The organism is Ruegeria sp. CH11, assembly GCF_056537105.1.
In genome coordinates this window covers 1-55,429 of sequence record NZ_JBQFQX010000009.1, presented here as the reverse complement: position 1 = coordinate 55,429, position 55,429 = coordinate 1, and the positions used below count along the sequence as shown (strand labels likewise).

The window sequence follows — 55,429 nt, the reverse complement described above, 5'->3', positions numbered from 1 at the left end:
TCGTTCAGGATCAGGAATTCCAGATGGGGAAGTACAACCTCGACGGCCTCGGCCTGAAACGGGGCTGCGGCATAGCAGACCTTGAGGCCCAGCTTGCGACCCAACTCTGCGGCATGAACCTGAGCGTTGGTTTCATTCTGCATCACCAACAGATCGCCAGATGCGGCGGCTGACAAAGCCTGGCCCAATTGATCTTTGGTGATTGCGTGGTTGGCGCCCTGGTACAGGATTATGTTGTTTTCGCCCTCAGCATCCACCGCGATGATGGCGTGGCCGGTGGGAACATCCACCTGCGCAATATGACGCGTATCCACCCCGTATTCGGTTAGCCTGTCGCGGGCCCAGTCACCCTCGGGACCGACCGAACCGATATGGGCCACCTGCGCGCCGGCACGCGCCGCCGCGACAGACATATTCGCACCCTTGCCACCCAGAAACCGGTCCAACCGGCGCGCAGCCAGGGTTTCCCCCGGCCCCGGCAGGTGCGGCAAGTCATAGATCATATCCGCATTGATCGAGCCGAGGTTCCAGATGGTCATCGTTTACCCAATATCGCAAGAGGCCAATATGGCCATGTTCAGGATGTCATTTGCGGTCGCGTTGGTCGAACAGATCTGAATCGGTTTGTCGACACCGGACAGGATCGGTCCAATCACGGTGGCCCCTCCCATTTCTTGCATCAACTTGGTCGAGATCGACGCCGAGTGCCGCGCCGGTACGATCAGAATGTTTGCGGGTCCTGTCAGGCGCTGGAACGGGTATGCGGCTTGCTGATCCATGTTCAGGGCCACGTCCACGGTCATTTCGCCTTCGTATTCAAAGTCAACGCCACGCTGATCCAGAACCGCCGGTGCGCGGTGCATTTTCTCTGCCCGTTCTGATACCGGGTAACCAAAAGTCGAGAAACTGACAAAGGCTACGCGAGGTTCAAGCCCCATGTGACGCGCCACGGCAGCCGAACGTTCGGCGATATTGGCCAGATCGTTCTCATCCGGCCATTCATGGACCAGAGTATCTCCGATCAGCACAATCCGACCTTTATGCAGCAGCGCTGTCACACCTGCAGCGCCATGCGTCGCATCTGCGTCAAACACGTGGTTGATCCGGTCCAGAACATGCGCCGATTTGCGGGTCGCCCCTGTCACCAGACCATCGCCATGCCCGTGCGCCAACATCAGGGACGAGAATACGTGCCGATCCCGCGCCGCCAGACGGTGGATATCCTTGCGATCGAAGCCTTTGCGCTGCAGCCGCTGATAGAGGAAATCCTTGTAAGCATCCAAATGCATTGTGTTGGCAGCGTTCACAACATCCAGTTCGCGCACCGCATCGCCAAGCCCGGCCTCCTCCAGCTTTTGTTTGACCTCATCAGGACGCCCGACAACCAGAGCTTTGCCAAAGCCCGACCGCTGATACATCACCGCCGCGCGCAATACCCGGGGGTCGTCACCTTCGGCAAAGATCATGCGGCTTTGCGCCTGACGCGCGCGGGCGTTCAACCCCCGCAGAATGCTGGCGGTCGGGTCCATGCGGGATTTCAGGCTCAGCTCATAAGCGTCCATATCGATGATCGGACGGCGGGCTGCACCGGTATCCATGCCAGCCTTGGCGACCGCAGGCGGAATCCGGTGGATCAGGCGCGGGTCAAACGGTGTGGGAATGATATAGTCGCGACCAAAGGTCAGCGACTTGCCATAGGCCATGGCGACTTCATCCGGCACATCCTCGCGCGCCAGATTGGCCAGCGCATGAGCGCAAGCGATCTTCATCTCGTCATTGATAGCGCGGGCATGGATGTCTAAAGCGCCTCGGAACAGATAGGGGAAACCCAGTACGTTGTTGACCTGATTGGGATAATCGCTTCGCCCGGTTGCGACGATGGCATCAACGCGCACCTCATGCGCCTCTTCTGGGGTAATCTCGGGGTCAGGGTTCGCCATCGCAAAGATCACCGGATTGTCGGCCATGCTGGCGACCATGTCCTGCGTGACCGCGCCCTTGACCGATACGCCCAGGAACACGTCCGCGCCTTTCATGGCGTCTTCCAACGTGCGCAGGTCTGTGGTGATGGCGTGGGCCGATTTCCACTGGTTCATCCCGTCAGTTCGGCCCTGATAGATCACACCCTTGGTGTCACAGACAATGCAATTTTCATGCTTTGCACCCATCGCCTTGAGCAGTTCGATGCAAGCGATGCCCGCAGCTCCGGCACCGTTCAGGACGATCTTCACATCCTCGATCTTCTTGCCTGAAATGTGCAGCGCATTGATCAGTCCCGCTGCGCAGATCACCGCCGTCCCATGCTGGTCATCGTGGAAGACGGGGATATCCATTTCTTCCTTCAGACGCTGCTCGATGATGAAACACTCGGGTGCCTTGATGTCTTCGAGGTTGATGCCGCCAAAGGTCGGCCCCATCAGCCGCACGGCACGACAGAATTCATCCGGGTCCTCGGTGTCCAGTTCGATATCGATTGAGTTCACATCGGCAAAGCGCTTGAACAGGACCGATTTCCCCTCCATCACCGGTTTCGAGCCCAGCGCACCAAGATTTCCAAGGCCCAGAACGGCGGTCCCGTTCGAGATCACCGCCACCAGATTGCCCTTGTTGGTATAATCATACGCCGTCTCGGGCGCTTCGGCGATAGCTTCACATGGAACAGCAACACCAGGGCTATAGGCCAGCGACAGATCGCGCTGGGTTGTCATTGGCACGGTGGCCTGCACCTCCCACTTGCCGGGGGTGGGGTCGAGGTGAAAGGCCAGCGCCTCTTCTTTGGTGATCTTCGCTTTGGGCATCTTATATGTCGTTTCCATGACTTTGGGGCTCTCGCCTCATAGCGCAGGCGGCGCCGCGCCTCAACGAGAATGAGTTTTCGCCTTTTACAGAAGATGCGGGATTTGTAAGGTCGCGCCCGGAACACGCCAGAAGGGGGCCGGTTTTGTCCACAGTCACGCCGATGATGGCACAATATCTCGAGATCAAAGAGGCCCATGCCGACGCCCTGCTGTTTTATCGCATGGGTGATTTCTACGAGATGTTTTTCGAGGATGCCGTCAACGCGGCCGAAGCGTTGGACATTGCCCTAACCAAACGCGGTAAGCACAATGGCACCGACATCCCAATGTGCGGCGTGCCGGTGCATTCCGCCGAAGGCTACCTGCTGACCCTGATCCGCAAGGGCTTTCGCGTCGCCGTCTGCGAACAGATGGAAAGCCCGGCCGAAGCGAAGAAAAGAGGCTCTAAATCAGTCGTAAAACGCGATGTCGTCCGCCTTGTGACGCCCGGCACGCTGACCGAAGACGCGCTTTTGGAAGCCCGAAGCCACAACTTTCTGGCCACCTATTCCGAGGTTCGGGACGAGGCCGCCCTGGCTTGGGCCGATATCTCGACCGGTGCGTTCCACGTGATGCCACTTACCTCGGTTCGGCTCAGCCCCGAGTTGGCACGGCTGGCTCCGTCCGAACTGATCGTGGCAGACGGACTGGAACAAAACCTGCAGGACACGGTGCGCGATCTCGGTATCTCGCTGACCCCGATCGGTCGCGCCAGTTTCGACAGCACGGCGGCGGAAAAGCGTATTTGCGCGCTGTTTCACGTCGGCGCGCTGGATGCATTCGGGAATTTCGGGCGCGCCGAGGTGTCGGCGATGGGTGCGCTGATCGACTATCTTGAGATTACCCAGAAGGGCAAGCTGCCGCTGCTGCAAACTCCTTTGAAAGAATCCGAGGACCGCGTGGTCCAGATCGACGCCGCCACACGCCGCAATCTGGAACTGACCCGTTCGCTCTCGGGTGGGCGCGCCGGATCACTGCTGTCGGTGGTGGACCGAACAGTGACACCAGGCGGGGCGCGGTTGCTGGAACAGCGCCTCTCGAGCCCGTCGCGCAATCTGGATGTGATCCATGCCCGTCTTGACGCAGTAGGTTTCGCGACTGAGGACGGCCTGACCGCCTCGGATCTGCGCGAAGCATTGCGCAAAACACCCGACCTTGACCGCGCGCTGTCGCGGCTGTCGCTCGACCGCGGTGGGCCCCGCGATCTCGCCGCGATTCGCAATGGTTTGGCGCAGGCGGTCACGATCGCCGGAATTTGCGAAGGTCAGGACCTTCCGATACTGCTGGCGACCGCGCTACAGAACCTTGTCGGCTTCGATGATCTGCTGACCCTGCTGGACGAGGCTCTGGTTGCGGAACCACCCCTGCTGGCCCGCGACGGAGGGTTCATCGCACCCGGTTTTGACAGCGAACTGGATGAGGCCCGGACGCTGCGGGACGAAGGTCGCTCGGTCATAGCCGGTTTTCAGCAGAAATATGCGGAACATACCGGCATCGCTTCGCTGAAGATAAAACACAACAATGTGTTGGGCTATTTTATCGAGACCACGGCGACGCATGCCGAGAAAATGCTGAGCCCGCCGTTCAGCGAAACCTACATTCATCGCCAAACCACCGCCAATCAGGTGCGGTTCACCACGGTCGAACTGTCCGAAATCGAGACCCGTATTTTAAACGCGGGCAATCTGGCGCTTGAGATCGAAAAGCGGCTCTATCAAAGGCTTTCGAGCGAAATTCTAACCCTCGCCGCGCGACTCAACCAAGCCGCCCGAGGGCTGGCAGAGCTCGACCTGACCACAGCGCTCGCCGATCTGGCGCGTGGTGAAAACTGGTGTCGCCCGCAGGTCGACACATCTCGAACTTTCAGCGTGCAGGGTGGCCGCCACCCCGTAGTTGAACACGCGTTACGACATCAAGGGGGCGATGCCTTTGTCGCCAATGATTGCGACCTTAGCGCCGACCAAGGCGCGGCAATCTGGCTGCTGACCGGCCCGAACATGGCCGGTAAATCAACCTTTCTGCGCCAGAACGCCTTGATCGCGCTGCTGGCACAAATGGGCAGCTATGTCCCCGCCGAACAAGCTCAGATCGGCGTGATCAGCCAGCTTTTCAGTCGCGTCGGTGCCTCTGACGATCTGGCCCGGGGTCGCTCGACCTTCATGGTCGAAATGGTCGAAACCGCCGCCATTCTCAATCAGGCTGACGACCGCGCGCTGGTCATTCTCGACGAGATTGGCCGCGGAACCGCCACTTATGACGGTCTCTCGATCGCCTGGGCCACACTGGAACACCTGCACGCATCGAACAAATGCCGGGCCCTGTTTGCCACCCATTACCACGAACTCACGGCGCTGGCAGGCAAACTGGAGGGCGTCGACAACGCCACCGTTGCGGTCAAGGAATGGGAAGGCGAGGTCATCTTCCTGCACGAAGTTCACAAAGGTGCCGCCGACCGCTCCTACGGCGTACAGGTCGCGCAACTTGCGGGCCTACCCGCTTCGGTTGTCGACCGCGCGCGCGTCGTCCTGGATCAACTGGAAAAAACCGAGCGAGAGGGAGGCAAACAAAAAGCCCTGATCGACGATCTTCCCCTGTTTTCAGCCTCTCCACCACCACCGCCCGCACCCAAAACCTCCCCCGTCACCGAGATGCTGAACGACATCCTTCCCGACGAACTCAGCCCCCGCGAAGCACTCGATCTGATCTACAAACTGAAAGAGGCGGCCAAATCCTGACCGCCCCTTCATCTTTTCGAAAATACTCTCGCCGAAGGCTTGGCCTCGCAGAGGCCAATCAACTCGCTGGTGTCGATGACACGCCTACCTGCGCCGGGCGCAGCAACCGGTCGTGCAACATGAAGCCTTCTGCCGAGACCTGAATAATGTCCCCCGCACGGGTGCCGGGCACCGGGGCTTCAAACATTGCTTCATGTACGTTCGGGTCAAACCGATCACCGACTTCAGGCGTGATGACCTCGATCCCGTGTTTCTGGAACACGTCCTTCAGCGCCCGCATGGTCAGTTCGACACCTTCGATCAGACCTGCAGCCACCTCTTTCTGCTCATCGGTCGCAGCCTCAAGCGCGCGTTTCATGTTGTCGTAGACCGGCAACATGTCGCGGGCCAGTTTTGAGCCGCCATACTGCTCGGCATCGCGACGCGCCTTGTCACCACGTTTGCGCGCGTTTTCGGCATCCGCCAGTGCGCGCATAAAGCGGTCTTTGTATTCGTCCCGCTGCGCCCGCAGCTCGTCCAGCTCCAGCGCTTCTTCACTGATCTCGGCAATTTCCTCGGCCAGTTCTTCCGCTTCGGCGGACATGATATCGTCCAGAAATTCTTCGTTCTTGGGCTCTGCCATTTCTTACCCTCTAGCTCCGGTCGGATATCAGCTTGCCGACCAGTTGCGCCGTATAATCCACGATCGGCACGATCCGTCCATAATTCAGACGTGTGGGTCCAATGACCCCAACCGCACCAATTATCTTACGATCAGCGTTCATATATGGAGACACCACCAAAGAGGAACCCGAAAGTGAGAAAAGTTTGTTCTCAGAGCCAATAAAAATGCGCACACCCTCGCCTTCTTCGGTCAATTCCAGGAATTCGGCGATATCACGTTTGCGTTCAAGATCATCAAACAGGCTTCGAATGCGCTCCAGCTCTTCTGCCGCGCCGGGTTCACCCAGAAGATTCGCACGCCCGCGCACGATCAACCGGGCCGAGTCGGCACTGTCCCCATCCCACGCGGCGATGCCGCTTTCCACCATCTCTCGCGCCAGAACATCGATCTCCTGACGCCGATCGGCGATCTGGCTTTGCATCTGGCGGCGCACCTGGCTCAGCGTTCGCCCCTCGATAAGCGCGTTCAGGAAATTCGCCGCTTCGCGCATTGAGCTCGGTGTCTGGCCGGGTGGTGGAGTGAACAGGCGATTTTCGACATGCCCATCTGCAAAGACCAGCACGACCAGCGCGCGGTCATGCGCCAGCGATACGAACTCGATATGCTTGATCTCGGATTCGTGCTTGGGCGTCAGAACCAGCGAAGCACCATGCGTAACATGAGACAGCGCCGACCCGACGCGGTCCAGCATTCCGCCCACATCGCCCGCGTTAGAGCCTAATGTCTCATCCAGTTTCTGCCGGTCATCCGCACCTAGGTCGCCAACTTCAAGCAGCCCATCGACGAACATCCGCAGCCCCTGCTGCGTGGGAATCCGGCCGGCGCTGACATGAGGGCTGTCGAGCAGGCCCAAAAACTCCAGATCCTGCATCACATTGCGCACGGTTGCCGCGCTGACCTTTTCCGACAAAGTGCGGGTCAGCGTGCGGCTGCCGACGGGCTCACCACTGTCCAAGTAGCTTTCGACGATCAGCCGGAACACTTCGCGTGACCGATCATTCATCTCGTCCAGAATTTTGCTCGCTTCGCTCATCTGTGATCCCTTGCTGGATCGTCATTAAATAGCAGGCACAAGAAAGGTCAATCGGGGTTGCATCGTAACGCTGCGGGGCGGTATCCCCAAGCCAGCAAACAAAGGAATACCCATGCGACCCTCAGGACGTGATCTAAACGAAATGCGCGCCGTTTCAATCGAAACAGGTTTCACCAAACATGCCGAAGGTTCCTGCCTGATCAAGATGGGCGACACCCGTGTACTATGCACTGCCACGATCGAGGATCGCGTGCCGCCGTTCATCAAAGGCTCGGGCCTGGGTTGGGTCACGGCAGAATACGGCATGTTGCCCCGCGCCACCAACACAAGGATGCGGCGCGAGGCGGCCAGCGGCAAGCAAGGCGGCCGTACCGTCGAAATCCAGCGCCTGATCGGCCGCGCCCTGCGCGCAGGCGTCGACCGCGTCGCCCTGGGAGAGCGCCAGATCACTGTCGACTGCGATGTGATCCAGGCCGACGGCGGCACCCGTTGTGCCTCGATCACCGGGGGCTGGGTCGCGCTGCGTCTCGCGGTGAACAAGCTGATGAAAGCTGGTGATGTGATCAGCGATCCGCTGGTCGATCCGGTGGCTGCCGTGTCCTGTGGCATCTATGCGGGTCAACCCGTGCTGGATCTGGACTATCCCGAAGACAGCGAGGCCGGAGTTGACGGCAACTTTATTATGACCGGGTCGGGCAAGCTGATCGAGGTACAAATGAGCGCCGAAGGCTCGGTGTTCAGTCGTGCCCAGATGGATCAGCTGATGGACCTGGCGGAAAAAGGCGTGGGCGAGCTGGCAGAAGCGCAGAAAGCCGCAACCGCATGACCCACAAATTCGACGGGGACAGGCTGCTGATCGCCACACACAACAAAGGCAAACTTGAGGAGATGGCGCATCTTCTCGAACCCTTTGGTGTAACTGTCTTGGGCGCTGGTGAAATGGACCTGCCGGAACCGGAAGAAACCGAGGATACTTTCGTCGGCAATGCCCGGATCAAGGCCCATGCCGCCGCGCAAGCCACCGGCCTGCCTGCCCTGTCGGACGATTCCGGGATCACCATTGACGCGCTGGACGGTGCGCCGGGTGTCTACACGGCGGACTGGGCTGAAACCGGCAATGGACGCGACTTCCTGATGGCCATGACCCGCGCGCATAATGAACTGGAAGCCAAGAACGCGGCGCACCCGCGCAAAGCACAGTTTCGCTGCACATTGGTTCTGGCCTGGCCTGATGGCCATGATGAAGTGTTCGAAGGCATCGCGCCTGGCCATTTGGTTTGGCCAATCCGTGGCAAAGATGGCTTCGGCTATGATCCGATGTTTGTCCCCGAAGGCCACGACATTACCTTTGCGGAAATGGATCGCTGGGAAAAGAACAAGATCAGCCATCGCGGCCGCGCGGTGGAGATGTTCGTGAAAGGCTGCTTTGGCGGATGATTGGCGCAACGGGGGCTTTGGCCTGTATGTGCATTGGCCCTTTTGCGAGGCCAAATGTCCCTATTGCGACTTCAACAGCCATGTGTCGCGCAAAATCGACCAAAAACAATGGCTTACTGCCTATCTGAACGAACTAAAACGCAGCGCCCAGGAAACCCCTGATCGGGTCCTGAATACGATCTTCTTTGGTGGCGGTACCCCGTCGCTTATGGACCCCGATACTGTTGCAGCAGTGATTGATGCCGCGCGCGCGCTCTGGCATCCGGCAAACGACATGGAAATCACGCTCGAGGCCAATCCCGGTTCCGTTGAAGCCGGACGGTTCTCGGCCTACCGCGAAGCCGGCGTCAACCGCATCTCGATGGGCGTTCAGGCACTGAACGACGAAGACCTGCGCCGATTGGGCCGAATCCACACAGTCGCCGAAGCCCGCACCGCCTTTGATATTGCACGCAATTGCTTTGACCGGGTCAGCTTTGACCTGATCTATGCCCGACAGCATCAAACTGTTGATGCGTGGCGCACGGAACTGACCGAAGCGTTGTCGATGGCGATCGACCACCTGTCTCTTTATCAACTAACGATCGAAGACGGCACCGCCTTTGGCGACCGCTATGCCGTTGGAAAACTACGCGGGCTACCCGAAGATGACCGCGCCGCCGACATGTATCTGATCACCCAAGAGATTTGCCAGGCGCACGGCCTGCCCGCTTATGAGGTGTCCAACCATGCTCGTCCGGGCGCAGAATCCCGGCATAACCTGATCTATTGGCGCTATGGCGATTATGTCGGCATTGGCCCTGGTGCCCATGGGCGGATCACCCAGGATGGCCGGAAATATGCGACCGAGACCTATCTGAATCCACAACGCTGGCTGGATGCGGCCCTAGGTGATGGCGGGGAAAAGTCAAAGACCCTGCTGACACGCGAAGATCAGAGCAATGAATACCTTATGATGGGTATGAGGATCAAAGAGGGGCTAAATATTGAGCGTTTTACAGCTTTGTCAGGACGTAAGCTGTCTGAGAGCGTGATCGATCACTTATCCCAGATTGGCATGGTCAAAGTTCAGGACAACAGGTTGATTGCCACAGAGCAGGGTCGCGCCGTCCTGAATGCGGTGGTTCGGGAATTGTTGGAGTAAACGATGCGATATCTCTGGGCCGGGTTGGGTCTGCTCTGCGTCGCGGTGGCAATTATCGGAGTTGTCCTGCCGTTGCTGCCAACCGTTCCCTTCCTGTTGCTGGCAGCGTTTTTCTTTGCCCGTTCGTCCTCGAGATTGCACACATGGCTGATCACGCACCGGACGTTTGGGCCGATGATCCTTGATTGGCAACGATCCGGTGCCATCCGTCCCGCGGCAAAAAAGGCGGCCACCGCATCGGTCGCCGCCGTTTTTGCGCTCTCGGTGATATTCGGCGCGCCCTCACATGTCCTGATTATTCAGGCCGTCGTGCTGAGCGGTGTGATGATCTTTATTTGGACCCGCCCTAACGGCTGAGTTTGGCGCAAAGATCGTCCAACTGGTCGAGGTTCTCATAGGTCAGAACAACCTGCCCAGTCTCGCTGCCCGGTTTGTGGTTGATCGAAACTTTCATCGCCAGAATCGCCGACAGATCCTTTTCCAGCGCGCGTGTATCCGCATCCTTGCCCGCATTCAGGTTCCTGGACTTCGGGGCGGGTTTTTCAGCGTCGGGCTGGTTCTGTTTCTTCACCAGATTCTCGGTCGCACGTACCGATAACCCATCGCGGACGACTTGCTTGGCCAGTTCCGAAGGGTTTTCCGCCGTGATCAGCGCACGCGCATGTCCTGCGGATAATTTCCCTTCTATCACAAGGGTTTGTACGTCCATTGGTAACGACAACAATCGCATGAGATTGGCGATATGGCTGCGGCTTTTGCCCAAAGCCTCTGACAGTTTTTCCTGAGTATGGCCGAATTTGTCCATCAACTGCTTATAGCCAGCCGCCTCTTCAACTGCATTCAGATCAGCGCGCTGGATGTTCTCGATGATCGCAACCTCCAAAACTTCGGTATCGTCAAAGTCCCGCACAACAACCGGGATGTCATGCAGTTGCGCCATCTGTGCCGCGCGCCAGCGGCGTTCTCCGGCGACGATCTCATAGTCTCCGCCAGCGATGCTGCGAACGATCAAAGGTTGGATAATGCCCTTTTCCTTGACCGAGGCCGCAAGCTCATCCAATTGATCCTGCGAGAATGTCCGGCGCGGCTGGTTTGGGTTGGCGCGCAGCTTCTCAATCGGCACTTTCAGATCCGGGCGGCGCGGCTCGGATGTGATCCGGCCTTCTGCTTCGGACGTGACATCCGCCATCAACGCGGACAATCCCCGCCCCAGACCTCGTGATTTACTGTTCTTCACGCTCATGATCGCCCTCCTGACGGCCGCTTAGGCGGCTACTTTGTTCTTATGAATGACCTCGCGAGCCAAATGCCGATAGGCCATCGCGCCCAGGGATCCGGAATCATACTGCAGCACTGGCAACGCGTAAGATGGTGCTTCGCTGACCCGAACGTTTCTGGGTATCTTGGTTTTAAATACCATCTCACCCAGATTGTCACGCGCGTCCTTTTCGACCTGACGGGACAAGTTGTTGCGGTTGTCATACATGGTCAACACAACACCTTCGATCCGTAAGTCCGGATTAGCAGTCTGACGAACCTCGCGAATGGTCAGCATCAACTGCGAAAGCCCCTCAAGCGCAAAGAACTCGCTTTGAAGCGGAACCAGAACCGAATGTGCCGCCACCATGGCATTGACCGTAAGTAAATTAAGAGACGGAGGGCAATCTATCAGCACGAAATCCAACTCGAAGGAATCGATGGCGGTCTGACGCAATGCATCGTGAAGAAGATAGCTGCGTTTTTCATTTGAGATCAGTTCGATATCGGCTGAACTCAGATCAACGGTCGCGGGTACAACCAAAAGATTTTCAATTTCGGAATCCTGAACGACAGCTTCAAGCGGCGCGTCATCCAGCAGCAGATCATAGGTCGTCCAATCCCGATCCTCGACGCCCAGCCCAGTAGATGCATTTCCCTGCGGGTCGAGATCAACAACCAGCACCTTGCACCCTGCCTCTGCCAGCCCTGCCGCTAGATTGATCGCCGTTGTGGTTTTGCCAACCCCGCCCTTTTGGTTGGCAACTGCGATTATCCGGGGCCCGGCAGGACGAGATAAATCAACCAAAAGAGACTCCTTTGACTTTCAGGATAACGGCTTTGGGTTCCGTTAGACTTGTAATTGGCTCAGCCTGAAAATTCCATTCTTCGTGCGCGTCCGCCAGTTCTTTTTTCCAGCTTTCGCCTTTGGGCAACAATGCCGTCCCAGATTTACTTAAATGCCTGTCACAAAACGAAATAAGCGTTTCTAGATCTGCCAAGGCACGTGCTGAAAGAACATCTGCCATCAATGGTTCAATTGCCTCGATCCGCTTTGAAATCACTCGGCAGTTGGCCTTGGTTTCTCGGACCACCGTCCTCAGAAACGCCGATTTGCGCTGGTCGCTTTCGACCAGGGTAAATTTTGTCCCTGGCGATTCCTCGATCGCCAATATCGCGCAGACCATGCCGGGAAACCCCCCACCGCTTCCTAGATCCACCCAGTGGTCGGCGGCCTCGGCACAGCGGAACACTTGCACCGAATCCAATATGTGGCGCGTCCAAAGCTCACTCAAACTGTTTCGGGACACCAGATTTATCTTAGGATTCCAGCGCTGAACCAGTTCAGCGTAGATCGAGAGCCTTTGGAGTGTTTCACGTGAAACATTGAGATCAGAGAGCGCTCCGAACTGATCTGACGTCATGCCTGTCGCGCTTTCTCATCGCGCCTCAGCTTGGCCAGAACAAGGGTAAGCGCAGCCGGAGTCACCCCTTCGACACGGCTTGCCTGCGCAATGTTCTCTGGCTGAGCTTTCGATAGCTTTTGCTTCATCTCGGTCGAGAGTCCATCCAGCGCAAAATAGTCAAAGTCCCGCGGTATCTGATGGGATTCATCTCGCTTCATCGCTTCCACATCGCGTTTTTGACGGTCAATGTAGTTTGCGTAAAGCGCGTCTCGTTCGACCTGTTGGCGTATTTCTGGATCGGTTTCTTCTAGGCCCGGATACAATGGAATCAGATTTTCGAATGTCACATCCGGAAACGCCAGAATACTCATCCCGGTCCGGCGATTGCCGTCCTGATTGACAGTAATCCCAGTCGCCCGGATCTCTTTCGGAGTGAAATTCCCGTTGGTAAGACGGTTTTTGACCGTATTCAGCTTCTCCAGCTTCTTCTCGAACACGGTGCTCCGCGTCGCGCCAACACAACCCAACGCCATACCGGCTGGTGTTAATCGCTGATCCGCATTGTCAGCCCGAAGGGACAGCCGAAATTCGGCGCGCGAGGTGAACATGCGATAGGGTTCCGCAACGCCTCGCGTCGTCAAGTCGTCAACCATGACACCGATATAGCTGTCCGAACGCGTAAAGACATGCGGATCACGGTCTTGAACACAAAGCGCAGCATTCAACCCAGCAACGAGGCCTTGCGCAGCTGCCTCTTCATACCCCGTGGTTCCATTGATTTGACCCGCAAGAAACAGGCCCGGGACATCAGGGAGCGACAGCGTGGCAGACAATGCCCGCGGATCGACATAATCGTATTCGATGGCGTAGCCAAGCTGCAGGATTTCTGCGCTCTCAAGCCCTTTTATCGATCGAACATAGTCCCATTGAACCTCTTCCGGCAAAGAGGTTGAGATTCCGTTGGGATAAACAGTGTGATCATTCAAACCTTCGGGTTCCAAAAAGATTTGGTGCGAATCTTTGTCCGCGAACCTGACGATCTTGTCCTCGATCGACGGGCAATATCTGGGGCCGATCCCATCGATATGGCCACCATACATGGCTGATCTTGATAGGTTTTTCTCGATAATCTCGTGGGTTCTAACGTTGGTATGGGTGATACCACAGGCGATCTGCGGGGCGTAAACACCATTTGAAAGAAATGAAAACAAGGTCGGCTGGTCATCGCCATCCTGCCGTTCCAAGCTATCCCAGTCGATCGTACGACCGTCCAGGCGTGGCGGTGTACCGGTTTTCAGCCGGGCCATGGGTAGTTCGAAACCATCCAATCGTTCTGCCAGTCTGATCGAGGGGCGATCTCCCATTCGTCCACCCGGGCGCGATACATCGCCGATATGTATGACCCCACGAAGAAATGTTCCAGAAGTCAGGATAACGGCCTTGGATGGAATCTCGGACCCATCTGCAAGAAGAACACCAGATACCCGATCTCCTTTCATAAGGAAATCGACAACTTCGCCTTCGATAACCGACAGGTTAGGTTGATTGTGAGTTTCGGCCAACATGGCCGTCCGGTACAAGGCACGGTCCGCTTGCGCTCTTGGTCCTTGAACGGCTGGTCCTTTGCGTCGGTTCAAAAGTCGGAACTGGATACCCGCCCGATCCGCGACCCGACCCATGACACCGTCCATCGCGTCGATTTCGCGGACCAAGTGCCCTTTTCCCAAACCTCCAATGGCCGGGTTACAGGACATCACTCCGATATCGCGTTCGGAAAGCGTAACCAGTGCGGTTGACACACCCATGCGGGCGGCTGCGTGCGCTGCTTCCGCCCCGGCATGACCGGCCCCAATAACTAGGACATCAAATTTCGAATGTTTCACGTGAAACACTCCTTACTTTCCCAAACAGAAACTGGAGAATATCTCGTCCAGCAGTGTTTCGACATCAATTCGCCCAACTAAAGATTCAAGTGCCCGAATGGCGGTGCGCAGCTCTTCTGCTGCAATATCATACATGTCCGGACCCGATTCCAGAACCTCAGCGGCAGCCAACAACGCGTCACTTGCTTTTACCATCGCAGTTCGATGACGCTCGCGCGTCGCAATACCATGACTTGCGGTTCTTTTATCCAAGACACACGATATATTGTTGATCAACTGATCAAGACCCTGCCCTGTTTTACCCGATATTCCGTCACTGCCGGCGTCGCGTAGGTCAGCTTTTGGCAAAACGTGGATGTCTTCGGGTTGAAATTCAACTCCCAGTTCCGCGGGGGTGTCAGACAGAAAGACACGTATATCCGCACGTTCGGCGCGCTTGCGGGCCAATTCGATACCCAGTGTTTCGACGTGGTCGTCAGTTTCTCTCAGGCCGGCTGTGTCCAGCAACGTAACCGGCAATCCGGCCAGATCCATTCGGACTTCGATCACGTCGCGGGTGGTTCCGGCGTATTCGGATGTGATTGCTGCGTCGCGCCCTGCCAGAGCGTTTAGCAGCGTGGACTTCCCCGCGTTCGGAAGGCCAACGATAGCCACCTCAAACCCGGTTCGGATACGTTCGGCGATTTGGACGCCGTCCGCTTGCTTTTGCAAATCAGTTAAAACGCCAGACATCAGTGCGCGAACCTCAGGCGTGACGTCCGTCGGTACCTCTTCGTCCGCGAAGTCGATCACTGCCTCCAACAACGCGGCCGCCCGGATCAGATCCCGCCGCCATCGCTCCACCTGAGACCCCAGCGCTCCGGCCAAAATCGATTGCGCCTGCTTGCGCTGTGCTTCGGTTTCAGCATCAATCAGGTCTGCCAGACCTTCGACCTGCGTCAGATCCATCTTTCCGTTTTCCAGTGCCCGCCGCGTGAATTCTCCAGGTTCAGCCAAGCGCAGCCCATCGATATCGGAAAGGCAGCGCATAACCGCGTCGGTGGACGCTGTGCTGCCGTGGATCTGCAGCTCGGCAACGTCTTCTCCGGTAAAGCTGGCCGGGGACTTGAAGGTCAGGACCAATCCGTCATCCAGCCGAGACCCTTCGGCGTCGTGCAGGCTACACAGCTTCATTCCGCGTGCAGGCAGTTCCTTTCCAGCCATTCTGGAAGCGGCAGAATGGGCAAGCGGACCCGACAGTCTGATAACTGCTACGCCAGCTTTGCCCTGCGCGCTGGCCAAGGCGAATATCGTATCCATTCGGCGGCCCTGCGTTGCTCAAGACCTGGGTCAGGTGTTCATCGAATCGAAGAACTCACCGTTTGTCTTGGTCTGTTTCAACTTCGACAGCAAGAATTCGATCGCGTCGGTGGTCCCCATCGGGTTGAGGATACGGCGCAGAACAAAGGTCTTGGCGAGATCGCCTTTGTCGACCAGCAGGTCCTCTTTCCGTGTACCGGACTTGAGGATATCGATGGCCGGGAATACGCGCTTGTCGGCGATTTTGCGATCCAGAACAATCTCTGAGTTACCAGTACCTTTGAATTCTTCGAAGATCACTTCGTCCATCCGGCTGCCGGTATCGATCAGTGCGGTGGCGATGATGGTCAGCGAACCGCCCTCTTCGATATTCCGCGCGGCACCGAAGAAACGCTTGGGTCGCTGCAGCGCATTTGCGTCCACACCACCGGTCAGAACTTTACCTGACGATGGCACCACAGTGTTAAACGCCCTACCAAGTCTTGTGATCGAGTCCAGCAAGATCACAACATCTCGTTTATGTTCGACCAAACGCTTGGCTTTTTCGATCACCATTTCCGAAACGGCTACGTGGCGGGTCGCTGGTTCATCGAAGGTCGAAGAGACAACCTCACCCTTTACCGAGCGTTGCATGTCGGTCACTTCTTCCGGGCGTTCGTCGATCAGCAGGACGATCAGATAACACTCAGGATGGTTCTGTTCGATCGAGTGCGCGATATTCTGCAGGATTACGGTTTTACCGGTCCGCGGAGGCGCCACGATCAGCGAACGCTGGCCTTTACCGATCGGCGACACCAGGTCGATCACGCGGGCCGACTTGTCCTTGATGGTGGGATCTTCGATTTCCATCTTCAGACGCTCATCCGGATACAGAGGCGTCAGGTTATCGAACAGGATCTTGTGCTTGGCTTTCTCGGGGTCTTCAAAGTTGATCTTGGTGACTTTGGTCAGCGCAAAATAGCGTTCGTTCTCATCGGGTGCCTTGATCTCGCCCTCGACGGTGTCGCCGGTGCGCAGCGAGTGCTGGCGGATCATATCAGGCGAAACATAGATATCGTCAGGACCGGGCAGATAGTTCGCCTCGGGCGAGCGCAGGAAGCCAAAGCCGTCTTGCAGCACCTCAAGCACGCCATCGCCACCAACAGTCCAGCCTTCATCTGCGCGTTCACGCAGGATCTGGAACATCATCTCGCCTTTGCGCATGGTCGAGGCGTTTTCGATCTCAAGCTCTTCGGCCATCGCCAGTAGATCTTTGGGGCTTTTGGCCTTGAGATCAGCCAGATTCAGAGAGTCAGTCGACATGATAGATACCTTCACCGCTGACAGCGCGGCTTGCAGTGGAATTTCAGTACGGAAAATACGCCGCCCGGACGGGCGTGTTATTTGCTAAGTAATCTCTTACATGCCAAGAGTCAAACAGCCCCTCAGAACTTCAGAACGACCGCCAGAACGATGATAACCATCAAAACGGTCGGTACCTCGTTCATCATGCGATACTGCCGCCCACTGAGCGTATTTCGCCCCGCAGCGAAATCCTTGCGTCGTGCCAGCAGCCAATGATGAAACCACGTCATCGCAATCACCGCCGCACCCTTCACCCAAGGCCAGCTCCAGTCCCAACCGACAACACCAGGCGTGAACACCATGATCAGTCCGCAGACCCATGCCACAATCATCGCCGGACGCATGATCACACGCAGCAGTTTTTCTTCCATTTCAAAGAAGATTGGTTCCGCACCTTCGACAGCTTGCGCCTTTTCAACGTGATAGACGAACAGACGCGGTAAATAGAACAAACCTGCCATCCACGAAATCACGGCCATGATATGCAGAGCCTTCACCCAAGGGTAAATTGTAAAAAGAAGTTCTGTCATCCTGGCTCCGGGCTCTGGTCAGGTCATCCCTAATAAAAAAAAATAGAAAGAAAAAGGATGATGGTTTTGTAGGGAGGAGAAATTCCGTGGATTAGTTTTTTACTCAGGGCTTTTCCCCATGAGGACAAATCCTAAAGGCAGATTTTCCGATCCCGCAGAATTCTAAAAAAATACATAATAACAAAAGTTTAGTGAGAAATTGATCCTTCCCTTCTGGGGATAAGTCCTGGGGGAAAACGGGACAAGTCATTTATCCAGACTGATGGACTTATCCTTGTCCCGATTGGATTGAATTGGAACGACTCGCAGATGTTTTCAGCAAAATTCCCGGGCTTGCGTGTCAACAGGAAAACCATACAAACCATCCCGGACCACTCAACGAATTGCTCAGGGGGTTTTCCACATGTCTGTCCCCATTATCCTTGCTTCGGGCTCGGCCATTCGCGCGCAGATGTTGCGCAACGCTGGTGTGCCGTTTGACATCCAGACCGCCCGGGTGGACGAAGACACCGCCAAACGCGCTCTGCTGGCAGAAGGTGCGCCGCCGCGCGATATTGCGGATACGCTGGCCGAGATGAAGGCCCGCAAGGTCAGCGACAAGAACCCCGGCGCTTTGGTGCTGGGCTGCGACCAGTTGCTGGATTTCGAAGGGCACCTTCTGTCGAAACCCGAAACCCCTGAGGAGGCGTTGGCGCATCTCAAGATGATGCGCGGCAAGCGGCATATGTTGTTGTCCGCCGCGGTCATCTACCAGAACGGCGAGCCGCTTTGGCGGCATGTCGGTCAGGTCAGGTTGCGTATGCGAGCCAGTTCGGACGCTTATCTGCGCGACTATGTTTCGCGTAACTGGTACAGCATTCGCCATGCGGTTGGAGCCTATAAACTCGAAGAGGAAGGCGTACGCCTTTTTGCCACAATTGATGGCGACTATTTCAATGTCCTGGGGATGCCCTTATTGGAACTTCTGAATTTTCTGGCGGTGAAAGGTGTGATTGACCAATGACGGACCATCGTATTCCTCTGGCCGGGGTCATCGGTCACCCCGTGGCGCATTCCCGGTCGCCGAAACTGCATGGTCACTGGCTAAAAACATATGGATTGTCAGGGCATTATGTCCCGATGGACGTGACGCCCGCTGACTTGGAAGAGGTTTTGCGGACATTGCCAAAGATGGGTTTTGTCGGCGCAAATGTCACTGTCCCGCATAAAGAGGCGGCGCTGCGCCTGGCAGATCACGTCTCTGATCGCGCGTCGGTCATTGGCGCTGCAAATACGCTAGTCTTTCGCGAAGATGGCTCGATCCATGCCGACAACACTGACGGTTATGGCTTTCTAGAGAACCTGCGTGCCGGCGCGCCGGACTGGGTTCCGCAGGATGGCCCGGCGGTGGTCTTTGGGGCTGGTGGCGCCGCGCGCGCGATCCTCTGGGCGCTGGCAGATGCAGGCGTGCCCGAGATTCTGCTGACCAATCGTACCCGTACCCGCGCGGACCATCTGAAAGAAGAGTTCGGTCAGCGCATCACCGTTGTTGACTGGGTGCAGGCCGGGAATGTCATCGAAAACGCCGAGTTGGTGGTCAACACCACATCGCTTGGCATGCAGGGACAACCGGAATTGCGGGTGCCTCTGGACGGGCTGCAACCGGGCGCAGTGGTGACCGATCTTGTCTACACCCCACTCAGAACCCGCTTGCTGCAAAGCGCAGAAGAGGCCGGATGCACCACGGTCGACGGCCTGGGCATGCTGCTGCACCAGGCGGTTCCCGGCTTTGAACGCTGGTTCGGCGTGCGACCGCAGGTGGATGCGGCAACGCGCGCAGCGGCCCTGGCATGAGTTTCGCACTTGGCCTGACCGGTTCCATCGGTATGGGCAAAAGCACAACCGCGCAGATGTTCGTCGCCGAGGGCTGCGCGTTGTGGGATGCCGACGCGGCCGTTCACCGGCTATACGCCGTTGGCGGCGACGCGGTTGATCCTATCAGAGCTGTCTTTCCAGCTGCAGTCATCGACGGGTCCGTCAGCCGCGAGGCACTTAAACGGATCATCTCGGATGACCCGTCTGCGCTAAAGGCGATCGAGTACATTGTTCACCCTCTGGTCGCGCAGGATCGGGCTGCGTTCCGGGAGAGCGCAACGGCGGATATTCTGGTCTTCGACATCCCGCTGCTGTTTGAAACCGGAGGTGAGGCCACGATGGATGCGGTGGCCTGCGTGTCGGTTTCCGCCGATGAACAAAAGCGCCGCGTCATGGCGCGCGGCACCATGACCGAGGCGCAGTTTGACCAGATCCGGGCCAAGCAGATGCCGAACGAAGAAAAATGCGCGCGCTCGGATTATGTGATCGTGACAGACACGCTGGACCATGCCCGCGCGCAGGTGCAGGATGTGGTCAGGCAGATCAGGGCGGGAATGGCAAATGCGTGAGATTGTACTCGATACCGAAACCACAGGATTCGATCCCGAAAGCGGCGACCGGATCGTCGAGATCGGCGCGGTCGAACTGTGGAACCATGTGGCAACGGGTGAAACCTATCACGTTTACATCAATCCCGAACGATCGATGCCGGAAGAGGCCTTTGGCGTTCATGGCATCGGGCCAGACCTGCTGGAAACCCCGCGCCCACCCGAAAAGGGTGAGGTCACGCTCAAGGACAAGCCGGTTTTCTCCAAGGTTGGCCAAGGGTTTCGCGATTTTATCGCCGATGCGAAGCTGGTGATCCACAACGCGGCCTTCGACATGAAATTTCTCAACGCCGAGCTGGGATGGATGGGTGTTCCGCTGATTCCGATGGAACAGGCCATTGATACGCTTGCAATTGCGCGCAAAAAGTTTCCGGGCTCTCCGGCATCGCTGGATGCATTGTGCCGACGGTTCAATATCGACAATTCAAACCGGGTACTGCACGGGGCACTGCTCGACTCGGAAATTCTGGCCGAGGTCTATCTGGAGCTGATCGGCGGACGACAACCGGACTTCGGACTGTCCTCGACAGCCGCAAGCAACAGCGGCGGCGCCGAGGATTGGAGGCCAACACCCCGCGCCACGGCCTTACCCGCGCGGATCACCGAAGACGAGCGCGCTGCGCATGAGGCATTTGTGGAAAAACTGGGCGAAAACGCCCTGTGGACCCGCGCCTGACGTCAGCCAGGCGCGGGTCAAAGCATCAAGCTTCGGTCTTTTGTGCCTGCGCAGCCTGGCGGCGCGCCAGCTCGTTGCGGTACAGCGCGACAAAGTCGATATTGTCCAGGTTGACCGGCGGATAGCCACCGTCACGGGTGATGTCGCTGACAACACGGCGCAGGAACGGGAACAGCATGCGCGGGCATTCGATCAGCAGGAACGGGTGCATTTGATCCTCGGGAACGCCTTCCACGTGGAACAGACCGCAATAATCGATCTCGCACAGAAACAGAACGTCATCCATGCCCTTGGCCTTGGAGGTCAGTTTCAGCTTGATCGATACTTCATACTGGTGGTCCGGCGCGCGCTTCTTGGCGTCCAGATTGACCTGAACGTTGATCTCGGGCTGCACTTCGCCCGAAACGCCCTTCTGCGCCATAACGTTTTCAAAGGACAGGTCGCGGATAAACTGTCCCAGAACGCGCATCTGAACCTGCGGGGCGGCCTTTGCCGCGGTGTTTTCTTTGGCGTCTTCTTCGGCCATGGAGCTACTCCAAAAATGAAATTTGCCACTGCTTAGCAAGTTGGGCGGGGCACCTCAATGCTGGTGGGGGCCCTCCACCCATTTTGAGGGTTTTGATGGGTCATGGCGGGGCTTGACCTCGGAAAACTCTCCGTCGATCACGTCGCCCTGATCATATTGCGTTGGCCCGTCGCGAAACTGCGTGCCGGCACCCATGCGAAACTGTGTCACCGTTACCTTGGATTTCAGATAGCGGAACACGGCCAACCGCACGCCCGGAATTAACAAAGCAAAACCAACCGCATCAGTGAAAAACCCGGGCGTCAGCAACAAGGCACCGGACAGCAGGATCATGGCTCCGTGCGCCAGCGGCTCGGTCGGGTCGTCCAGCTCGGCAAAGGACCGCTGTAAGCTGGCCAGCGCCATGCGACCTTGTGTCCGCACCAAAAAGGTGCCCAAAACAGCGGTCAGGACCACGATGGCAAGCGTTGGCCATAGCCCGATCAGACCGCCAACCTGTATAAAAAGTGCGATCTCGATGATAGGTACCAACAAAAATGCCAAGAACAGATACATTTGCGTTATCCTTTACCATAGGCCGGGCTGTGGACTTGCCCCCCGGTGTCACCTACATAGTGGCTTGAGGCCGTGTACACAAAGTCCCGGCGCTGAAAAGAGTATGAAATGAGCGACAACCCTATGATCCAGTTGCTGGTCCTGGCCGGAATTGCCGTTTTCCTGATCCTGCGCCTCAAAAGCGTATTGGGCACGCGCGAAGGTTTTGAGAAACCACCCTTGCAGCAGCAGCCAGATACCAACTCTGCGCGGCGTGACTTCGAAGTGATCGAAGGTGGTCCGGATCATGACATCACCGACCACGTGGCCGAAGACAGCGAACAGGCTCAGACACTGGCCGCGATGAAGCGGGTCGAGCCCAGCTTTTCCGTCAGCGAATTTGTTCAGGGCGCACGCGGCGCTTATGAGATGATCGTGATGGGGTTCGAGAAAGGGAATCTGGATGAAATCCAGCCTTTCCTGTCCGAAGAGGTTTTCGACAGCTTCGTTTCGGTCGTGGCTGATCGAGAAGACAAGGGTCTGACAATCGAGGCCGAATTTATCGGTGTACGCGAAACCACATTGGCGGATGCCCATTTCGACAGGGACACCAATCAGGCCGAGATCACCATGCGGTTTATCGGCGAGTTGACCTCGGTCGTGCGGGATCGCGGTGGTGATATCATCGAAGGCAACCCCAACACCGTCAAACGCCAAAAGGACAGCTGGACCTTTGCCCGCGTGATGGGCACGGATGATCCCAACTGGTTGCTTGTCGCAACGGACGCATGATTGCCACGCTCCGGTCGCTTTTTCTGGCAGGCGCAATGACCTCCGCCAGCGCCGCCGGAGCCGAGGCGACGCGGACAATCCTGTCATTTGACGCTCTGGATGGCTGGGCCGCCGACGATCACGGGGCGGCCCTTTCGGTGTTCCTCAACACCTGCGGTGATTTGAAAGACCCTGATTGGCAGGCCCTATGCGCGGTGGCCCGCAGTTATGAACCCGAGGCCGCCCGCGCGTTTTTTGAGCTGTTCTTTCGCCCGGTTCTGATCGAGGACGGCAACGACGCCCTGTTCACCGGGTATTTTGAGCCCGAACTGGACGGGGCGACCTCGCCTTCGGACAGGTTCCGCTATCCGCTATACCGTATACCGCCCGAGGCACGGCAGGCTGGACAATGGCTTAGCCGGCGTGAACTTTTGACCTCGGACGTGATGAAGGGCCGTGGGCTCGAGATTGCCTGGGTCGATGACCCGGTTGAGCTGTTCTTTCTGCAAATTCAGGGCTCTGGCCGTATCCGCCTGCCAGATGGTAGCGCCCTGCGGGTGGGATATGGAGGTGCAAACGGACACCCTTACCGCTCGATCGGGTCCGAACTGGTGCGGCGCGGTGCGCTGGGCGCGCATCAGGTCAGCGCCCAGATGATCCGTGCCTGGGTCCGTAAGAACCCCGAAGCCGGGGCCGAACTGCTGTTCCATAACCCCTCGTATGTGTTTTTTCGCAAGATCACCCGGGTCGCACCTGAGTTTGGTCCGCTGGGGGCGATGAACCGATCTGTGACCACCTTGCGCAGCATTGCCGCCGATCCGGCATACACGCCACTAGGCGCGCCTGTCTGGATCGAGAAAGACGGTCAGAACCCGATGCGCCGCCTGATGATTGCGCAGGACACGGGGTCGGCCATCAAGGGTGCGCAACGCGCGGATGTGTTCTTCGGAACTGGCGATGCGGCGGGCGAAGCTGCCGGCCGCCTCAAGGATCCCGGTCGTATGGTTGTTCTGCTGCCCATCCAACGCGCCTATGCTCTGCTGCCGGACGAATTCTGATGACCCGGCGCAAACTGACGGCGGATGAGATCGAGCTTTGGCGCAAGGTTGCAAAACAGGCCGAACGAATGCATCCCGAGCTTCCGCCAACCGTACACCCTACGGTGTTACCCAAGCCCAAACCTGCGAAACCTCCGAAGTCGCGAGTCGAGGCGTTTGACGTTGGGCAAAAGGCGACGCCCGGTCCGGCCCGACACGCTCTGAAACCGTCTCTGGCAGAAGAACTGCGGGGCAGCCCGGTGCAGATGGACCTCAAGGCGTTCGGGCGCATGAAGCGCGGCAAGCTGAAACCCGAGGGCCGGATCGACCTGCACGGCATGCGCGTCGACACGGCGCATTCGTCGTTGATCCGGTTCATTCTCACCGCGCAGGCGCAGGGTAAACGGTTGGTTCTGGTGATCACCGGCAAGGGCAAGGACCGCGACGAGCCTGGCCCGATCCCCACGCCACGGGGGGTTTTACGCAATCAGGTACCGCGATGGCTGGCCTTGCCGCCGCTGGCACAGGCAGTGTTACAAATTACACCAGCGCATATCAGCCACGGCGGAGATGGGGCCTACTACATTTATCTGCGGCGAAATCGCTGATCTGACGCGTCTCGATCATGCGCCAATAATTTGCAACAAAAAGCCTTGAAACGTGATGATTGGATCGTGGCGGAAACCCCAGAGCAGGCAAAGCCCAAACCAAAACCCACACTCTAGCGATGAGACCGGGTGCGTTTCGACAAACTCTTTGCGTAAACTCAAACCGAGCATCTGTATTGAAATCACCGCTGTTTGCGCAGCGAACCAACGCCCCCAATCCAGCCCTACTGGGTAGAGCAGTAGGATCGGGGCACAAGAGATCAACATCAGATAGCCGATGTATGGCCGCCGCGGAGACGCAGCTTTCCATGCTCGCCAGATTGGTAGAATGGCGATCACCCATGCGGCCGGTAAAAGCCAAGCGGTCCAACTTCGCTGCAGAGCTTCCCAGACCTTGTGAGTTCCATTATGAGAATCCGCCAGCCACTGGATTGCGCCGTCACACAAATTCTGTTCCGAAAGGCCGCGCTGGGTCAGAGCGTCACAGATTGGCGCGTGATCAGCGACGCTGTTGTAGACAAGAGCGTAGGTTGCTTGGGCACCTGCAATTGCGATCACCAAACCAACGAACATCTGGGCAATCGGGCGCTGAAGCGTCTTTGGCTGAAACAGCCAAATCGAAATCGCCCAGGCCGGCACCAAGAGTATCACAATTTCATGCCCAATCCCGCCCAGCAGCATAACACCGCCTGTCAGTAAAACGCGAGGCAACCCCCCGTTGGGCTGCGCCAGCCAAATCAATGCAGCCAATCCGATCAGTTCTTTTCGAAACCCGGAAATCGGATCAAGACCCCAGAGTATCGCGAAGCATCCCGGTGTAAAAACAACAAGGACCATCGATTTGTTGGTCTGCAAATAAACCAACCGTGCGAAACCGAAAAAGATCAGGACCACCAACATAAACTGAATGCCGACGACCAGATCCAAAGGTGAATACGTGGTAACGTCAGAGGTATGGAGAATAAGCTCTCCAAACGGCCCGCGTCTAATCGGCCCCGCTGCCAAAGAGATCAGCCAGTCGCCTTGTAGCCATTCATGGCCTCCACTTCGCCAGCTGACGATCAGAAAACGAAGCTGGAGTATCAGAGCTGCCACCAATACTGAAAGCGCGGCGAACTTCCAAACGTTTCTGTTGGCCTTGGCAAGTTTGGAAGATGTCACGGCGCGCTGACCTGAGCCTGCCCGGTTTCTGTCAGTACGATCTCGGTCGCGCCGTCGGGGTTGCGCTCGCTGGCGGGTACAAGCACGTCTATACCGGGTCGGTCTGGACCAAACGTGTTGCTGACGCGGCGCACCGAGCTGAGAATCGCCAACAACGCCGGAGAGGTTGCCGCCACGAAATGCGACGATCCTGCGTCGCTGTTGAAGGCCGTTGTGTCAATCACGTTGATCGGATAGTCCGCCAAAGCCTCGACCGAGCTGATATTGCCTAGACGCTCACTGTCTGCGGTGCCGCGCAACCGGGCCGAGATATTGAGGATTTTGTCTTTCTGCGACACCATGACCACGAAGGGCTCGGGCGGAGATTTGATGCTGTCCATCTGCGAGCGGAACAGATCGACGTCCAGATCGGGCGAGATCAGAATGACCCCTTCGATGTTTCTTGCGGACCAGCCCGGTTGCCGAAGTTCCGCCTGTCGCATCATCTCCATCGTCAGGGCGCTGCCCATGGAATGCGCAATCACGACCACCCGCTTCACGCCCATCGACTTCAGCGTGCGAATCGTCTGTTCCAGCCCGTCGCGGGCGAACAGCATGCTGTCCAGATCATAGGCATAACCGGATCCCTTTGCGCGGCTTGGCCAGGAATAGATCAGGGTCGAACCGGGGATCCCGATGTCATGCGACAGCTGAGCGGCCCGAAAAGCGGTTTCTGTCTGCGTCGCATTGTAGCCGTGGACAAAGATGGACACTTCGTCGACACCGCGCAGACGTGACGCCAGCGCCTGCGGTCCCGAAAACTCGGATACGTCGGCCAGCACAAACTGCTTTTTGGGATTCGGGTTGGCGTATGAGAAATCCAATGTTCCCGGCGTGTGGTTCGGCGGTATCGAAACCGTCATTTCCAGAAACCGCAGGCCATCGCTGCGACGATAGCCATAAGAACCGTCGGCCTCGCGCGCGCGTGTGGTTGCGGCAAAGACGGTTTCGGGGACTCCGACCCGCAGCGCGTCTGGTACCGTCTCGGACACCGAGCGGTCGACACAGGCGCCCAGAAACGCAAGCATCAGAGACAGGATCAGGTAGCGCAGCACGTCAAGACCTCAACGAAGACTGGTTGCCACGCTACCGCATTCTGAACCCGCGTCCAGAGACGGTTTCAAGAAGTGCAATCTGAACCGGCAAGAACCGGCTGCCATTGTTACAGAACGTAACGGCTGAGGTCAGAGGATTTGGTCAGTTCACCCAGATTGTCGCTGACGAATTGAGCATTAACGGTGATCTCGACACCCGCTTTGTCGGGGGCCTCGAACGAAAGCTCTTCGAACACACGTTCCATCACTGTATAAAGCCGCCGCGCGCCGATATTCTCGACGCTTTGGTTCACATCCGCCGCGATACGCGCAAGGGCTGCGATGCCGTCTTCACTGAAGGTGACCTTGACCTCTTCGGTATCCATCAGCGCGGTGTATTGCAGGGTCAGGGCGTTGTCGGTTTCGGTCAGAATGCGCACGAAATCCTCTTCGGTCAGTGCCCGCAGTTCGACCCGGATTGGCAGGCGGCCCTGAAGTTCCGGCAACAGGTCCGAGGGTTTGGCGATGTGAAACGCGCCCGAGGCGATGAACAGGATATGATCGGTCTTGACCGGGCCGTGCTTGGTGCTAACGGTCGTGCCCTCGATCAGAGGCAGCAAATCACGCTGAACGCCTTCGCGGCTGACATCGCCGCCGCGCGCGTCCGAGCGGGCGCAGACCTTGTCGATCTCGTCCAGAAACACGATGCCGTTCTGTTCGACGGATTCCAAAGCGATCCGATTGACGGTTTCATCATCCAGCAGTTTGTCGGCCTCTTCCCCGATCAACGCATCATAGCTTTCCGCGACGGTCATGCGCTTTTTCACGGTCCGCCCACCAAAGGCTTTGCCGAAGATATCGCCAAGGTTCATCATGCCCATTTGCCCGCCAGGCTGTCCGGGAATGTCAAACATCGGCATCGGGTTCGAGGTGTCGGCTAATTCCAGTTCAATCTCGGTGTCGTCCAGATCACCCGCTTTCAGCTTCTTGCGGAACATCTCGCGCGTGGCTTCACGGGCGTCGGTGCCGGCGATGGCCTCGATCACGCGATCCTCGGCGGCCTGATGCGCCTTGGCCTTGACGTCTTCGCGCATCCATTCGCGGGTTTGCAGGATCGCGGCATCCGCCAAATCACGCACGATCTGTTCCACGTCGCGACCGACATAGCCGACTTCGGTGAATTTGGTGGCCTCGACCTTGATGAAGGGCGCGCGGGCAAGCTTGGCCAGGCGGCGGCTGATCTCGGTCTTGCCGACGCCGGTGGGGCCGATCATCAGGATATTCTTGGGATAGACTTCCTCGCGGATATCATCGGACAATTGCTTGCGCCGCCACCGGTTGCGCAGCGCCACGGCGACGGCGCGTTTGGCATCTTTCTGGCCGATGATGAAACGGTCCAGTTCCGAGACAATCTCGCGCGGGGTCAGGTCGGTCAAGGTGCGGTCCTTTCGGTCGGCATGGCAAAGCTTGGGCTTAGGTAGTCACGCGCCGCGCGAAAACAACAAGCCCTTTTCCTTGGCCGCGTTGGTTAGCAACGCCCCACCCGGTTTGCAAACGCTTTCCATAGGTGAAACGCAATGGCTCTGATACAGTGATTTCAAGGTGTTGTGGGTCAGGAGCGCGCAGATGACGAAAATTGCCAAGATCACCCTGCTGTTTGTGGTCTTCGTCGACCTGATCGGGCAAGGGCTGGTTTTCCCCATCATCAACTCGTTGATCATGGAAACCAAGTCCGGGTTCCTGCCCGAAAGCACGCCGGATGGCCGCCGTCATTTCTACTATGGGCTGGTGATCGGATGCTTCTTCCTGTCTTGGTTTCTGGGTGTGGTCTATGTCTCAAAGGTATCAGACTCGATCGGACGCAAGAATGCGCTGCTGGTCTGTCTGGGCGGCGCTTTGGCTGGCTACGCGATCACCATCGCCTCGCTGTACATGGACAGCCTGTTGCTGCTGATCCTGGGGCGGTCGATCACCGGTTTCACGGCTGGCAATCAGCCGATCGCGCAGGCTGCGATGATCGATGGCAGTACCGATGCCGCCGACCGAGACCGGAACATGGGTTACATCGTGACCGGTGTCAGCTTTGGCCTAGTGGGCGGCCCGATTATCGGAGCGGTCCTGTCCGATGCCGCCCTGCTTGGCAGCATTGCGACGCTCAAGACGCCATTCTACGGTGCGTTCGTATTGGTACTGATCGCCATTTTCCTCGTGCTGTTCTTTTTTAAGGACACCCGGACCGAGCGCGCTTCGTTCGTTTTCCGCCCTCGCGATATCACCGACAGCCTGATAGCAGTGCGCGGGCATCCGATGGTTCTGAAGATCCTGCCGGTCTATTCGTTCTTCATGATCGCAAACGTCACCTTCTATGTCTTCGTCGACAACTTTCTGACCAGCCGCTTTGGCTATGGCGTGATTGGCGGCAGCGTGGCGATGGTGGTGATCGGCTTTGCGCTGGCGTTCTCGAGCACATTCCTGGTGAAACCGGCGCAGGAAAAGTTCAGCAAGCACCAGATCATCTATACCTCGCTGATCATCATGGTGATTTGTGGCGTGGCTTTTGCGTTCAGCCCCAATGGTGTCCTGAGCTACGTACCGGTCTTCTTCTTCTATTTCTTCTTCGGTGTATCCTACCCGACCTTGCTGGGCCTGTTCTCATCCAGCGTGGCTGAGACGGATCAGGGCTGGGTCATGGGGGTGACCACAGCCGTCTTCTGCCTGGCCGGGGGTGTCATGTCCCTGATCGGCGGTGGGTTGATGAGCATCGATATCCGCGTGCCCTACTACATCGTGGTCATCGCTGCGATCTTTGGTCTGATCGGGATGCACCGCCGCTGGAAAGGCAAAGAGATCAAGGCACTGTTAGCCTGAGATCGTCTCGACCGTCAGATTGCCGTTGGTGTAGACGCAGATATCGGCGGCAATCGCCATTGCCTCGCGCGCGACAGCCTCTGCCGGTTTGTCGCTGTCCATCATCGCCCGCGCCGCTGCCAGCGCAAAGTTTCCACCCGAACCGATGGCGGCCACGTTATGTTCAGGCTCCAGTACATCCCCTGCCCCGGTGATAACCAGAAGGTCCTTGCCATCGGTGACAATCAGCATCGCCTCAAGCTTTTGCAGGTACTTGTCGGTGCGCCAGTCCTTGGCCAGCTCGACCGAGGCGCGGGCCAGTTGACCGGGGGTCGATTCCAGCTTGGCCTCGAGCCGCTCCAGCAAAGTAAAGGCGTCTGCGGTGGATCCGGCAAAACCCGCGACAACCTCGAACCCGCCGGGTGACAGGCGGCGTACCTTGCGGGCGGTGCCTTTGATCACGGTCTGGCCCAGGCTGACCTGTCCGTCACCCGCGATGACCACCTGGTTGTCCTTTTTAACGCCGATGATCGTCGTCCCGTGCCATCCGGGAAAATCGCTGTCTGCCATGGAAGCCTCCGTTCTCACAGTCGCTATATATGGGCCGGGCGCGGGATGGGCGCAACCCGTTCCAAAACTGCCCAAAAGATATGCAAAAAATGCAGATCGGGGCTGTTGAACCAGCATTTGTGAGTCTCGGCGCGCCGTCTTACATGAGCATCACAACCGACAACGGGTCGGCTGTTTCAACTCAAAGGACTGCGCACATGGCACACACAGCAACAAAACATGCGCCGCTCGGAGCAGCTAGCATCCTGCACATCGCGGACGTATTCATCTCGGCATTCGACAACGTTGTCGAATGGAACCAAACCCGTAAGACCCGCGCGATGCTGAGCGAACTGACGGACGCACAGCTGAACGACATCGGTCTTGATCGCGCGGATATCGCAAAGATCTAAGCTGTCTACGAGATCAGCAATCTGGAACAGCCGCCCGGATCCCCGAGCGGCTTTTTCTTTGTCAGCTTAGCGCGTACTTGCCAGTCTGATCCGGCAGAAACGCTTCGATTGCGGCTGTGGCGACGACGTGGCGCGTACCAGCCGGTTCATCAACAACATCCAGCCCACCCTTGACCGCGCGCACCTGGGCGCGGCCCCGCGGCAGATCGGCGGCCACCTTTTCGCAATCGACATCCTCGGGCTTTTGAACGCCTATAGTCACCTGAACCCGCATCTCGGAGTGGTCGAGTCCCAGTTTCGAAAACAGCGTGATCGAGGAATGATGCAGCGCGTCCTGCACCGCCCGGCGCGCGGCCTTGGTGTAGTCCTGCCCATACAGGTCGTTGCCGGTACCCATTTCCAGAATGATACGTTTTTCGGTCATTGGACGGGCTCCATATCGAACGAAACGACAATTGCGGCGTTGGCGATGACCGTGCGCCCCTCTGTATGCGGTTTGTCGATGTCCAGCCCGCCTTGCGTTACCGTGATGTTGGGCTGACCGTATGGAAAGATCGCCTTCAGCGCCCCGGTATCCACCTTGTCGGGCTGTTGTACACCGATCTCGGCGTCTATGATCATTGCCTCCTTGGGAAATCCAAACAGCTCGGCCATATTCACCGAGTTATGCCACAGCGCGTCCTTGAGCGCGCGCAGCGCGGCTTCGGTATAATCCTCGCGCCGCAGGGACGTGCCCATACCGAATTCCACCAATACCCGTGTTTTGGGCATGTCGCCTCCTTCTTTAGTGTGTCCCGACAATCTGCATGGGTTTTTCCGAATTAAAAGAACCAGAACGCCAAAGTACATCCGGCCACACGCAAAACCGCGAATGTTTGATGCCTGCGACTATTGTGGTTTAGAATCCCGGTAGATTTGGTGTTCGATCAAAGAAAGGTTTGTTTCCATGACGTTTTTTCGATTCATGCCATCGACATTGTTGTTTGGGCTTCTGGCAGCTAATGCGTCTGCAGAAGTCATCGAAAACAAATCGAAGTTCATGCAACTGATTGCCGGAAAAACACTTGTCCAGGGCGAGACTCGGGTGACAATTCTCAGGGATGGGACAGTTGAGGGCAAGGGCCCCAAGGGTGGCAGCATCAGCGGTTCTTGGGAGTGGAATGACAAGTATTACTGCCGGGATATTGTGATCGTCGACGTGGCAATGCCCCATGACTGTCAGGTGGTTTCGGTCAAGGATGATACCGTCACATTCACTCACAAAGATGGTGCCGGAGTATCGGTTAGGTGGACCATCGAATAATCCGACCTTTGGACAGGTAAGACCTGCGACACAAAAAAGGCGCCCCATCTGGGACGCCCTCTGAAATCAAACTTCTCGAATGTCAGATGGATTCGTCGATCCAGCTTTGCAGTGCGGCCTTGGGCGCAGCGCCTGCGCGGTTCGATACAACCTGCCCGTCTTTGAAGATGAACAGCGCCGGAATACCGCGCACGCCCATTGCAGCGGCCGCGTTAGGGTTGCTGTCCACGTCAACCTTGGCGATTTTTACCTTGCCACCATATTCGGTCGCCAGCTCTTCCAGAGCGGGGCCAATCTGTTTGCAGGGGCCGCACCATTCGGCCCAGAAATCCACCACAACGGGGACATCTGAATTCTTGACTTCGGCGTCAAAGGTATCGTCGGTTACGGCAACGGTCGACATATCATGTCTCCTGAATGGGATAAGCTTGGGCACTGAACCTAGGTGCGCGGATTTGCAAGGTCAAGACACCGCCGCCTGTGTCAAAGCGTCTGTCACAAGATCGTGTGGCAGCCACATCAGGCTGGCCGTTCGCGTCCACAGGATCGCCGTGCGGATGCGGCGGTCGGGATAGATCTGCGACAATGCGTGGGCATAGGCCCCCATCTGCCGCAACAGACCGTCGGGGCAGTTTTCCGGACGATCCGGTACCGAGGCATTTGATTTGAAATCAATGGCTTGTACTTCTGTGTCCGTTACGATCAGCCGATCAATCACTCCGTGAATCCTTTGGCTCCCAAGCGCGGCCGAAACAGGCACTTCGGGCAATGCGTCCGGCGTAAAAAATGGCTGTAGGTCCCGCTCAGACAGAACGTGCAGCACTTCCTGCAATAGATCGTCACGCTCAACCGGCTGCATATCCGGCAGCAAACGGGCGCAGAGTTGCGGCCGTGACTCTGCGGCAACTTCGGGCAAGTGTTCCAGCAAACGGTGCAGCCTTGTGCCACGAAGTTTCGCGGCCTCTTCGTCCTGACCGGCATCACTTGGCAAGGCCTTTGCTCCACCCAGATCGGACGGGCTGAGCGCGGCAGCCGTCACAGCCGGTTCCGGTGCAGGAGATTCGAAGTAGGTTGGCAGGTCCTGCTGCGGTGTCAGGGTTTCGGTGTGCTGGGACAAGGGTGGCGCGTCCCACTCGCCATGGGAAAGGCGTTTGACCTGCGATCCAGGGATTGCTGCCGCCCCTGCCCGCTCCATCGCCGCCTCGACCAGTTGATACCAGCTGCTGCCATCCTTGCCGACATCGCCGGCGGCAGCCACGATCAACCACTTTTCCGCCCGTGTCAGAGCCACATAGAGCAAACGCAGCCTCTCATTCTCTTCCCGCTCGCGCGCCGTATCTCGTGCCTGCGCGATCAACTTGGGTGATGCGTCTGCGGGCAGTTTCCACACCGGGGTATCACCTGCCACCATGATCTCGGCGTCGCGGGGCGGTTGCCGTTTGCCGGTATCGGGCAGGATCACAATCGGGGCCTCGAGACCTTTGGAACCGTGAACGGTCATCACCCGGATCATGTCGCCGACGCCGGTCATCTGGCGCTTGATTTCCAGATCGTCGGTCTGCATCCAGACCAGAAATCCGGTCAGGCTGGGAATATCTGTCCGCTCATAGGCCAAAGCCTGCGACAGCAACGCGTTGATCCCGTCTTCGGCCTCGGCGCCCAGACGGCCCAACAATTTGCGCCGCCCGTCATGGCGCGTGAGAATACGCTCGATCAAATCATAGGGTCGCAGGAAATCGGTCTGCCCGCGCAAATCGTTCAGCACTGCCAAAGTGTTTGGGAACTCGTCGGCTCTCCTGCGCAGCGCGGCCCACAGATAGGTCTCCTCTCGCCGGTGGGCCAGATCAAACAGTTCCTGTTCCGACCATCCAAACAGCGGAGATTTCAGAACCGTGGCCAGCGACAGGCTGTCTTCGGGTGTGGCCAGAAAACTCAGCAATGCCGCCAGATCCTTGACCGCCAGTTCCGCGCCCACCTTCAGGCGGTCTGCACCGGCGATGGGCAGGTCAAGGGCCTTGCAGGCGCGAATGATCTCGGCAAACAGATCCGAGCGGCGCTGAACAAGGATCAGAAAATCACCCGGCCGCACCTTGCGGCGTTGGAATGTGCCAGGTGTTTTTCCGTCCTCTGGGATGGTTTCGCCATTCTCAAGCATGGCCTTGATCGACCCGGCGACCTGCTCGGCCAGCAGAACGGTATGATGTCGGGCGCCGGGTCGGTCGACCGGATCGGTCCAGTCACCCTCTTCATCCGCGTCGACCTTTTCGATCACCGGCCACAGGTCGACACGACCCGGAAGATCCGCCTTGAAGGCGCGATGCAGCGACTCTTTCTGGAAGCCCGCTGCAGACTGATTTTCAAACAGAATATCAACAAGACTCAGAATCGCGCTGGACGAACGGAACGAGTATTCCAGCGTCGAATTCCACAGTTTAGAGCCTGATTCCTTCAGCCGCTGGCCAAACTCGGCCTGCATCCGGTCGAAGGCCTGCGGATCAGCTCCCTGGAAGGAGTAGATCGATTGCTTCTTGTCGCCGACGACGAAAATCGTACGCTCGACACCGGACCGGGCCCCTTCCCCGCTGGTGAATTCCTGCGCCAGTTTTTCCACCACATCCCACTGGTCCGGGCTTGTGTCCTGCGCCTCGTCGACCAGAATGTGATCGATACCGCCATCCAGACGATACAGCACCCATTCGGCCACGGCCGGATCATTCAGAACCTGCCGCGCCCGCAGGATCAGGTCGTCGAAGTCGAGCCAGCCGCGCAGTTGCTTTCGGCGTTCGTATTCGGGCAGGAAGGCAGCGGCAAAGCGGTGTAAAACATGGGATTTCTGAGCCGCGACGAATGCCAACTCCTTCTCGCGAGCGGTCGCCACGCGCGACATGAGATTATGAAATTCGCTGAGATGGTCGCCAAGAGCCTCTTGCGCCTTTTTTGTTGGAATCGACTTTGTTTTAGCTTCTGGTCGGAATTTCCCGTCCTTCTTGTAAAGAAACAGCGCATACAGCTTTGCCAAGTCTTGAGAAGTTGGTGAGTCCCAGCCGATTCGATTTAGCTGGTCAGCTAATTCGACCATCGTCTTAGATTGGGCATAGAGAACATTTAGTACTGACTTGATAAGATGCGCTTCATTACCCAAAAACACTTCCGCTGTTCGAGTATTCTCATCAAAATCAACTGGGAGTTCGAATAACTGCAACAGATCCTCCCACTGGAGCATCCGCCCGAACAGCGTTCGCCGTTGCGCTATAGCCGCCGTTAGCTTGTCAAAGCCCGAGTCGGTGACGAACCGCGCTACATCGGCGACCAAACGTGCTTGAGGTCCGGCGGCAAAATCCTCGAGAATCTCTTCGCGCAACAACGCAGCGGCACGGTCTTCCATCTCTGAAAACTGCGGGCTAACCCCGGCCTCGAGTGGAAAGCGACGCAACAGCGCCGCGCAGAAGGAGTGGATGGTCTGGATTTTCAGACCCCCCGGTGTCTCGATCGCGCGGGCAAACAAGGTGCGCGCCTGCGCCAGACGGTCCTGATCGATACCGCCATCGACGCCCAAATCTTTCAATTGCGCCAGCAGATCACTGTCGCCCAACATGGCCCATTCACCCAGCCGCTTGAACAGCCGGTTCTGCATCTCGCTGGCGGCGGCCTTGGTGTAGGTCAGGCACAGAATGTGCTGCGGTTGCACACCGCTGAGCAACAGCCGCGCAACGCGGTCTGTCAGCACACGCGTTTTGCCGGACCCGGCGTTTGCAGCCAGCCAGGTCGAGGCATCGGGGCGCGCGGCCTGCACCTGCCGCTCTGTCGCATCGTTGCGCGCGCTCATGTCAGATCCTCGGGCTTGGTTTCGGTGGTGCGGTCCCACTCGCCGAACCGGGCGAGATGGTCATAGTCTCCGACATCGGTATCCTTGTGCAGCATCCGACGGGATGAAAAACCCTGATCAGGCTCTAAATAGGCTGAAATTAGCTGTTTCAGCTCGGACAGAACCTTGTCGGCGGGTTCCTTGTCCAATGGTGCGGCAACTTCCTTATAGCTGCCGCCCATCCCGATAAAGACCGCTTGTGCCACGGGCAGCGGGTCGAAGCCTTCGATGCCGCCCTGCTCGGCCACGGCCGCTTCGATCAGCAATTGTTTGTCGAACTTCGCTTGCTGGCTTTCCGTTGGCGGTACTCCGGTCTTGTAGTCGACAATTCTCAGCGCGCCCCGGCTGTTGACATCTATCCGGTCGGCGCGCCCGCTGAGGGTGAAACCCAACGTTGGCAATTCCAGCTTGAGCGCGGCTTCAAACGCGACCGGACCGCCATCCGTCCGACGCGCCCGTTCGGCAGATAGAAACTCATCGGTGATGCGTTCCAGACGCGCCAGCCAAAGTGCCCGTGCCGTGGGCCATGCGACATGCCCGGCCAACAGCGCCTCGGCCCGTTTCAGAAAGTTCTCGCGGGTCAGCAAGGCTGCGTCCAACACGCTGTCCTTGACGAAATGTTCGAGAATCTCGTGAATGACGATTCCGCGCAGCAGGGCATCGGGTGCTTGCACCAGCGGGTCCAGCGGTTTCAGCCGCAGCACATGTTTCGCGTAGATTGCGTATGGGTCACGGATCAGCCGCTTGATTTCTGTGACCGAAAGACGCCTTGGCCGGGCCGCAACGGGTGGGCGCGGTGAGGGGCGGTGCGCAGCAGCGATCTGGGGCGCCTCTTCCAGCGTCTCGGCCCAGCCCAGCCACTGGTTTCCGCGACCCCGCATACCGGAAAGTGCCTGTGGCCCGCCCTGATCCGGCAGGCCCTGCAGCAGATTGGTCAAGCGGTTCAGCCAACGCGAGGCAACCGTTTCCGCATCATCCGAGCGAACCGCGCGGGTCAGCCAGACCTCCGGCGCGCCGACAGCTTGCTGAAAATCATGGGCCGACAGACCAATCCGCCGCTCCGGCAGCAACAACCCGGCCTTGTCGCGCATCTGACGGTTCAGCCAAGGATCGGGGGCGGGGGCCTCGGGCCAACTGCCTTCGTTAAGGCCACCCAGAATCAGCAGATCCGCGCCCTGAACCCGCGCTTCGAGCGTACCCCAGATCATGATATGCGGATGTGGTGCGTCGCGGTCGCGCACGTCTTCGCCCGCAAGTAGCGCACCCAGCAGATCAGAGAAATCATGGGCCGACATCGACCCGCCGTGATGCGCCTCATCCTCGAGAGCGGTCAGAACGGACAGCGCCTTTTGACCCGCGTTTTTCTGCCACAGCGTTCCGGACTCGCCGGTTGATCCGGCCGAGATCGCCTGTGCCAAAACCCGCAATTGCGCTACCCAATCCGCCAGCGGGCGATCACTGGGGCTGTACTGGTCGCAGAAATGATCGATGACCCAGGCCAGCCAGGTCTCGGACACGCCTTCGGTCTGGCCATAGACGTGCAGGCTGTCGCGGGTCGGAAATGGCGGTCCGTTGCGTCGTAGGTGCAGTTCCAGATCGCGAGTCTGCAACAGGTGCGTCCCCCGATCGTCCCCATCATGACACAGCGGATGCTTCAACAGCGTCAGTAGTGCCTCGCCATCCAAACGCCGGTTGAACAAACCGGCGACGTGGCGCAAAAATCGCCCAGGCGGGGAAAGCTGCAGGGGCAAACCGGCGCTGTCATCCGGCAGAATGTTCCAGCGATCCAGCGCGGCACTGACCTGACGAGTCAGCATCCTGTCCGGCGTGATCAGGGCAGCCGTTTGCCCGGTCTCTGCCGCCTGCCGCAATCGCAGCGCAATGGCCAAAGCCTCGGCCCGCGGCGAGGGTGCCTCGACCAACGTAAGATCACGTGTGGCGCCCTGGATATCCTCAAGCAGAGGTCCTTCGGCCATCCAGGCGTCGGTGATGGGCGCAGGCCGCAACGCTAGCGAAACCAATCGGTTACGGGCAGGTGAGGGGACTTGTTCCCCGGTCCAGCGCTGGATATCGCGCGGCCCCAACTCAAGTTCACTCATCAGCTTGCGAAACCGGTATTGCGGATGATCTTCGCAAGTCAAAGCGTCGTCCAGACGCTCCCAAACCGCGTCCGGCTGATCGAAATCATACCCCGGCAGGATCAACGCCCCTTGCGGCAGAGAGGCCACCGCCCGCATCAGCATCAAGGTCGTCCCGCGCGAACCGGTCGATCCGGCAAGGATAACCGGATGCTGCGGCGGGCTGTCCTGCCATCGTGCGATAAGCGCCTCGACCACGCGGCGTTGTCGGGCCTGTGCATCCAGCGCCTCATCCCCGGAGGTAACCACCTGATCCGCGATCCCGATGAACTGCTGCGCCCGCTCCCAATGGCCGGACAGGTCACTGACATCCAACTGTCGGATCGCGTCCGCTGAAACCCCTTCGCCCTGCATTTCGTCAATCAATGCGGCCAAACTGTCGGACAGGTCAAACAGCGATGATCGGGCCGCCAGATCGGGCTGTTGATCCAGCAGCTTTGCGATCAGCTGGGTCAGCTCAAGACGGCGGCGCAAGGCAGGGATGGCGGGCGGTATGTGCCCGAGGTCCGCGTCTGCGCCCAGATCGGTGACCAGCGAAAGCCGTGGCAGCAGGCACGGCGCGCCCTGATCGAACAGGTCTCGTATGCGCCGCGCCATGCGGCGGGTGTTGACGACAAGTTGCACACGGGCCAGCGCCTCGGGTGGAAGGGCAGAGCTGCGCGCCCGCAACCCGTCGACCAGCGCTTTGGGGAAATCTGCGCCCGGCGGAACGGCAAAGACCCGGGGCGATGCACTTTGGTCAAACATCTGCGATCAGACCCTCTGCCAGCGCGATCCCTTCGGGTCGTCCGACGTCGCACCAGCGACCCGGGTATTCCAGCGCAAACAGCCGCCCATCATCATGCATCCGGTTCCACAGCACGTTCAGCGAGAACGCAGCATCCGGGATGTCATGCAGCCCATCGGTTTTGACGATCTGCGCGCCACCATAGATCAAACCGGGGCCGCGTGTGATCCGGCCCAAGGCATCTCGGGTAAAGTCACCTGTCCCTGAATGTCCAATCGTCTGCGCCACGGGAACACACATGAGCAATGCGTCCATCGTGTCGGGATCCCATGCTTCACCAAGTAATTCCAACGGATTAGGGCCGGCCCAGATCGCATCTGTGTTCAGGGTAAACACCGGTCCCGAGCCCAACAAAGGCAAAGCGGCCCTTAACCCGCCGCCGGTTTCCAGAATGTCGGGCTGTTCGTTCGAGATCAGCACACCCTTGGGGGCCAAATGGGCAATCATCTGATCGGCCAGGTAGTGGACATTCGCCACCGTGCGCACGGGATTCAGGCCGTCGACCAAATCCAGCGCGTGGTCGATCAGAGGCCGGCCGGATACCTCGATCAGCGGCTTGGGACGGTTCTGCGTCAATGCGCCCATGCGGGTGCCGAATCCAGCGGCGAACAGCATGACGGCGTCCGGTTTCTCTGTCATTGCGGTTTCAGCCTTGCCAGATGGTCGGCACTGGGCGCGGGCAACGCATCGCGTATGGTCTGTGCGATAGGGGCCAGTGCGGGATGCTCAAGATCCCGCATCAGATGCGCCCAAACAGCGGGGATCAGGTCGACATATTGCGGCTTGCCGTAATCCGTTGCCAGACGCGCGAACCCACCCAATATGCGCAGGTTGCGCTGGGCACCGAGCACGCTGTAGGCGGTTCGGAAATCGTGGCTATCGACGCCCGTGGCCTCGATATAGCGGTTGATCATGCGCATCTCGATCCCGGCCGGGACAGAGCGGCGGACGTCCTGCAACAACGACATCAGATCATAGGCCGGATGCCCTAGCATGGCGCTTTGGAAATCCAGCAGACCCACACGGCGCAACCCGTCGCGATCCGGCAGCCAGATCAGGTTTTCCGCATGATAGTCCCGTTGCACCACCACCCGCGTACCACCCGTTTCCCGGTGCAGAATATCGGCAAAACGCAGCTCGAACCGTTGTCGCGCGTCCGAGTCGTGGCTGCCCAGAACGCCCTGGGCATATTTGGTAAATGCCAGAGCCGAATACTCGGTCATCAGCGCCGGATCATAGCTATCCAGCGACAACACAGGCGCGGCGTGCAGATGCACCAATACATCCGTTGCGGCCTCGTACAGCGTGCGCTCCAGGCCAGGTTTTTGTATAAGCACACGCGCAAAGAGGGCGTCGCCCAGATCCTCAAGCAACAGAAAACCGTATTGCAGATCTTCAGCATAGATCTCTGGTGCGCTCAGCCCGATGGATCGCAGATAGTTTGCCATGCGGACAAAGGCACCAATGTCTTCGTTTTTCTCTGGCGGGGCATCCATCAATACTGCGGTGCGCCCGCTTTCCGGGTCCGTCAGGCGTTCGTAACGGCGGTTCGAGGCATCGCCGGCCAAAGGCATGCGTGCAGCATCGGCCCACGGGGTTTGCGCAATCAGCGCCTCGGCCAGAACGTCACGATTGGTCATTGTACCCCCTTGAGTCGGGCATGCCATTTCGGGTCGGACCAGCTTAGCTGGATATATCGCGTGTCCTGTTCGTCAGCATCTGATCGAAACCGCAGAGTCAGGGCCGATGGCGGGGTCAGCACCCCGAGCTTTTCCGGCCATTCAATCAGGCAAACGGCGGCATCGAAGGCGCCGGTCAGACCCAGTTCCTCGATCTCAGAGATGTCTGTCAGGCGATACAGATCCGAATGCCATACCTCGCCGATTTCCGTGTCATAGACCTGAACCAGTGTGAACGTGGGCGAGGGCACGTCTTCGGGCACCTGCATCAGCGAGCGGATCAGAGCGCGCGCAAAATGGGTTTTGCCACCGCCGATCGCACCGTCCAACAGCAGCACGTCTCCGGGCTGCAACGCAGCGCCCAGTTGCACCGCCAATGCGGCAGTTTCTTCCGGTGATTTCAGGGTGATCGGCGCGGCTCTGGTCATGGCGCCACAATGGACCTGCGCCCGGTGCGCCGCAACCCGGTCAGGCGCTGATTTTCTGCATTTCCGCAGCTTGTTCCGGCTGAGCGTCGAGCGTGAAGCGAATGATCGTTGCACCGTTCTGCATCGGACTGATCGTGCAGGTCATTTCTGTGCCGTCGCGTCTGATCATGTCCGCCGACCATTGGGTGCGGTTATCGCGCATTTCGACAAAATCCCGAATCTCACCCAGTACCGGTGTTGCCATACATTGGTCCTGCCAACCGCGCGTGACGTCCAGAACCGTCGCGGGTTCAAAACCCGTTTCCTCCGACTCACCCCAAAGCCTTTGGTAGGCGTAATTGGTCAGGGCCAGCGTGCCATCGTCGGCAAAGACCGCAATTGCATCGGCCAATTTGTCCAGGATCGATTGCATCAGGTCCATTTCCGAACGAAACCGGCGGGTCAGCGTAATCTCGGCGGTAATATCTTCGAACAGAAAAGCCACCGCGCCATCAGGGTGCGGACGCCCGCTGACCGAATAGACCGACCCAGACGGGAGCGACCAGGTTTCTTGATAATTCCCGTCTTGCGCCGCTTCGAGCAGGTCATTCATCTGGCGCCGCCAGCCACGGTAATTCTTGGGTTCGGGCATCATATGCTGATCGCGCATCCTGTCGAAAAAACTGGACAGGCTGGGGCGGCAGCTCAGGAAATCGGGGGACAAGCCTGTCAGGTCGATCAGGGCCGGGTTGAACAGGGCCAATTGGCGGTTCCTGTCAAATATTGCCAATCCGATGGACAGTTGCGCGAAGGTTTTGGTCATGGTCTGCACGAATTTGCGCTGCGCCGCTTCAGCCTCGACAATCGCGTTGATATCAATGGCATAATTCAGCTGACCGTCTGCGCGATCGACATGCGTCAGGTCAAACCACAGTTTGTTTTCACTACCCGAGACCGCAACAGACACGCGGGTCTTTTTGCCTAGATGATCCTGTTCTTTGACCCGGGGGAACAAAGGGACTGTCAGATCAGCGTCGCGACCCCTTGCCTTGCGCACAAGCGAGACATAGGCGGCATTGCACCACTGAACTGTATCTGACCCGTCCAGTAACCAGACAGGATAGGGGGCCAGATCCATCGCCAGGCGCACAGGGTCGTTGCGATCGCTGCGAACCGGGCCAGTATTGCCCTGAAGGTCGCGCAGCTGCACCCGCACGATACCGTCTATCCATTCGCACAGAACCTCGCGGTCGATAGTGCAATCGATTGCGGACACAATTACAGAGCCTTCATCCCGCACGGTTTCCGGCGTCTCGGGGAATGTCGGAAAGTCGCGTTTCAGCAAGCGTCGCAGATCGCCCCAATCATGGACCGCCTCATAGCCCGCAAGCGCAACATCAGAATGGCTGATCAGGCGGTTTCCATCGAACAGGAACACCGCATCGAACAGAGAGTTGGGTGTCGCCAAGCCATAATCGCCAATCCATGCCGGCCGGCGCGGCATCAGCCACCGAAAGGCCAGGCAGGCCGAAATCAAGCTGATCGTCGCCAAGATGATCCAGTCAGCCATCACACACTCATCCCTTCAAACCACCGCGCCGACTATGGGCATCAATGGTTAACGAGGGCTTAACTCAGATCTGGAATGGTTGATTGGCACCGGAGGGCACAGGTGAATCGCCAAGTTGCGCATCGACCAGCTTGCGTTGCCAGGACACCTGAACAATAGCCCCGCGCCGCTCTGGATCCGAGGTCAGGTTTTGATAAGGGTCAGCACCATTGGCAAACTTCAACTCGGCCCCGCTGCGTTCCAGCAAGGTCTTGGCGATGAACAACCCCAGGCCCATGCCCTCGTATTCCGGCCGCGTTGACATGTCGATGTCCGAGCGCCGCCGCCGCATGAACGGGTCCCCGATGCGGCCAATCATCTGTGGCGGGTAACCGCGACCGTCATCCATGATGCAGATCGTGATCCGGGTCGGAGTCCATTCGGCCTCGACCCAGACATTCGCCTGCGCGAAATCGACGGCGTTCTGGATCAGATTGCGCAGCCCGTGAATGATCTCGGGCTTTCGCAGGATCGATGGCTGTTGAACGTCCGCATCCTCAACCGGCCCCTCGCTGAAATGCACAGCTTTGCCCCGACCCATATGCGGCTCGGCGGCCTCGTGAATCACGGTGGTCAGCGGTGCCTGGCGCAGATGCAGGTCATCTTTTCCGGCCCGGCCCATATCGCGTAAAATATCCCTGCACCGGTCGGCCTGCTCGCGGATCAACGCAGCATCGTCCCGTAGGTCGGGCTGTTCGTCCAGCTCTTCGATCAGTTCCGAGCTTGCAAGCTTGATGGTGGCCAATGGCGTTCCCAGTTCATGCGCAGCGGCTGCAACAACGCCACCCAGATCTGTCAGCTTCTGTTCGCGCGCCAGCGCCATATGGGTGGCTGACAGGGCCTCGGACATCGACTGGACCTCGGAACTGACGCGGTGCGAATAGGCTCCGATGAAGACAATGGCGATGATGATCGCGACCCAGTTTCCGAACAGCAAAATCGCGGGCACGTCCAGAACAAGCCCAAGATTGGTGCGCAGCGGCAGATGGAACTGCGCCAACAGGCTGGTCAGAATGATGGCCACGGCCCCCACGATCAGCGTTGATCGGGTGCTCATCACATTGGCCGAGATGGTGACCGGGCCAACCAGCAGCAGCGCAAACGGATTGTTCAGCCCGCCGGTCAGATACAGCAGGAAAGACAGCTGCAGTAGGTCGAACAGCACCATCAGAAAGTTCTCGAACTCTGACAGGCGCTTGTTTTCCGGGAACAGCAGGATCGCAGTCAGGTTGCCCATGACCGAAACGCCGACGGCAAAATAGCACAGGCCCAGTTCTAGCTGCACATGATAGGCCTGCTGCGCCACCGTGATGGCGGTAAGCTGACCGATAATGGCAACCCAACGCAAAAGGATCAGCGTACGCAGGCGGATCCAGCTGCTGCGCTCCTGTCCTCGCCAAAGGCTGGTCTTGGAAATTGCCATGGGTCGATTATGTCCTGTTGCGTCGGCTGAGTATCTTGATAGGTGTCCGGGCCGAAACGATCAACAATCCCTGCGTCAGGACAACGCCATGACCCGCCTTTATGCCATACTCGCAACCATCGTTCTGGCCGTGGCTGTCGGTGCCATGTGGTTGCTGACCCGGGGTGCGGGTTCGGATGACAAATTCGCCCAATGCCGTACCAGCCAGATTGCAGGCGGTGCGGCGGCCATCGGCGGGCCCTTCGAACTGGTGAACGGCAAGGGAGAGACGGTGACAGACACCGACGTTATCACCGAACCGACGCTGGTCTATTTCGGATATACCTTCTGTCCCGATGTCTGTCCGTTCGACATGTCCCGCAATGCCGATGCGGTGGATCTTCTGGCCGAGCGCGGCCAATCGGTGACGCCGCTGTTCATCTCGATCGACCCGGACCGGGACACGCCCGAAGTGGTCGGGGATTATGCTTTCAACCTGGGCGGCAAAACCATTGCGCTGACCGGATCGCCGGAACAGGTCAAGGCCGCCAGCAAGGCGTACAAGACCTATTACAAAGCTCATGACAAAAGCGATGAGTACTATCTGGTCGATCATTCGACCTTTACCTATCTGGTCACGCCACAGGACGGATTCATCGAGTTCTTCAACCGCGACGACACCGCCGAGCAAATGGCGGACAAGGTCGGGTGCTTCCTGGACAAGATATAGGCTGCAACCATCGGTTTGACCTTTGGGATGGCGCTGCTAATACTCATGTTCGAGCCAATGGCGTGAAATAGCGGAAAGAACAGAATATGGCGGACAGCTCTGACCTCGACATCGGTCCCGACAAATCCCTGCTTTTGGTGGACGATGACGAACCGTTTCTGAGACGTCTTGCCAAAGCGATGGAGAAACGCGGGTTCGAGGTTGAAACCGCAGGTTCGGTCGCTGCAGGTCGCGCCATTTCGACCGCCCGACCGCCGGCCTATGCCGTGGTTGATCTTCGGTTGGAGGACGGCAACGGCCTGGATGTGGTCGAAGTGCTGCGCGAGAAACGCCCCGACAGCCGGGTCGTGGTTCTGACCGGCTACGGCGCCATCGCCACCGCCGTCGCCGCCGTCAAAATCGGCGCAACCGATTATCTGTCGAAACCCGCCGACGCCACCGACATCACCAACGCGCTGCTGGCCAAGGGCGACGAACTACCTCCGCCGCCGGAAAACCCCATGAGCGCGGATCGCGTCCGCTGGGAGCATATCCAGCGGGTTTATGAGCTGTGCGACCGGAACGTCTCCGAGACCGCGCGACGCCTGAACATGCATCGCCGGACGTTGCAGCGGATTTTGGCAAAGCGTAGCCCTCGGTAGGCTACCGTATGGAAATGGTGCCCTAGAGCCTATACCCAAATCGGGCAAAGGTTGCCGCGACGGAAAAGCTGGCAATTCTGCATTTGGACCAAATCCGTCAAACTGCCGCTGAAATGATACAAGACAGCAGTTCTTGGCAGGCGCGACTGGTTTTCCCGTCTTGATCCAAGCGCCCGTTCCATCCGCTAAGCGAAAGCGCACACAGAGAGTTTCGAGAAGCGAACGTCGTGCATTTTTCGATAGTGACAGAGAGACTTGGTCCGTTCGCCACAGGATAGTTGTTAGCGGGCACCTCCTCGGCGTCGATTACGTCGTTGTCGATGTGGAGATATACCGGTCTGTCGAATGCTAATTCGTCCAGACGATCTACAGGAATACGGTTAACTTGGGATGAGTTGAGAGCGACTTCTTCAAGCGGGTCCAGGTCGCGAGCATCAATCAACCAAACATCGCTTTCTTTGACAGGTGTGTGCCCTGATTGCGCGGCAATCGAAAGATCACCGCGCCCCACCATCATTGCCAATGGCATGCCGCCCAAAAAGCCCGAATGCGATGTCTCCGCCGTATTGAAATCTCCGTGGGCATCAATCCAGACAAGTATGGGCTCCTTACCGGCGCGTTGCAATCCAGCCATAACCGGCAGGCTCGCCGCGCAATCGCCAGCGATAGACACAGGAATATCGCCCCTCTCGACAACATTGTGGACAAAATCCGCGATAGGTCTGTGCAGTTTCGCCATGCTTTCTGGCGTCCTGTCCACCACCCCAGTCGGGTCATTGGTTGTGTACGTCAAGGGCGACGGTACAGCCTTGCCCAAGTTACTATCGTGTTCATCAAAGAAATAAGGAGTGACTAACCAAGCTGTGTTCATGTGGTTTCATTTTGATTCTTTGAAAGCATCATTCAACATTCGAATGAGCTGGCTGGCGACATTTGATCAATCGGAAATTCTATAGGAGCGCGATCAACTCCTTGTGTCGTACCCCATACGCCTGCCGAACTTCAACAGGTGGACGCAATCTAATATTCAGCCCCTCCATCACCGCTTTATCCGGACGGCCAAAGAACTTCGTCGCCTCGGCCTCGGAAAACCCCGCGATCTGCGTCGCTTCCATCCAGGCGCTGATCTTGTCGGCCTTCTTGATTTGCCGTTTGACCGTATTCGGCACCTCTGCGGGCAGGCCGAACCGAATGTGAATTGCCGCCGCCAGACGGTCATCCAAGGCACCATAGCCTGGGCCAACAGCAGATTTGACGGGTGAGATCATGTCTCCGATCACATATTCCGGCGCGTCGTGTAACAAGGCAGCCAACCGCCATTTTACCGGGGCTTTAGGGGCAATCCGGCCAAAAAGCTCTTCGACCAGCAAGGAATGCTCGGCGACGGAATAGGCGAAATCGCCGCGTGTCTGCCCGTTCCAGCGGGCGACAAAGGCCAGACCGTGGGCAATATCCTCGATCTCGATATCCACCGGGGTCGGGTCCAGCAGGTCCAGCCTGCGGCCCGACAGCATGCGTTGCCACGCGCGGGGTTGTGTTGCCATTCTGCCATGCCTTGTGAAGTTGGACACATAAAATCCCAGATTTTGTGGTATGATGTATCTGTCCGGATCACCGGCTGCCAACAATTTCTTGAGCACTTGTGCTTTGAAACGATGGAAAACGATCCCGACATTAGGACTGAGGGGGTGCAGACACCTCTCGGTCGCGCGCCCTCTCGAAGCGAAACTCGTATCGAAAGGAGCTTGTCATGTTCAAGCGTTTGTTTGCAATAGCACTGACCTTCGGAATGGCCGCCACTGCACCGCCGGCCTTCGCCCAGAATTGTGCGCAACGCGATCACGTCATTGCCAAACTCAAGGACAGCTATTCTGAAGAACTGGCCTTTGGTGGTTTGCAGAAGACACGCGGCGCGCAGTCGGTCATGGAGGTTTGGACCTCGAAAGAGACGGGCAGCTACACCGTTCTCGTGACCCATGCGAACGGCATGAGTTGTATTGTCGCCGTTGGCACAGATTTTTTTGAAGCGATACCGAAAGACACTCCGGATGGCATCCCAAGCTAACCCTTACCTGTCCGGGTCCGATCTGCGGTTGGATTTGATGACCGTCAGATCGTCCGGAAACCGGCTGAGGTAACGCTGCGTTTTTGCGCCTGACAGGAAGTGTTTTAGCAACATCTTACGCATCTTGGTGCTGTTTGGTTCCAGCGGCCTGCGTGTGGGCTGAAACACGTCAAGTTCAGGGAAATACCTGTCGGCAAAGACTTTCATCGCGTTTGCAAACCGGGGGCTCAGTTCGCCTTTGGGGTCTTTCCAGGGTTTGGTCTTGCCGATGAAATGCACCAGATGCGGCTCGATCTGCATCGCAAACAGCAGTGATGACCAAGTAAACTGCCAGTTCCACATTGGGCTGAGTTCGGCCCAGTCGCCCTGCAGGACCGAGTTATAGAGGTTCTGGTCGTGCCGGATCATGACCTCGGCATTGGCCTTGCCCAGCGTAAGGCACCGGTCCAGCAGGTTTTGGTTATTATACCGCTCAACATCCATCAGAATGACGCCCGCGTTGAAATACGGGGCCGCAGGCAGGTTAAGCGTCTTGAATTGTTTCGGCCTACGCCCGGGAGTGCGCCACTGGGTATTGTCCCGCACCGCCGCAATTGCGTGTGAGCCGATATCCACATCCAGAAGGGCGCTGAAATCACCGCCCTGAATAAAGATGTCGCTGTCCATATACAGGATGCGGTCATAGTCCTCGGCAAAGGCTGCGGGCAGGGCCAGGCGCAGGTAAACATCGTGGCTCTTTCCGCGATCCAGTCGTAGTCCTTCAAACAGCCCCGACGTCTGCACATGGCACAGGCGGATGTTCAGATGATCCAGCGATGGCGGGATGGTGACTGGACGCTCGTCATAACAAATGCAGATATCAAAATCGCGCTGCGGATGCAGCGCGGCAATCTGAGACGCCGCATGTGCCGCAAAAACCAGATAATTCTGGTCGCAGCAGAACATGATCGCTTTTCGGTTGGCGGCGGGTCCTGAGGCGGACAAACTCAGCTTTGGCATCGTTTCATTCCTCAGAAATTGCCTTCGACGTCCGGGCAACCCGCGTTTGGAAAGGGTGCGTTGCAATCGGTGCCATTCTGCCCCGGTTACGCATTGCAGGACAAGGATGTCAATGCTAGATGGCCCCTCAGTTAAATCGGAGAGGTCCTATGGGCAGTGACTACATAGTCAAAGACATTTCGCTGGCCGGGTTTGGCCGCAAGGAACTGGATATCGCTGAAACCGAAATGCCGGGCCTGATGGCACTGCGCGCGGAATACGGCGACAGCAAACCGCTGAAAGGTGCGCGGATCGTCGGATCGCTGCACATGACCATCCAGACCGCAGTTCTGATCGAAACGCTGGTGGCGCTGGGCGCGGATGTGCGCTGGGCCTCGTGCAACATCTTCTCCACTCAGGACCACGCGGCGGCAGCAATCGCGGCGGCGGATATTCCGGTATTCGCCATCAAGGGCCAGACGCTGGAAGAGCATTGGGACTACCTCGACAAATCCTTCCTGTTCGAAGACGGCCCGAACATGATACTCGACGATGGCGGCGATGCGACGCTGTACATCCTTCTGGGTGCCCGCGCCGAAGCAGGTGAGGACATCATCCCGGTTCCGGGTTCGGAAGAAGAAGCTGTCATCAAAGAGCAGATCGCCAAGCGTATGGCGGCGTCCCCTGGCTGGTTCACCAAGATGCGCGACCAGATCCAAGGCGTGTCCGAAGAAACCACCACCGGTGTGAACCGCCTGTATCAGCTGGTCAAAGACGGCCATCTGCCGTTCCCCGCGATCAACGTGAATGACTCGGTCACCAAGTCGAAATTCGACAACAAATACGGCTGCAAGGAATCGCTGGTCGACGGTATTCGCCGCGCCACTGATACCATGATGGCCGGTAAGGTCGCCGTGGTCTGCGGATACGGTGACGTGGGCAAAGGCTCGGCCGCGTCGCTGCGTGGTGCCGGTGCCCGTGTGAAAGTGACCGAAGTTGACCCGATCTGCGCGCTGCAGGCCGCGATGGACGGGTTCGAGGTTACCCTGCTGGAAGACGAAGTCGCATCAGCGGATATCTTCATCACCACCACCGGCAACAAGGACGTGATCCGCATCGAGCATATGCGCGCGATGAAGGACATGGCCATCGTCGGCAATATCGGTCATTTCGACAACGAAATTCAGGTCGCCAACCTGAAAAACCACAAGTGGACCAACATCAAGGAACAGGTGGACATGATCGAGATGCCCTCGGGCAATCGCATCATCCTGCTGTCCGAAGGTCGCCTGCTGAACCTCGGCAACGCGACCGGTCATCCGTCCTTTGTGATGTCGGCGTCTTTCACCAACCAGGTGCTGGCGCAGATCGAGCTGTTCACCAAGGGTGATGAGTACGAAAACAAGGTCTACATCCTGCCCAAGCATCTGGACGAGAAAGTTGCGCGTCTGCATCTGGACCGCATTGGCGTCAAGCTGACCCAGATGGACAGTGAACAGGCGGCATATATCGGTGTAAGCCCGGAAGGGCCGTTCAAACCGGAACATTACCGCTACTAAGTCCAAAGACTCATGAGCAACCAACCGCGACGCCGCCGATTCCTGCTATCGGCGGCGTCTTTTGTTTTCAGGATCGCGGTCGTCGCGATCTTGGTCGGAGGTGGCGGATGGTGGGTTTTGGCGCATCCTGAAACCCCGGTACCTTCGCATTGGAACCCGCTGCGAGAACTCAAGGTGACTGCGCCCGTTACTCCGATCACCCGGTATCAGCTTAACCGCGCGCTGGCGGACGAAGCGAAATGCAGGGCAACCTTGACCGAGGCAGGGGTTTCATTTGAGGCGATGGAAGACCTGATCGTCGATGAGAATTGCGGCATTCAGGGGCGCGGCCTGTTGTCAGCATTGGTAAAGTCCACGGTCGATCCGGTCGAAACCAGCTGCACCACCGTACTGCGGCTGACCATGTGGGAACATCATGTGGTGCAACCTGCAGCACGAGATCTACTTGAGACGCAGGTCAGCCGACTAAAGCATCTGGGCAGTTACAATTGCCGCCGGATGCGCGTGGCGCAGGGACAGGCAAGTGGTTGGAGCAGCCACGCGACAGCAGATTCCGTCGATATCATCGGTGTTCAATTGGCCGATGGGCGCAGCCTGTCCTTGCTGTCAGACTGGGGCATCGAAGGAGCCGAAGCCGCGTTTCTGCGCCAGATCTGGCGCGGGGCCTGCGATTGGTTCCGCGTCGTATTGGGACCGGACTTCAATCGCTTGCATGCGGACCACTTTCACCTGCAAGGCCCCGGCTGGGGGTATTGCCGCTAAGCGATGCCGCGCAGGGATGGAAAGAAATCCCCGCGCCCTTGTGGCGTTAGATCCAGGATATTCCACAATGGCCATGCCGAATCCACGTGGCGAGGGTGCCAGTCGCTGGGCTCAAAAAACAGCTCTGAACTCCAGAAATGATGGATCCCGTCGGCGTCCCGCTGAAAGACATTCATGATGGGTAACTGGCTGCCGTCTTTGGCCTCGGCCAGATAATCTCTCTGGTAGTCCGTCCCCAGCGCCGAATAGAGTGGCAGATCATCCCAACCCATCCGCGATTTGAGTTCAGACAGCTTTTCGGGTGAATTCTGCGCGACAATGGCGAAGCCGATTTTCTGCGAAATATGCGGGATCTGCCCGTTCAGCCCGTCCAGAAAGGCCGAGCACATGGGGCAGGGTGCCTTGGCTTCGGGGCCGTACATCAACGAATACAAGGCCAGAGTGTCGTGCGCGCCAAACAGGGAAGACATCGGCGCAAGTTCGGCGTTCACTGTGCGAAAACCGTAGTCTTTGGGGATTGCTCCACCTTTTGGAAGATTGCGCCGCAGGTCAGCGACGGATTCGATACGCGCCCGCAACTCGGTTTCCGCTGCCAACAAGTTGTTGCGCGCCGCTCTGTATTCGGCGCTTTCGTTAGGAAAGGACACGGTCATGGGGGCCTCCTGAACTGTAGAAAACTAGCATTTAACAAAAATGTTAAATAATAATTCGGCAAAAATCAAGATCAGGCAAGGCCAAGATTTGCTTAGGGGGAAACCTCAGGATTTTTCCCTTTGTGCGAAGGGTGCTTGTGGCTAACCTTTGCGCACCTGACCCTCAGGTTTGATCTGAACACTGCAATAACTGTTTGACGGGAGAGTTTTCATGGGCAAGCGCGACGAACTGATCGCAAAATACGCGGATGATCTGAAATCAAAATGCGGGATGGACCCCGATATGGACCTGTTGACCAAGGTCACAATCGGCTGCGGCCCGGCGATCTATGACGCAGATGCGGCGACCGTCGCGGCCAGTCAGGACTCGGAACTTGAGACCGTCAAAAACAACTTTCTGATCAAGAAGCTGGGTCTTGCTGATGGTCCCGAACTGATGGAGGGGATCAACAAGGCCATGGAAACCTATGGCATGTCCGAGCGCAACAAATACCGCGCTGTGGTGTATTACATCCTAACCAAACATTTCGGAAAAGAATCCGTTTACGGCTGACCGGGCACGACGATACCAAAGACGCTCGCTATCCCCATTGGCGAGCGTTTTGAATTTTAAAGAAAATCTATGGACTTGGTGTTTGAACTTACCGTCCAAAGCGGGCTAGGTTCGGAACATGACCAGGACGGTCAGGACCAGAGATTTCCATACGCGTGTGGTGAGTTGGGAGCACGCGGGGGTAGGGAAGGTTCTGACCTGTCGGGACCTTCCCTTTTTCAATCCGCTTGGGTTTGACCCAGACCGCAGATGACGGCCCATTCGGCCTCTGTCACCGGCTGTACCGACAGGCGCGAGTTCTTGACCAGAACCATGTCACCCAGACGTTCGTCAGCCTTGATCTGGTCCAGCGTGACAGGTTCGACGAACGGGCGAACCGCCTTGATGTCCACGCATTCCCAGCGTTCGTCATCGGTGGTGCTGTCGGGATGGGCCTCTGCACAGACTTCAACAACGCCGACAATCGCCTTGTCTTTCTGCGAGTGATAAAAGAAACCGCGATCCCCGACCGCCATCTGCCGCATGAAATTGCGCGCCTGATAGTTGCGCACACCATCCCATTCTTCGCCCACCTCGCCTTTGGCAACCTGTTGATCCCAGCTCCAGGTCGAGGGTTCGGATTTGAACAGCCAATACGCCATCAGCCTATCACCTTCTTCCACGGGATTAGGTCGACCGACTGGAACAGACCGGCCTTGGCATAGGGATCATTGTCGGCCCAGCTTTGAGCGGCGGTCAGGTCCTCGACATCCAGAATCACCAGCGACCCGATCATCGCATCTCCGTCCAGCAGCGGCCCGGCCTGCGAAACGACGCCTGTTTCTTCGATGTAAGCCAAATGGGCCGCACGGTTGTCCAGCCGGGTTTGCAACGCGCCGTCCTTGTCTCGGGCGATGAGGGCAATCAGCATTCTATTCCTCCTTGAGTGGGCGATTGAGCAATGTGTCAATCGCGTCATTGACGTCAATCTGACCGCTGCTGAGCGCGGCAACGACTTTACTGATAGGCATGTCCAACCCTTCGGCACCTGCCAGGTCGGCCATGGCGCGCGCGGTTGCGACCCCTTCAACCGTCGTGTTGCTGTCAAAGGGACGATTTTGACCCAAACACAGGCCAAAACGGTAGTTTCTGGACATTTCGGATGAACAGGTCAGGACCAGATCACCCAATCCTGACAGACCCATCAACGTGTCGCCATGCGCCCCGCGCCGCGTCGCAAAGCGCTGCATCTCAGCAAACCCGCGTGTCATCAAAGCTGCCCGGGCACTATCGCCCAATCCCGCACCGATGGCGGCACCACAGGCGATGGCCATCACGTTTTTCAACGCCCCGCCCAACTCGGCCCCGATGGTGTCGCCGGTGCGATACAGACGCAGGTTCGAGGTTGTCAGCTCGGATTGCAAGGACTGGCTCAACTCGTCATCCGCGCAGGCCAAAGTCAGTGCCGTCGGCAGGCCCCGCGCGATGTCATCCGCAAAGCTGGGACCGGTCAGCAGCGCAGGGCGTGCGGTTGGCACAACCTGCTGGATCACCGAGATCGGTCCCAGCCCGGTCGCCAGTTCAATCCCCTTGCAGCAGGCGACAAGCGTCTTGTCGGCCAGTACCCCGGCATGTTCGGTCAGCGCCGCACGCAGCTTTTGCATTGGAACTGCCAAAAGAATCACATCGGATTTGACCGCCAGCGCGATCTCGGCCGTAACCGCGAGTCTCGAAGGCAGGCTCACCCCCGGCAACCGGGCTTTGTTTTCCCGCGTCGCCAGCATTTGCGAAGCCTGCTCGGGATCGCGCGCCCAAAGTGTGACTGGCCCGTTTCCGGCCAGCGAAATGGCCAACGCTGTGCCAAAGGCACCCGACCCAAGTACGGACACGCTCATGCCTTGGCCCCCTTCTTGCCACCGCCCAGCATTGCCGGGCTGGTCTGGTCAAGTGGCCAGCGCGGACGCGCCACCAGATCCAAACCATCGCGCGCACCGGTCCGGAAGCGTTCAAGCCCGGCATAGGCGATCATGGCGGCGTTATCGGTGCACAGGCTCAGCGGAGGGGCGGTAAACCGTGCGCCACTTTCTGCGGAGACAGTCTCTAATGCGGCGCGAATGGCCGCATTCGCCGCAACACCGCCCGCGACGGCGATCATAGGCTTGGCTGGCTCGTATTCCAGATAAAACGCGATGGCACGGCGTGTTTTCTCGGCCAGCGTATCCACGATCGCCTGTTGAAATCCCGCGCACAGATCGGCACGGTCCTGCCGCGTCAGTCCACCCTTTTCCGCAACAATCTGATCGCGCGTCCGCATCAACGCTGTCTTGAGCCCGGAAAACGACAGGTCGCATCCGGGGCGATCCAGCAGCGGTCGCGGGAACCGCAGTCTCTTGGGATCGCCCGATTGCGCCTCGGCCTCGACCGAGGGGCCGCCAGGTTGCGGTAGACCCAAAAGGCGGGCGGTTTTGTCGAACGCCTCGCCGGGGGCGTCGTCGATGGTGCCACCCAGGCGGGTGAACTGCTCGGGCCCGTGAGCAATCAAATACTGACAATGACCACCTGAAACCAGCAGCATCAAGTAGGGAAAAGTGACCCCGTCCGTCAGGCGCGGCGTCAGCGCGTGCCCGGCCAGATGGTTAACCCCGATCAGAGGCAGCCCGGTCGCCGCGCTTAGACCTTTGGCGCACATGACGCCGGACATGACACCTCCGATCAGGCCCGGACCAGCGGTTACGGCGATGGCGTCCAGATCGCTTAAGCGCAGACCGGCATCCTTCAATGCCTGCACCACACAGACATCCAACTTTTCCGCGTGAGCGCGGGCCGCAATTTCGGGCACGACGCCACCATAGGCGCTGTGCAGATCGGTCTGACCATGAACGATCGAGGACAGAATCTCGGCTCGCGCGCCATCAACCTGGCGCACGACAGCGGCGGCCGTGTCGTCACAGCTGCTTTCCAACCCAAGGATCGTAAGTGTTTGCACCATTGGTCTGATCCGTTGCATCATGACTGCCATGCGGGGTATCACCCTGCGCGGATGCAAACAATCCCAAGGCCGAAGGCGCCGCCTGTTGTATTTGTTGATGACCCGCCCTCGCGCCGCCTCCGAGAGGTTCGTTGCGCAGCTTCCCACACGCACCCGCTCGCGTGTTACATTGGTTCATTCGCCTTTGCTCGAAATTCGGCCGTTAGAGGTGCAACTGGTGACCCACGCAGCACGGGGGTTGATCTTTACCTCGGCGAACGCGGTCAACGCGGCGGTGACTTTGGGGGTCGATCGGGATTTGCCTGCCTATTGCGTGGGCTCTGCGACCACCGGGACCGCGAAAGGCGCCGGGTGGACCGCGCAGATGATGGGTGCAACAGCCGAGGAGCTGGTGGCAAATCTGCTGAAACTGCGCCCCCAAAGCCCACTGCTCCATCTGCGAGGGGAACACAGTCGTGGTCATGTCGCGGAACGATTGACCGAACTTGGCCTGACCGCGCTTGAACAGATCGTCTATCAACAACGCCTGCTGCCCTTGACCCCCGAAGCCGCCGCCGTCGCGATGGGCGATGAGCCGGTCATAGCGCCGATATTCTCGCCGCGCACGGCGCGACAATTTGCCGATGTTTGGGACGGGGCGGCACCGCTTTGGCTGGCCGCGATCAGCGAAGCAACCGCCGAGCCCCTTAATTCCTTGGCCTTCCGGCGTCTGAAGATCGCCAAAGAGCCAACGCCCAAGAAAATGAGTAAAGCCGTTAAAAAACTTGTGAAACATGCCTTGCGGGTTGAGGGTGGACCCGGCGCGGATTAACTTGGATGCGTATGTACTTCGGGTATTTTTGGAATCGATAAGGGGAATATGGCGGTGGCTGATAACAAGAAAACCGATCAGGAACCGGTAGAAGACCCCAAATCGGACGAGATGACCGAGACTGCGGCGACCGATAGCAGCGCTGCCACAGACGAGACATCACTTGACGCGTCAGACGATACGGACGAGCTGACTTCCGAAGCCGAAGCCGAAGCCGAAGCCGAAGCCGAAGCCGAAGCCGAAGCCGAAGCCGAAGCCGAAGCCGAAGCCGAAGCCGAAGCCGAAGCCGAAGC

General features: G+C 58.2%; 57 protein-coding genes and 1 pseudogene (1 of these 58 cut by a window edge). 23 read left to right on the top strand and 35 right to left on the bottom strand.

Going from position 1 to position 55,429, the window contains the following annotated elements; translation table 11 throughout:
- Both ACR0LX_RS14740 and ACR0LX_RS14735 read right to left on the bottom strand, forming a co-directional pair.
- Positions 1-539: the 5' portion of a ribokinase gene (locus ACR0LX_RS14740; protein ID WP_480784357.1), read on the bottom strand. The gene continues 334 nt to the left of window position 1, outside the view; 539 of the gene's 873 nt are visible here — the first part of the coding sequence; its start codon is at positions 537-539; its stop codon lies off the left edge, out of view.
- 3 nt (positions 540-542) lie between these two features.
- Complete coding sequence (locus ACR0LX_RS14735; protein ID WP_480784356.1) at positions 543-2,798, bottom strand: NADP-dependent malic enzyme; 2,256 nt, start codon at positions 2,796-2,798, stop codon at positions 543-545.
- Positions 2,799-2,959: 161 nt separating this feature from the next.
- Here ACR0LX_RS14735 and mutS point away from each other — a divergent pair, with 161 nt between their 5' ends.
- Positions 2,960-5,572 carry a DNA mismatch repair protein MutS gene (gene mutS, locus ACR0LX_RS14730; protein WP_480784432.1) on the top strand — a complete coding sequence of 871 codons (2,613 nt, stop codon included), beginning with the start codon at positions 2,960-2,962 and terminating at the stop codon, positions 5,570-5,572.
- A gap of 58 nt (positions 5,573-5,630) precedes the next feature.
- Here the strand turns inward: mutS and ACR0LX_RS14725 are convergent, their stop codons facing one another.
- Positions 5,631-6,194: a nucleotide exchange factor GrpE gene (locus ACR0LX_RS14725; protein ID WP_480577118.1), complete on the bottom strand. Its 564-nt coding sequence runs from the start codon at positions 6,192-6,194 to the stop codon at positions 5,631-5,633.
- A gap of 10 nt (positions 6,195-6,204) precedes the next feature.
- Positions 6,205-7,269 (bottom strand): heat-inducible transcriptional repressor HrcA, encoded by a 1,065-nt coding sequence (gene hrcA, locus ACR0LX_RS14720; protein ID WP_480784355.1) that lies wholly within the window; start codon positions 7,267-7,269, stop codon positions 6,205-6,207.
- 112 nt (positions 7,270-7,381) lie between these two features.
- Here hrcA and rph point away from each other — a divergent pair, with 112 nt between their 5' ends.
- Genes rph through ACR0LX_RS14700 form a run of 4 tightly spaced genes read left to right on the top strand, consistent with a single transcriptional unit; the run spans position 7,382 to position 10,207 of the window.
- On the top strand, positions 7,382-8,095 hold the full coding sequence (gene rph, locus ACR0LX_RS14715; RefSeq protein ID WP_480784354.1) for a ribonuclease PH: 714 nt from the start codon (positions 7,382-7,384) through the stop codon (positions 8,093-8,095).
- Positions 8,092-8,706, top strand: coding sequence for an RdgB/HAM1 family non-canonical purine NTP pyrophosphatase (gene rdgB / locus ACR0LX_RS14710; protein ID WP_480784353.1), 615 nt, complete (start codon positions 8,092-8,094; stop codon positions 8,704-8,706). Before rph ends, rdgB begins: the two co-directional genes overlap by 4 nt.
- A complete protein-coding gene (gene hemW / locus ACR0LX_RS14705) occupies positions 8,696-9,850 on the top strand; it encodes a radical SAM family heme chaperone HemW (RefSeq protein ID WP_480784352.1) in 1,155 nt (384 codons plus the stop codon). The genes rdgB and hemW overlap by 11 nt, the downstream gene beginning before the upstream one ends.
- A gap of 3 nt (positions 9,851-9,853) precedes the next feature.
- Positions 9,854-10,207, top strand: coding sequence for a YbaN family protein (locus tag ACR0LX_RS14700; protein WP_480784351.1), 354 nt, complete (start codon positions 9,854-9,856; stop codon positions 10,205-10,207).
- Here ACR0LX_RS14700 and ACR0LX_RS14695 read toward each other — a convergent pair.
- From ACR0LX_RS14695 to hemJ, 7 genes are all read right to left on the bottom strand, one after another.
- Positions 10,197-11,093, bottom strand: coding sequence for a ParB/RepB/Spo0J family partition protein (locus ACR0LX_RS14695; protein ID WP_480784350.1), 897 nt, complete (start codon positions 11,091-11,093; stop codon positions 10,197-10,199). The genes ACR0LX_RS14700 and ACR0LX_RS14695 overlap by 11 nt on opposite strands.
- Positions 11,094-11,114: 21 nt before the next feature.
- On the bottom strand, positions 11,115-11,915 hold the full coding sequence (locus tag ACR0LX_RS14690) for a ParA family protein (RefSeq protein ID WP_480784349.1): 801 nt from the start codon (positions 11,913-11,915) through the stop codon (positions 11,115-11,117).
- Positions 11,908-12,531: a 16S rRNA (guanine(527)-N(7))-methyltransferase RsmG gene (gene rsmG / locus ACR0LX_RS14685; protein WP_480784348.1), complete on the bottom strand. Its 624-nt coding sequence runs from the start codon at positions 12,529-12,531 to the stop codon at positions 11,908-11,910. Before rsmG ends, ACR0LX_RS14690 begins: the two co-directional genes overlap by 8 nt.
- Positions 12,528-14,396 carry a tRNA uridine-5-carboxymethylaminomethyl(34) synthesis enzyme MnmG gene (gene mnmG / locus ACR0LX_RS14680; protein ID WP_480784347.1) on the bottom strand — a complete coding sequence of 623 codons (1,869 nt, stop codon included), beginning with the start codon at positions 14,394-14,396 and terminating at the stop codon, positions 12,528-12,530. Before mnmG ends, rsmG begins: the two co-directional genes overlap by 4 nt.
- A gap of 12 nt (positions 14,397-14,408) precedes the next feature.
- Positions 14,409-15,695 carry a tRNA uridine-5-carboxymethylaminomethyl(34) synthesis GTPase MnmE gene (gene mnmE / locus ACR0LX_RS14675; RefSeq protein WP_480784346.1) on the bottom strand — a complete coding sequence of 429 codons (1,287 nt, stop codon included), beginning with the start codon at positions 15,693-15,695 and terminating at the stop codon, positions 14,409-14,411.
- Positions 15,696-15,725: 30 nt separating this feature from the next.
- Complete coding sequence (rho, locus tag ACR0LX_RS14670) at positions 15,726-16,997, bottom strand: transcription termination factor Rho (protein WP_480577087.1); 1,272 nt, start codon at positions 16,995-16,997, stop codon at positions 15,726-15,728.
- A gap of 122 nt (positions 16,998-17,119) precedes the next feature.
- Positions 17,120-17,569, bottom strand: coding sequence for a protoporphyrinogen oxidase HemJ (gene hemJ / locus ACR0LX_RS14665; protein WP_480784345.1), 450 nt, complete (start codon positions 17,567-17,569; stop codon positions 17,120-17,122).
- Between the two features lie 403 nt (positions 17,570-17,972).
- On the opposite strand from hemJ, the gene ACR0LX_RS14660 reads away from it, so the two are divergent.
- Genes ACR0LX_RS14660 through dnaQ form a run of 4 tightly spaced genes read left to right on the top strand, consistent with a single transcriptional unit; the run spans position 17,973 to position 20,707 of the window.
- The gene (locus tag ACR0LX_RS14660; protein WP_480784344.1) at positions 17,973-18,572 is read left to right on the top strand and encodes a Maf family protein; all 600 of its coding nucleotides are present in this window, start codon (positions 17,973-17,975) and stop codon (positions 18,570-18,572) included.
- Complete coding sequence (locus ACR0LX_RS14655) at positions 18,569-19,402, top strand: shikimate dehydrogenase (protein WP_480784343.1); 834 nt, start codon at positions 18,569-18,571, stop codon at positions 19,400-19,402. The genes ACR0LX_RS14660 and ACR0LX_RS14655 overlap by 4 nt, the downstream gene beginning before the upstream one ends.
- Positions 19,399-19,992, top strand: a complete 594-nt coding sequence (coaE, locus tag ACR0LX_RS14650; RefSeq protein ID WP_480784342.1) for a dephospho-CoA kinase — start codon at positions 19,399-19,401, stop codon at positions 19,990-19,992. Before ACR0LX_RS14655 ends, coaE begins: the two co-directional genes overlap by 4 nt.
- Positions 19,985-20,707 (top strand): DNA polymerase III subunit epsilon, encoded by a 723-nt coding sequence (dnaQ, locus tag ACR0LX_RS14645; protein WP_480784341.1) that lies wholly within the window; start codon positions 19,985-19,987, stop codon positions 20,705-20,707. Before coaE ends, dnaQ begins: the two co-directional genes overlap by 8 nt.
- 25 nt (positions 20,708-20,732) lie before the next feature.
- Here dnaQ and secB read toward each other — a convergent pair whose 3' ends face one another.
- Together secB and ACR0LX_RS14635 are read right to left on the bottom strand one after the other, a co-directional pair.
- Positions 20,733-21,233: a protein-export chaperone SecB gene (secB, locus tag ACR0LX_RS14640; protein WP_480577070.1), complete on the bottom strand. Its 501-nt coding sequence runs from the start codon at positions 21,231-21,233 to the stop codon at positions 20,733-20,735.
- 54 nt (positions 21,234-21,287) lie between these two features.
- Positions 21,288-21,788 (bottom strand): FxsA family protein, encoded by a 501-nt coding sequence (locus ACR0LX_RS14635; RefSeq protein ID WP_480784340.1) that lies wholly within the window; start codon positions 21,786-21,788, stop codon positions 21,288-21,290.
- A 108-nt stretch (positions 21,789-21,896) separates the two neighbouring features.
- Between ACR0LX_RS14635 and ACR0LX_RS14630 the strand changes: the two genes are divergently transcribed.
- From ACR0LX_RS14630 to ACR0LX_RS14620, 3 genes are read left to right on the top strand one after another with little or no spacing between them, the layout of a single operon-like run.
- Positions 21,897-22,559, top strand: a complete 663-nt coding sequence (locus tag ACR0LX_RS14630) for a Tim44/TimA family putative adaptor protein (protein WP_480784339.1) — start codon at positions 21,897-21,899, stop codon at positions 22,557-22,559.
- Complete coding sequence (gene mltA / locus ACR0LX_RS14625; RefSeq protein WP_480784338.1) at positions 22,556-23,596, top strand: murein transglycosylase A; 1,041 nt, start codon at positions 22,556-22,558, stop codon at positions 23,594-23,596. The genes ACR0LX_RS14630 and mltA overlap by 4 nt, the downstream gene beginning before the upstream one ends.
- Positions 23,596-24,183, top strand: coding sequence for a Smr/MutS family protein (locus tag ACR0LX_RS14620; RefSeq protein ID WP_480784337.1), 588 nt, complete (start codon positions 23,596-23,598; stop codon positions 24,181-24,183). The genes mltA and ACR0LX_RS14620 overlap by 1 nt, the downstream gene beginning before the upstream one ends.
- 15 nt (positions 24,184-24,198) lie before the next feature.
- Here ACR0LX_RS14620 and ACR0LX_RS14615 read toward each other — a convergent pair whose 3' ends face one another.
- The 3 genes from ACR0LX_RS14615 to hslU all read right to left on the bottom strand — a co-directional run bounded on the left by ACR0LX_RS14615 (position 24,199) and on the right by hslU (position 27,853).
- Entirely contained in the window at positions 24,199-25,344 is a 1,146-nt protein-coding gene (locus ACR0LX_RS14615) for a hypothetical protein (RefSeq protein WP_480784336.1), read from the bottom strand.
- Complete coding sequence (locus ACR0LX_RS14610) at positions 25,341-26,438, bottom strand: alpha/beta hydrolase (RefSeq protein ID WP_480784335.1); 1,098 nt, start codon at positions 26,436-26,438, stop codon at positions 25,341-25,343. Before ACR0LX_RS14610 ends, ACR0LX_RS14615 begins: the two co-directional genes overlap by 4 nt.
- Before the next feature lie 107 nt (positions 26,439-26,545).
- Positions 26,546-27,853: an ATP-dependent protease ATPase subunit HslU gene (hslU, locus tag ACR0LX_RS14605; protein ID WP_480784334.1), complete on the bottom strand. Its 1,308-nt coding sequence runs from the start codon at positions 27,851-27,853 to the stop codon at positions 26,546-26,548.
- A 190-nt stretch (positions 27,854-28,043) separates the two neighbouring features.
- Between hslU and ACR0LX_RS14600 the strand changes: the two genes are divergently transcribed.
- Positions 28,044-29,285, top strand: coding sequence for an MFS transporter (locus ACR0LX_RS14600; protein WP_480784333.1), 1,242 nt, complete (start codon positions 28,044-28,046; stop codon positions 29,283-29,285).
- Here the strand turns inward: ACR0LX_RS14600 and hslV are convergent.
- Positions 29,277-29,834 carry an ATP-dependent protease subunit HslV gene (gene hslV / locus ACR0LX_RS14595; RefSeq protein WP_480577030.1) on the bottom strand — a complete coding sequence of 186 codons (558 nt, stop codon included), beginning with the start codon at positions 29,832-29,834 and terminating at the stop codon, positions 29,277-29,279. The two genes, ACR0LX_RS14600 and hslV, sit on opposite strands and share 9 nt — an antisense overlap.
- Before the next feature lie 197 nt (positions 29,835-30,031).
- On the opposite strand from hslV, the gene ACR0LX_RS14590 reads away from it, so the two are divergent.
- Positions 30,032-30,226: a DUF1127 domain-containing protein gene (locus ACR0LX_RS14590; RefSeq protein ID WP_480577027.1), complete on the top strand. Its 195-nt coding sequence runs from the start codon at positions 30,032-30,034 to the stop codon at positions 30,224-30,226.
- A 61-nt stretch (positions 30,227-30,287) separates the two neighbouring features.
- On the opposite strand, the gene ACR0LX_RS14585 is transcribed toward ACR0LX_RS14590, so the two are convergent.
- Together ACR0LX_RS14585 and ACR0LX_RS14580 are read right to left on the bottom strand one after the other, a co-directional pair.
- A complete protein-coding gene (locus ACR0LX_RS14585; protein ID WP_480784332.1) occupies positions 30,288-30,650 on the bottom strand; it encodes a Lin0512 family protein in 363 nt (120 codons plus the stop codon).
- Positions 30,647-30,997, bottom strand: coding sequence for a Lin0512 family protein (locus ACR0LX_RS14580; RefSeq protein WP_480784331.1), 351 nt, complete (start codon positions 30,995-30,997; stop codon positions 30,647-30,649). Before ACR0LX_RS14580 ends, ACR0LX_RS14585 begins: the two co-directional genes overlap by 4 nt.
- Positions 30,998-31,172: 175 nt before the next feature.
- On the opposite strand from ACR0LX_RS14580, the gene ACR0LX_RS14575 reads away from it, so the two are divergent.
- Positions 31,173-31,529: a hypothetical protein gene (locus tag ACR0LX_RS14575; protein WP_480784330.1), complete on the top strand. Its 357-nt coding sequence runs from the start codon at positions 31,173-31,175 to the stop codon at positions 31,527-31,529.
- An 82-nt stretch (positions 31,530-31,611) separates the two neighbouring features.
- Here ACR0LX_RS14575 and trxA read toward each other — a convergent pair whose 3' ends face one another.
- The 8 genes from trxA to regB form a co-directional block, all read right to left on the bottom strand.
- Positions 31,612-31,932: a thioredoxin gene (gene trxA, locus ACR0LX_RS14570; RefSeq protein ID WP_170712183.1), complete on the bottom strand. Its 321-nt coding sequence runs from the start codon at positions 31,930-31,932 to the stop codon at positions 31,612-31,614.
- 60 nt (positions 31,933-31,992) lie between these two features.
- Positions 31,993-35,355, bottom strand: a complete 3,363-nt coding sequence (addA, locus tag ACR0LX_RS14565) for a double-strand break repair helicase AddA (RefSeq protein WP_480784329.1) — start codon at positions 35,353-35,355, stop codon at positions 31,993-31,995.
- The gene (addB, locus tag ACR0LX_RS14560) at positions 35,352-38,279 is read right to left on the bottom strand and encodes a double-strand break repair protein AddB (RefSeq protein ID WP_480784328.1); all 2,928 of its coding nucleotides are present in this window, start codon (positions 38,277-38,279) and stop codon (positions 35,352-35,354) included. The genes addA and addB overlap by 4 nt, the downstream gene beginning before the upstream one ends.
- Positions 38,272-38,958, bottom strand: coding sequence for a nucleotidyltransferase family protein (locus tag ACR0LX_RS14555; RefSeq protein ID WP_480784327.1), 687 nt, complete (start codon positions 38,956-38,958; stop codon positions 38,272-38,274). The genes addB and ACR0LX_RS14555 overlap by 8 nt, the downstream gene beginning before the upstream one ends.
- Positions 38,955-39,959 carry an aminoglycoside phosphotransferase family protein gene (locus tag ACR0LX_RS14550; RefSeq protein ID WP_480784326.1) on the bottom strand — a complete coding sequence of 335 codons (1,005 nt, stop codon included), beginning with the start codon at positions 39,957-39,959 and terminating at the stop codon, positions 38,955-38,957. Before ACR0LX_RS14550 ends, ACR0LX_RS14555 begins: the two co-directional genes overlap by 4 nt.
- Positions 39,956-40,426, bottom strand: coding sequence for a tRNA (adenosine(37)-N6)-threonylcarbamoyltransferase complex ATPase subunit type 1 TsaE (tsaE, locus tag ACR0LX_RS14545; RefSeq protein ID WP_480784325.1), 471 nt, complete (start codon positions 40,424-40,426; stop codon positions 39,956-39,958). The genes ACR0LX_RS14550 and tsaE overlap by 4 nt, the downstream gene beginning before the upstream one ends.
- A gap of 40 nt (positions 40,427-40,466) precedes the next feature.
- A complete protein-coding gene (locus ACR0LX_RS14540) occupies positions 40,467-41,975 on the bottom strand; it encodes a PAS-domain containing protein (protein ID WP_480784324.1) in 1,509 nt (502 codons plus the stop codon).
- A gap of 64 nt (positions 41,976-42,039) precedes the next feature.
- Positions 42,040-43,437, bottom strand: coding sequence for a sensor histidine kinase RegB (regB, locus tag ACR0LX_RS14535; protein WP_480784323.1), 1,398 nt, complete (start codon positions 43,435-43,437; stop codon positions 42,040-42,042).
- An 88-nt stretch (positions 43,438-43,525) separates the two neighbouring features.
- Between regB and ACR0LX_RS14530 the strand changes: the two genes are divergently transcribed.
- Together ACR0LX_RS14530 and ACR0LX_RS14525 are read left to right on the top strand one after the other, a co-directional pair.
- Positions 43,526-44,146 carry an SCO family protein gene (locus tag ACR0LX_RS14530; RefSeq protein ID WP_480784322.1) on the top strand — a complete coding sequence of 207 codons (621 nt, stop codon included), beginning with the start codon at positions 43,526-43,528 and terminating at the stop codon, positions 44,144-44,146.
- A gap of 86 nt (positions 44,147-44,232) precedes the next feature.
- The gene (locus ACR0LX_RS14525; protein ID WP_142637470.1) at positions 44,233-44,787 is read left to right on the top strand and encodes an ActR/PrrA/RegA family redox response regulator transcription factor; all 555 of its coding nucleotides are present in this window, start codon (positions 44,233-44,235) and stop codon (positions 44,785-44,787) included.
- A 97-nt stretch (positions 44,788-44,884) separates the two neighbouring features.
- Here ACR0LX_RS14525 and ACR0LX_RS14520 read toward each other — a convergent pair whose 3' ends face one another.
- Together ACR0LX_RS14520 and ACR0LX_RS14515 are read right to left on the bottom strand one after the other, a co-directional pair.
- Positions 44,885-45,658 carry an arginase family protein gene (locus ACR0LX_RS14520; protein ID WP_480784321.1) on the bottom strand — a complete coding sequence of 258 codons (774 nt, stop codon included), beginning with the start codon at positions 45,656-45,658 and terminating at the stop codon, positions 44,885-44,887.
- A 79-nt stretch (positions 45,659-45,737) separates the two neighbouring features.
- Complete coding sequence (locus ACR0LX_RS14515) at positions 45,738-46,331, bottom strand: HD domain-containing protein (protein ID WP_480784320.1); 594 nt, start codon at positions 46,329-46,331, stop codon at positions 45,738-45,740.
- A 206-nt stretch (positions 46,332-46,537) separates the two neighbouring features.
- On the opposite strand from ACR0LX_RS14515, the gene ACR0LX_RS14510 reads away from it, so the two are divergent.
- Positions 46,538-46,852 carry a hypothetical protein gene (locus ACR0LX_RS14510; protein ID WP_480576963.1) on the top strand — a complete coding sequence of 105 codons (315 nt, stop codon included), beginning with the start codon at positions 46,538-46,540 and terminating at the stop codon, positions 46,850-46,852.
- Between the two features lie 3 nt (positions 46,853-46,855).
- Here ACR0LX_RS14510 and ACR0LX_RS14505 read toward each other — a convergent pair whose 3' ends face one another.
- Positions 46,856-47,851, bottom strand: a complete 996-nt coding sequence (locus tag ACR0LX_RS14505) for a glycosyltransferase family 8 protein (protein WP_480784319.1) — start codon at positions 47,849-47,851, stop codon at positions 46,856-46,858.
- Between the two features lie 149 nt (positions 47,852-48,000).
- Here ACR0LX_RS14505 and ahcY point away from each other — a divergent pair, with 149 nt between their 5' ends.
- A complete protein-coding gene (gene ahcY / locus ACR0LX_RS14500; protein WP_480784318.1) occupies positions 48,001-49,389 on the top strand; it encodes an adenosylhomocysteinase in 1,389 nt (462 codons plus the stop codon).
- A gap of 12 nt (positions 49,390-49,401) precedes the next feature.
- Complete coding sequence (locus ACR0LX_RS14495) at positions 49,402-50,151, top strand: extensin-like domain-containing protein (protein WP_480784317.1); 750 nt, start codon at positions 49,402-49,404, stop codon at positions 50,149-50,151.
- Here ACR0LX_RS14495 and ACR0LX_RS14490 read toward each other — a convergent pair.
- Positions 50,148-50,804, bottom strand: coding sequence for a DUF899 family protein (locus ACR0LX_RS14490; protein WP_480784316.1), 657 nt, complete (start codon positions 50,802-50,804; stop codon positions 50,148-50,150). The two genes, ACR0LX_RS14495 and ACR0LX_RS14490, sit on opposite strands and share 4 nt — an antisense overlap.
- Before the next feature lie 211 nt (positions 50,805-51,015).
- Here ACR0LX_RS14490 and ACR0LX_RS14485 point away from each other — a divergent pair, with 211 nt between their 5' ends.
- Complete coding sequence (locus ACR0LX_RS14485) at positions 51,016-51,357, top strand: DUF2853 family protein (protein WP_480576946.1); 342 nt, start codon at positions 51,016-51,018, stop codon at positions 51,355-51,357.
- Between the two features lie 218 nt (positions 51,358-51,575).
- Here the strand turns inward: ACR0LX_RS14485 and ACR0LX_RS14480 are convergent, their stop codons facing one another.
- The 4 genes from ACR0LX_RS14480 to tsaD are packed head-to-tail and all read right to left on the bottom strand — an operon-like array spanning position 51,576 to position 54,325.
- Positions 51,576-51,998, bottom strand: a complete 423-nt coding sequence (locus ACR0LX_RS14480; protein ID WP_480784315.1) for an EVE domain-containing protein — start codon at positions 51,996-51,998, stop codon at positions 51,576-51,578.
- Positions 51,998-52,267 carry a YciI family protein gene (locus tag ACR0LX_RS14475; protein WP_480576940.1) on the bottom strand — a complete coding sequence of 90 codons (270 nt, stop codon included), beginning with the start codon at positions 52,265-52,267 and terminating at the stop codon, positions 51,998-52,000. Before ACR0LX_RS14475 ends, ACR0LX_RS14480 begins: the two co-directional genes overlap by 1 nt.
- A gap of 1 nt (position 52,268) precedes the next feature.
- Positions 52,269-53,231 (bottom strand): NAD(P)H-dependent glycerol-3-phosphate dehydrogenase, encoded by a 963-nt coding sequence (locus ACR0LX_RS14470; RefSeq protein ID WP_480784314.1) that lies wholly within the window; start codon positions 53,229-53,231, stop codon positions 52,269-52,271.
- Complete coding sequence (gene tsaD / locus ACR0LX_RS14465; protein WP_480784313.1) at positions 53,228-54,325, bottom strand: tRNA (adenosine(37)-N6)-threonylcarbamoyltransferase complex transferase subunit TsaD; 1,098 nt, start codon at positions 54,323-54,325, stop codon at positions 53,228-53,230. The genes ACR0LX_RS14470 and tsaD overlap by 4 nt, the downstream gene beginning before the upstream one ends.
- A gap of 28 nt (positions 54,326-54,353) precedes the next feature.
- On the opposite strand from tsaD, the gene ACR0LX_RS14460 reads away from it, so the two are divergent.
- Both ACR0LX_RS14460 and ACR0LX_RS14455 read left to right on the top strand, forming a co-directional pair.
- Positions 54,354-55,136: a uroporphyrinogen-III synthase gene (locus tag ACR0LX_RS14460; RefSeq protein ID WP_480784312.1), complete on the top strand. Its 783-nt coding sequence runs from the start codon at positions 54,354-54,356 to the stop codon at positions 55,134-55,136.
- Positions 55,137-55,190: 54 nt separating this feature from the next.
- Positions 55,191-55,429: pseudogene (locus ACR0LX_RS14455) on the top strand (hypothetical protein); the annotation flags it as partial.

Coding starts and splice junctions, on each gene's coding strand:
- ACR0LX_RS14735 (WP_480784356.1), bottom strand. CDS start 2,798: ATGCCCAAAGCGAAGATCACCAAAGAAGAGGCGCTGGCCTTTCACCTC.
- mutS (WP_480784432.1), top strand. CDS start 2,960: ATGATGGCACAATATCTCGAGATCAAAGAGGCCCATGCCGACGCCCTG.
- ACR0LX_RS14725 (WP_480577118.1), bottom strand. CDS start 6,194: ATGGCAGAGCCCAAGAACGAAGAATTTCTGGACGATATCATGTCCGCC.
- hrcA (WP_480784355.1), bottom strand. CDS start 7,269: ATGAGCGAAGCGAGCAAAATTCTGGACGAGATGAATGATCGGTCACGC.
- rph (WP_480784354.1), top strand. CDS start 7,382: ATGCGACCCTCAGGACGTGATCTAAACGAAATGCGCGCCGTTTCAATC.
- rdgB (WP_480784353.1), top strand. CDS start 8,092: ATGACCCACAAATTCGACGGGGACAGGCTGCTGATCGCCACACACAAC.
- ACR0LX_RS14700 (WP_480784351.1), top strand. CDS start 9,854: ATGCGATATCTCTGGGCCGGGTTGGGTCTGCTCTGCGTCGCGGTGGCA.
- ACR0LX_RS14695 (WP_480784350.1), bottom strand. CDS start 11,093: ATGAGCGTGAAGAACAGTAAATCACGAGGTCTGGGGCGGGGATTGTCC.
- rsmG (WP_480784348.1), bottom strand. CDS start 12,531: ATGACGTCAGATCAGTTCGGAGCGCTCTCTGATCTCAATGTTTCACGT.
- mnmE (WP_480784346.1), bottom strand. CDS start 15,695: ATGGATACGATATTCGCCTTGGCCAGCGCGCAGGGCAAAGCTGGCGTA.
- rho (WP_480577087.1), bottom strand. CDS start 16,997: ATGTCGACTGACTCTCTGAATCTGGCTGATCTCAAGGCCAAAAGCCCC.
- hemJ (WP_480784345.1), bottom strand. CDS start 17,569: ATGACAGAACTTCTTTTTACAATTTACCCTTGGGTGAAGGCTCTGCAT.
- ACR0LX_RS14660 (WP_480784344.1), top strand. CDS start 17,973: ATGTCTGTCCCCATTATCCTTGCTTCGGGCTCGGCCATTCGCGCGCAG.
- ACR0LX_RS14655 (WP_480784343.1), top strand. CDS start 18,569: ATGACGGACCATCGTATTCCTCTGGCCGGGGTCATCGGTCACCCCGTG.
- coaE (WP_480784342.1), top strand. CDS start 19,399: ATGAGTTTCGCACTTGGCCTGACCGGTTCCATCGGTATGGGCAAAAGC.
- dnaQ (WP_480784341.1), top strand. CDS start 19,985: ATGCGTGAGATTGTACTCGATACCGAAACCACAGGATTCGATCCCGAA.
- secB (WP_480577070.1), bottom strand. CDS start 21,233: ATGGCCGAAGAAGACGCCAAAGAAAACACCGCGGCAAAGGCCGCCCCG.
- ACR0LX_RS14635 (WP_480784340.1), bottom strand. CDS start 21,788: ATGTATCTGTTCTTGGCATTTTTGTTGGTACCTATCATCGAGATCGCA.
- ACR0LX_RS14630 (WP_480784339.1), top strand. CDS start 21,897: ATGAGCGACAACCCTATGATCCAGTTGCTGGTCCTGGCCGGAATTGCC.
- mltA (WP_480784338.1), top strand. CDS start 22,556: ATGATTGCCACGCTCCGGTCGCTTTTTCTGGCAGGCGCAATGACCTCC.
- ACR0LX_RS14620 (WP_480784337.1), top strand. CDS start 23,596: ATGACCCGGCGCAAACTGACGGCGGATGAGATCGAGCTTTGGCGCAAG.
- ACR0LX_RS14600 (WP_480784333.1), top strand. CDS start 28,044: ATGACGAAAATTGCCAAGATCACCCTGCTGTTTGTGGTCTTCGTCGAC.
- hslV (WP_480577030.1), bottom strand. CDS start 29,834: ATGGCAGACAGCGATTTTCCCGGATGGCACGGGACGACGATCATCGGC.
- ACR0LX_RS14590 (WP_480577027.1), top strand. CDS start 30,032: ATGGCACACACAGCAACAAAACATGCGCCGCTCGGAGCAGCTAGCATC.
- ACR0LX_RS14585 (WP_480784332.1), bottom strand. CDS start 30,650: ATGACCGAAAAACGTATCATTCTGGAAATGGGTACCGGCAACGACCTG.
- ACR0LX_RS14580 (WP_480784331.1), bottom strand. CDS start 30,997: ATGCCCAAAACACGGGTATTGGTGGAATTCGGTATGGGCACGTCCCTG.
- ACR0LX_RS14575 (WP_480784330.1), top strand. CDS start 31,173: ATGACGTTTTTTCGATTCATGCCATCGACATTGTTGTTTGGGCTTCTG.
- trxA (WP_170712183.1), bottom strand. CDS start 31,932: ATGTCGACCGTTGCCGTAACCGACGATACCTTTGACGCCGAAGTCAAG.
- addA (WP_480784329.1), bottom strand. CDS start 35,355: ATGAGCGCGCGCAACGATGCGACAGAGCGGCAGGTGCAGGCCGCGCGC.
- addB (WP_480784328.1), bottom strand. CDS start 38,279: ATGTTTGACCAAAGTGCATCGCCCCGGGTCTTTGCCGTTCCGCCGGGC.
- ACR0LX_RS14555 (WP_480784327.1), bottom strand. CDS start 38,958: ATGACAGAGAAACCGGACGCCGTCATGCTGTTCGCCGCTGGATTCGGC.
- ACR0LX_RS14550 (WP_480784326.1), bottom strand. CDS start 39,959: ATGACCAATCGTGACGTTCTGGCCGAGGCGCTGATTGCGCAAACCCCG.
- tsaE (WP_480784325.1), bottom strand. CDS start 40,426: ATGACCAGAGCCGCGCCGATCACCCTGAAATCACCGGAAGAAACTGCC.
- ACR0LX_RS14540 (WP_480784324.1), bottom strand. CDS start 41,975: ATGGCTGACTGGATCATCTTGGCGACGATCAGCTTGATTTCGGCCTGC.
- regB (WP_480784323.1), bottom strand. CDS start 43,437: ATGGCAATTTCCAAGACCAGCCTTTGGCGAGGACAGGAGCGCAGCAGC.
- ACR0LX_RS14530 (WP_480784322.1), top strand. CDS start 43,526: ATGACCCGCCTTTATGCCATACTCGCAACCATCGTTCTGGCCGTGGCT.
- ACR0LX_RS14525 (WP_142637470.1), top strand. CDS start 44,233: ATGGCGGACAGCTCTGACCTCGACATCGGTCCCGACAAATCCCTGCTT.
- ACR0LX_RS14520 (WP_480784321.1), bottom strand. CDS start 45,658: ATGAACACAGCTTGGTTAGTCACTCCTTATTTCTTTGATGAACACGAT.
- ACR0LX_RS14515 (WP_480784320.1), bottom strand. CDS start 46,331: ATGGCAACACAACCCCGCGCGTGGCAACGCATGCTGTCGGGCCGCAGG.
- ACR0LX_RS14510 (WP_480576963.1), top strand. CDS start 46,538: ATGTTCAAGCGTTTGTTTGCAATAGCACTGACCTTCGGAATGGCCGCC.
- ACR0LX_RS14505 (WP_480784319.1), bottom strand. CDS start 47,851: ATGCCAAAGCTGAGTTTGTCCGCCTCAGGACCCGCCGCCAACCGAAAA.
- ahcY (WP_480784318.1), top strand. CDS start 48,001: ATGGGCAGTGACTACATAGTCAAAGACATTTCGCTGGCCGGGTTTGGC.
- ACR0LX_RS14495 (WP_480784317.1), top strand. CDS start 49,402: ATGAGCAACCAACCGCGACGCCGCCGATTCCTGCTATCGGCGGCGTCT.
- ACR0LX_RS14490 (WP_480784316.1), bottom strand. CDS start 50,804: ATGACCGTGTCCTTTCCTAACGAAAGCGCCGAATACAGAGCGGCGCGC.
- ACR0LX_RS14485 (WP_480576946.1), top strand. CDS start 51,016: ATGGGCAAGCGCGACGAACTGATCGCAAAATACGCGGATGATCTGAAA.
- ACR0LX_RS14480 (WP_480784315.1), bottom strand. CDS start 51,998: ATGGCGTATTGGCTGTTCAAATCCGAACCCTCGACCTGGAGCTGGGAT.
- ACR0LX_RS14475 (WP_480576940.1), bottom strand. CDS start 52,267: ATGCTGATTGCCCTCATCGCCCGAGACAAGGACGGCGCGTTGCAAACC.
- ACR0LX_RS14470 (WP_480784314.1), bottom strand. CDS start 53,231: ATGAGCGTGTCCGTACTTGGGTCGGGTGCCTTTGGCACAGCGTTGGCC.
- tsaD (WP_480784313.1), bottom strand. CDS start 54,325: ATGGTGCAAACACTTACGATCCTTGGGTTGGAAAGCAGCTGTGACGAC.
- ACR0LX_RS14460 (WP_480784312.1), top strand. CDS start 54,354: ATGCGGGGTATCACCCTGCGCGGATGCAAACAATCCCAAGGCCGAAGG.